This window comes from Serratia sp. CY38905 (assembly GCF_052168875.1).
GTDB lineage: Bacteria > Pseudomonadota > Gammaproteobacteria > Enterobacterales > Enterobacteriaceae > Serratia > Serratia sarumanii.
This window is the reverse complement of record NZ_JBJNLV010000015.1, coordinates 56,163-111,688: the sequence shown is the minus strand read 5'-3', so window position 1 is coordinate 111,688 and position 55,526 is coordinate 56,163. Positions and strand designations below refer to the sequence as shown.

Below are 55,526 nucleotides of genomic sequence, written 5' to 3'. Positions count from 1 at the left end.
GCTGAAGACCACCTATACCGACAAGCTACCGCTGATGATCAACCCGGTCAGCGGCCGGGTACACACCTCGTACCATCAGGCGGTGACTGCGACCGGCCGTCTCTCCTCGAGCGATCCGAACCTGCAGAACATCCCGGTGCGCAACGAAGAAGGGCGGCGCATCCGCCAGGCTTTCATCGCGCCGGAAGGCTACCGCATCGTCGCGGCCGACTACTCGCAGATCGAGCTGCGCATCATGGCGCATCTGTCACAGGATGAAGGGCTGCTGAAGGCCTTCGCCGAAGGGAAAGACATTCACCGCGCCACGGCGTCGGAAGTCTTCGGTGTGCCGTTGGATAAAGTGACCGGCGAACAGCGCCGCAGCGCCAAGGCGATTAACTTTGGCCTGATTTACGGCATGAGCGCCTTCGGCCTGGCGCGCCAGTTGGGGATCCCGCGTGGGGAAGCCCAGCGCTATATGGATCTGTACTTCGAGCGTTACCCGGGCGTGCTGGACTACATGGAGCGCACCCGTCAGCAGGCTTCCGAACAGGGCTATGTCAGCACGCTGGACGGGCGCCGCCTGTACCTGCCGGACGTCCGCTCCAGCAACGCCATGCGCCGCAAGGCGGCCGAGCGCGCCGCCATCAACGCCCCGATGCAGGGCACCGCGGCCGATATCATCAAGCGTGCGATGATCGAGGTCGACGCCTGGCTGCAAGGGCAGAAGAAGCCGTTGGTGCGCGCGATCATGCAGGTGCACGATGAATTGGTATTTGAGGTGCATGAGTCGGTGATCGAAGAAGCCAGCCAACGCATCCGTCAATTGATGGAAGGCAGCATGACTCTGGCGGTGCCGCTGAAGGTCGACGTGGGCGTTGGCATGAACTGGGATGAGGCGCACTGATTACCGGGTTATCGCCGGATGTGCTAACTGGCGATAACCTAAGCACTTTTCGTAATTAAGCTACAAGATGCGGCGATAGTTTCCCCAACTTCGCCGTTCTTGCGCCGCAAATTGTGTAAGTAAACTACAAAAAATTCTTTTGCCCTGCGAAAAAATAAGGTAGAGTTACAGGCGTAGGGTACAGAGGTAAGATGTTCTATCTTTCAGACCTTTTACTTCACGTAATCGGATTTGGCTGAATATTTAGCCGCCCCAGTCAGTATTGACTGGGGCGTTTTTTATTGTAAAAACAGCAGCAAACCATACGTTTTTCCTATCGCTCCGCACCGCTTTTCGTTCCTGCTTTCCTCCTTTCGACTCGCGTAATCCGGCGAGATAAGCCAGCCCTGGCGATAAGTTTTTATGATGGCTTTATTTCAGAACTGTAATTAGATAACAAAAAATCCCACCTGCGGCTGAACTGCGGGTATAAAAAAGCCGATGCGGCGAGGCATCGGCTCTGGCGTTCGGCCTGGGCTTATTCGCCGGCTTCGTCTTCCGGCAGCACTTCCGGTGGGATCTCGTTAAACCAGGTGTCCAGCTTCTGGCGCAGCTTGTCGACGCCGATCTTCTTCAGCGACGAGAAGGCTTCAACCTGGATATCCCCCATAAACGGCAGCACCGCTTCACGCACCATATTGAGCTGCGCCTTGCGTGCGCCGGAGGCCAGCTTGTCGGCCTTGGTCAGCAGCACCAGCACCGGCGTGCCGACGTCGACCGCCCACTGGATCATCTGCTGGTCGAGATCTTTCAGCGGATGGCGAATATCCATCAGCACCACCAGGCCTTTCAGGCTGTTGCGCATCTGCAGGTATTCGCCCAGCGCGCGCTGCCATTTGCGCTTCATCTCTTCCGGCACTTCGGCGTAGCCGTAACCCGGCAGGTCGACCAGGCGGATGCCGTCTTCCACTTCGAACAGGTTGATCAGCTGGGTGCGCCCCGGCGTCTTACTGGTGCGCGCCAGGCTTTTTTGGTTGGTCAGCGTATTCAGCGCGCTGGATTTCCCGGCGTTGGAACGGCCGGCAAAGGCGACTTCAATTCCTGCATCCCCCGGCAGATGGCGAATATCGGGTGCGCTGGTGACGAAATGGGTCACATGATAGTTGTAGTTCTTGCTGGTCAAAATTTTTCGTCTCCGTGAGGATGGCTAACTGGTTGGCGATTATAACTGCATCAGCGGTAAAAATGGCGTGTTTCTCGGTTTTTAAGCGGCGGGACGCGATAAAACGACAGTTATGCCGCGCGTACGTTGTGAGACATTTGCCATTCGAATCGCGGGTAATGTCGCTTTATTCGAAAGTGATGTTTCTGTTTTTATTTTAAAAACAATATGTTGTTTTTTCGTTGTAGGGAAATGTCGTCCAAATCGGCGTCAGGTGCCTTGAGCCTTGGCAACAATAACGTAAAGTAGTCGTTAACGCAGGGTTGCGCAGGATTAAGGAACATCCGGGAAGGATGACAAATCTCAGGGAATGCACAGGGCGTGCAATGAGTGCCAGGATGAACGCAACAGGAAGTGACCCTTTCGCACCGGAACAGGCGGCAGGCACATCGGATGGTGAAGTATTGGCAGTTTGGATGCCGGCAGGAAGCGCGCTCGGGAAGAGCGGATGCGAATGGATTGCGCCATGGACGATTTTTCTTTCAGGATGAAGGACGTAGTGGCAGGGAATGCGGTTATAGCAGAAGGAAAAACCGGGATGTTGCATGTGCGCAAGGAGCGCGTAACAGGAATACCCTTCGCAAGAAGGTGCGAAATAGGCGGCAGGTTTAACCTGCCGCCTTTTTTCTTTGTCCGCTTTCTGCTAGATTCCGCCGCAATTCTATACTGAATCTACATACCTAAGAGCACACGCTATGAACCAGCCATCAAAAGCACCTCGCGGCAGCGCGGCGAAGTCAAAAACGAAAAAGAAAAGCCGTATGGAGCTCGATCAGGAAGCGCGCGAGCGCAAACGCCTGAAAAAGCGCCGCGGCCACGCTTCCGGTTCGCGCACCCAGGTCGAGTCCGGCAGCCAGAAGAACAAATCGGCGGCGGAAGCCAAAGATCCGCGTATCGGCAGTAAAGTGCCGGTAGCGCTGGTGGTCGACGAAACCAAAGTGAAGGCCAAACCGCAGCCGAAGCCAAAGGCCGAAGCGAAACCGCGCCTGTCGCCGGAAGAAGAGCTGGCGAAGCTGGAAAATGACGAACGCCTGAACGCGCTGCTGGATCGCATCGACGATGGCGAAACGCTGAACGCGGAAGAGCAGACCTATGTCGATAAAACGTTGGATCGCATCGATGTGCTGATGGACGTGTTGGGCATCGAACTGGGTGAAGACGACGACGAAGAAGAAGAGAAGCAGGAAGATATTCTGAAGCTGCTGAAAGGCGGCAACCCGAAAGACGCTTTTTAACGCGCTATGTGGCTCATCCCGGCAATAGCCCTACTCTTGATGTGTTATCTGCTGTGGTTATTCGGTAAACTATGGCGGCTGTCTAAGCGCAAAGCGCGTTTTCGCAGCGCTTCCGTGGCCAGACAGCGCAGACAACCGCCTCTCTCCAGGCCCGGTAGAAAAAGATATCGGAAGGAGTGAGCATGTCAGAGCAGACGATTGTCTGGGATTTGGCCCTGATCCAAAAATATAACTACTCAGGGCCGCGTTATACTTCATACCCCACGGCGCTGGAGTTTAACCAGCGCTACGACGAAGCGGCGTTTCAACGTGCCGCTGCGCGTTACCCTGAGCGGCCGCTGTCGCTGTATGTGCATATCCCTTTCTGTCATAAGCTGTGTTACTTCTGCGGCTGCAACAAGCTGGTGACGCGCCAGACCCACAAGGCCGACGAGTACCTGAACGTTTTGGCGCAAGAGATCGCCAGCCGTGCGCCGCTGTTCGCCGGCCGCAAGGTCGGCCAGATGCACTGGGGCGGCGGTACGCCGACCTACCTGGATAAAACGCAAATCAGCCGGCTGGTGGCGTTGCTGCGCGAACACTTTGATTTCCTGCCCGATGCGGAGATGTCGATCGAGGTCGATCCGCGCGAGATAGAGCTGGATGTGCTCGATCATTTACGCGCCGAAGGCTTTAACCGTCTGAGCATGGGGGTGCAGGATTTCAACAAACAGGTGCAGCAGTTGGTCAACCGCGAGCAGGACGAAGCCTTTATCTTCGCCCTGATTGAGCGGGCCAAAGCGCTGGGCTTCCGCTCGACCAATATCGATCTGATCTATGGCCTGCCGAAACAGACGCCGGAAAGCTTCGCTTTCACGCTGCAGCGGGTGGCTGAATTGAATCCCGATCGCCTCAGCGTGTTCAACTACGCGCATATGCCGAACTTGTTCGCCGCCCAGCGCAAAATCAAAGACGCCGATCTGCCCAGCGCCCAGCAGAAGCTGGATATCCTGCAACAGAGCATCGCTTTCCTGACCGGCGCCGGCTATCAGTTCATCGGCATGGATCACTTTGCGCGCCCGGACGACGAGCTGGCAATCGCCCAACGCGAAGGCAAGCTGCACCGCAATTTCCAGGGCTATACTACCCAGGGCGACAGCGATCTGCTGGGGCTGGGCGTGTCGGCCATCAGCATGCTCGGCGACAGCTATGCGCAGAACCAGAAAGAGCTGAAGCGTTACTATGAGAGCGTACCAGCGCAGGGCAACGCCCTGTGGCGCGGGCTGGCGCTGACGGACGACGATTGCCTGCGGCGCGATCTGATCAAAACCCTGATCTGCAATTTCCGGTTGGCGTATCAGCCGCTCGAACGGCAATACGGCATCGATTTCACCGCCTACTTCGCCGAAGACCTGCAGCTGCTGGCGCCGTTTGAACGCGATGGGCTGGTGGAGCGCGACGAGCAGGGCATTCGCGTCACGCCGCGCGGGCGCTTGCTGATCCGCAATATCTGCATGTGTTTCGATCGCTATCTGCGGCAACAGGCGCGCAGCCAGCAGTTCTCACGGGTGATCTGAGGATGAAAAAACAGCCGCTGATGCGGCTGTTTTTTTAACTGAAGAAGTTAATCAGCGCGGCGCACAATACCGCGGCAACCGCCGCCTGCGGGGTGTGGCTGGCGGCGGAGCCCAGCTCCGCGCCCTGAGAAATGAATACGATGAATGAGTCCAGCATCGTCAACCTCCAGAGTGTGCGACACGATCATACTGCGCCCGCACCGGCTGTAAAGCCTGCGGTTGGCGTTTTTTTGTGCGCCGGACGGCGTTTTTCATCATCCATCCCCGTTCCTATTCCATACCCAGCTCTTTGAGCTTGCGGGTCAGGGTATTGCGCCCCCAGCCCAGCAGGCGCGCGGCTTCCTGTTTGTGCCCCTGGGTGTGGCGCAGCGCGGTGGTGAGCAGCGTGCGCTCCATCTCCGGCTGTGCTTCCGACAGCAGGTTTTGATGACCGGAACGCAGCGCGCGATCGGCCCACTGCGCCAGCAGCGTGGCCCAGCTGTCCGGCAGACTGTGGCTGGGGCTTTCCGGCGCGGCGGTTTCGAACAGCTCACCCGGCAGATCCTGGATCAGCACTTCCTGCCCGGCGGCCATCACCGTCAGCCAGCGGCAGGTGTTCTCCAGCTGGCGCACGTTGCCCGGCCAGGGCAGGCGGGTCAGCGCGGTTTCGGTTTCCGGGTGCAGGTTCTTGGCCTCGACGCCTAACTCTTTGGCGGCGATCTGCAGGAAGTGGCGCGCCAGTCGCGGGATGTCTTCACGGCGCTCGCGCAGCGGCGGCAGGTGTACGCGGATCACGTTCAGGCGGTGGAACAGATCCTCGCGGAACTTGCCTTCCTGCACCCGCAGCTCCAGATTCTGGTGCGTGGCAGCGATGATGCGCACGTCGACCTTCACCGGCGCATAGCCGCCGACCCGGTAGAACTGGCCGTCCGCCAGCACCCGCAGCAGGCGCGTTTGCACGTCGAGCGGCATATCGCCGATCTCGTCGAGGAACAGCGTGCCGCCGTCGGCCTGTTCAAAACGGCCCTGACGAATTTGGTTCGCGCCGGTGAAGGCGCCTTTCTCGTGGCCGAACAGCTCGGACTCGATCAGATCCTTGGGGATGGCGGCCATGTTCAGGGCGATGAACGGCGACTTGGCGCGCGGGCTGTGGCGGTGCAGCGCATGCGCCACCAGCTCCTTGCCGGTGCCGGATTCGCCGTTGATCAGCACGCTGATCGACGAACGCGACAGCCGGCCGATGATGCGAAACACGTCCTGCATCGCCGGTGCCTCGCCGATGATGTCCGCCGCCGGATCGCTGGCCGGCTGGCTGCGCACCGGCTGCTGCTGCTCCTGATAATGGCTGATGGCGCGCTCGACCAGCGCCACCGCTTCGTCGATGTCGAACGGCTTCGGCAGGTAGTCGAAGGCCCCTTGCTGATAGGCGCTGACGGCGGCGTCCAAATCCGAATGCGCGGTCATGATGATCACCGGCAGCATCGGGTGGCGCTGTTTGATCTGCTTGAGCAGCGCCAGGCCGTCTATGCCCGGCATGCGGATATCGGACAGCAGCACGTCGGGGGTTTGCGTGGCCAAGGCTTCCAGCACGTCATTGCCGCCTTCGAAGGTGGCGCAGCTCAGGCCCGCGCCGGTGAGCGCGCGCTCAAGCACCCAGCGGATGGAGCTATCGTCATCGACGATCCAGACTATCCCTCGTTGCATAGCAAACCTCACTGACGAATGGGCAGGTAGACCGAGAATTCGGTATGACCTGGCCAACTGTTGAATTCAATTTTTCCGCAATGCTGATCGATAAGATTGCGGGCGATGGATAATCCCAGGCCGGTGCCGCCCTCGCGGCCGCTGACCATCGGGTAGAACAGCGTGTCCTGCAGCTGCGCCGGCACGCCGGGGCCGTCGTCTTCGACGTCGATGCGCGCCGCCAGCCGGTAGCGGGTGCCGTGCAGCGTAATCTGAAACGCGGTGCGGGTGCGCAGCGTGATGGTGCCGCCCGCCTCACCCAGCGCCTGCAGCGCATTGCGGGTAATGTTCAGCAGCACCTGTTCTATCTGATCCGGGTCGTGGGCCATTTCCGGCAGGCTCGGATCGTAATCGCGCACCAGCGTGACGTTATCCGGCATTTCCAGCGACACCAGCTGGCAGACGCGCTCCGCGACCTGATGGATGCTCTGGGTGATGTGCTGGCCGGGCCGCTGCGGGCCGAGCAGGCGATCCACCAGATTGCGCAGCCGATCGGCCTGCTCGATGATCACCTTGGTGTATTCGGTCAGCGCCGGATCGGGCAGCGCTTTGGCCAGCAGCTGTGCCGCGCCGCGCAGGCCGCCCAGCGGATTTTTAATCTCGTGCGCCAAACCGCGCACCAGATCGCGGGCCGCCACCTGTTGGGCATGCTGCAGCTGTTCCTGGCTCAGGCGGCGCTGATTGTCCATCGGCGCCAGCTCGACCAGAATATAGCCTTCCGGCAGCGCCTGAGCGGTCAGGGAAAGGATATGCGCACGGCCGTCGACCACCAGGGTCACTTCGTTGTCGGTGAAGCCCTGACCGGCGCGCAGGCTTTCACGCATCAAAGAGACGTTCAGCGAAAAATAACCGAGCAAATCGGGCAGCGGCGTGCCGAACAGCTTGCGGGAGCTTTGCGCCAGCAATTGCTGTGCCGCAGGGTTGGCGTAGTGAACCGCCAGAGAGTCATCTAACAGCAGGATGCTGTTGATGAGTGAATTGAGGATCTGCCCAGCATCGGGCAGCTTGCCAGTTGCCATACAGCAGACTCCTGCACCTTTTTAGTGCATCTATCCTACTCCATCCGGGATCGGCGCGGTATGGAATAGTTTTGCAGAAAATACGGTGGAGAAAAAAACCCATCCGAAGATGGGCTGAAAGTTTCCACGGCAACAAAAAAGCGATAACAAAAATGTGGGCGCCGTCCGCCTGTGCAGACGGCGCGGGTAGGGCTTAGACGCTGTAGTACAGTTCGAACTCAACCGGGTGTGGCGTCATGCGAATGCGGTCCATCTCTTCTTTGCGCAGTTCGATGTAGGCATCGATCGCATCGTCGGTGAACACGCCGCCGCGGGTCAGGAACTCGCGGTCTTCGTTCAGTGCGGCCATCGCCTCGTCCAGCGAGCCGGCCACTTTTGGGATCTCGGCTTCTTCTTCCGGCGGCAGGTCGTACAGGTTTTTGTCCATGGCGTCGCCAGGGTGGATCTTGTTGATGATGCCGTCCAGGCCGGCCATCAGCAGCGCGGCGAAGCACAGGTATGGGTTAGCCGCCGGATCCGGGAAGCGGGCTTCGATGCGGCGCGCTTTCGGGCTGGCGACCACCGGGATGCGGATGGACGCGGAGCGGTTACGGGCGGAGTAAGCCAGCATCACCGGCGCTTCGTAACCCGGCACCAGACGTTTGTACGAGTTGGTGGTCGGGTTGGCCAGGGCGTTGATCGCCTTGGCGTGCTTGATGATGCCGCCGATGTAGAACAGCGCGGTTTCAGACAGGCCGCCGTATTTGTCGCCGGCGAACAGGTTGGTGCCGTTCTTGGACAGCGACATGTGGCAGTGCATGCCGGAACCGTTGTCGCCGAACATAGGCTTCGGCATGAAGGTCGCGGTTTTGCCGAAAGCGTGCGCCACGTTGTGCACCACGTATTTGTAGATCTGAATTTCGTCGGCTTTCTTGGTCATGGTGTTGAAGCGGGTTGCCACTTCGTTCTGACCGGCGGTCGCCACTTCGTGGTGGTGCGCTTCAACCACCAGGCCCATCTCTTCCATGGTCAAGCACATGGTGGAACGCAGATCCTGCGAAGAGTCGACCGGTGGAACCGGGAAGTAACCGCCTTTCACCGCCGGACGGTGGCCTTTGTTGCCGCCGTCGTATTTTGTGCCGGAGTTCCAGGCGCCTTCGATGTCGTCGATGGCCACGTGGGAACCGCGGATGCTGCTGCCGAAGCGGATGTCGTCGAACAGGAAGAACTCAGGCTCTGGCCCGAACAGCACGGTATCCGCGATGCCGGAGGAGCGCAGGAAGTCTTCGGCGCGTTTGGAGATGGAGCGCGGGTCGCGATCGTAGCCTTGCATGGTGCCCGGCTCGAGAATGTCGCAGCGAATAATCAGGGTAGGTTCTTCGAAGAACGGATCCAGAACCGCCGTGCTGGCGTCCGGCATCAGCACCATGTCAGATTCGTTGATGCCCTTCCAACCACCGATAGAGGAGCCGTCAAACATTTTGCCTTCTTCGAAGAAGTCGGCGTTTACCTGGTGAGCCGGGATAGTCACGTGCTGTTCCTTACCCTTGGTGTCAGTGAAACGCAGGTCTACGAATTTCACTTCATGCTCATTCAGCATCGTCAAAACGTGTTCAGCGGACATACTTAACTCTCCCGGTTTATCATTGTCGTCGTCGTGGAACGAATCTGTGGAACTGGCTTTTTTTCGCCTTGAAAAGACTAAAGCGAAAAGCGTGCCAACTTTTTAAAAAGGCGTTCATCGCCTTTCTGGGCGGGTTTTACCCAGCCACAGTATGCACCACCAACGATAAATTGCACTGCTATGGTGCAATAAGGGCGGGTGCAGGCACCGAAATGGTGCAAAAGTGCAGCGATTGCGGCTTTTTGCACCGTGAAAGGGATCACAAACTGACCGGTACGCGGTTGTTTATAAGAGATGGTTGTGATCTTGTTTAGTCCCTCGCTTAATACGTGTACAATAGCGCGCTATTTCTAATGCCCGAGGCAAAGCTGTGATCGAAAATTTGCGTAACATCGCCATTATTGCCCACGTTGACCATGGTAAAACCACCCTGGTTGATAAGCTGCTGCAACAATCCGGTACTTTCGGAGAGCGTGCGGAAGCCACCGAACGCGTAATGGACTCCAACGATTTGGAGAAAGAGCGTGGGATTACCATCCTCGCAAAAAACACCGCCATTAATTGGAACGGTTACCGTATCAACATCGTGGATACCCCAGGACACGCCGACTTCGGCGGCGAGGTAGAGCGCGTGATGTCGATGGTTGACTCGGTGCTGCTGGTTGTGGATGCAATGGATGGCCCTATGCCGCAAACCCGCTTCGTGACCAAGAAGGCCTTCGCCAACGGTCTGAAGCCGATCGTGGTCATCAACAAGGTTGACCGTCCTGGCGCGCGCCCTGACTGGGTTGTGGATCAGGTGTTCGACCTGTTCGTGAACCTCGACGCGACCGACGAGCAGCTCGACTTCCCGATCATCTACGCTTCTGCGCTGAACGGCATCGCCGGCGTCGACCACACCGACATGGCGGAAGACATGACCCCGCTGTATCAGGCGATCGTCGACCACGTGTCTGCGCCGCAGGTTGAGCTGGAAGCGCCATTCCAGATGCAGATCTCCCAGTTGGACTACAACAACTACCTGGGCGTTATCGGCATCGGCCGCATCAAGCGCGGTAAAGTGAAGCCGAACCAGCAGGTCACCATCATCGACAGCGAAGGTAAAACTCGCAACGGTAAAGTGGGCAAAGTGCTGGGCCACCTGGGTCTGGAGCGTATCGACAGCACCCTGGCGGAAGCGGGCGACATCATCGCCATCACCGGCCTGGGCGAGCTGAACATCTCCGACACCATCTGCGACACCAACGCCGTAGAAGCGCTGCCGGCGCTGTCCGTCGACGAACCGACCGTCACCATGTTCTTCAACGTCAACACCTCGCCGTTCTGCGGTAAAGAAGGCAAGTACGTGACGTCGCGTCAGATCCTTGACCGTCTGAACAAAGAGCTGGTGCACAACGTGGCGCTGCGCGTTGAAGAAACCGACGATGCAGACGCCTTCCGCGTCTCCGGCCGTGGCGAACTGCACCTGTCGGTGCTGATCGAAAACATGCGTCGCGAAGGTTTCGAGCTGGCGGTTTCCCGTCCGAAAGTTATCTTCCGCGAAATCGATGGCCGCAAGCAGGAGCCATTCGAGAACGTGACGCTGGATATCGAAGAGCAGCATCAGGGTTCCGTGATGCAGGCGATGGGCGAGCGTAAAGCCGACCTGAAAAACATGGATCCGGACGGTAAGGGCCGCGTGCGTCTCGACTACGTGATCCCAAGCCGCGGTCTGATCGGCTTCCGTAACGAATTCATGACCATGACTTCGGGCACCGGTCTGCTGTACTCCACCTTCAGCCACTACGACGACGTGCGTCCGGGCGAAGTGGGCCAGCGTCAGAACGGCGTGCTGATCTCCAACGGCCAGGGCAAAGCGGTCGCGTTCGCGCTGTTCGGCCTGCAGGATCGCGGCAAGCTGTTCCTGGGCCACGGTGCGGAAGTGTATGAAGGCCAGATCATCGGTATTCACTCGCGTTCCAACGACCTGACCGTAAACTGCCTGACCGGTAAGAAGCTGACCAACATGCGTGCTTCCGGTACTGACGAAGCGACTACCCTGGTTCCGGCCATCAAAATGACCCTGGAGCAAGCTCTGGAGTTCATCGATGACGACGAACTGGTAGAAGTGACGCCAACCTCGATCCGTATCCGTAAGCGTCACCTGACGGAAAACGATCGTAAGCGTGCCAGCCGCGGTCCTAAAGACGCTTAATCGCTGATTGAGTGTCTCATGCTTAGGGCGCGGTTCTCGCGCCCTGAGTTTTTTCCTCTGTTGTTCCCCGTTTGTGCGGCGCGCTATGCGCTTTTCCGTTCGCTCCCTGTTCAGCTGTTCCTTTTCCCGCTACAGTGAAATCTCACCGGCCCATCAGGAGAGGACTATGCTGTATATCTTTGATTTAGGTAATGTGATCGTCGATATCGATTTCAAGCGTGTGCTGGGCGTGTGGAGCAATTTGAGCGGCACGCCGTTGGCGGTGCTGTCCGATCGTTTCACCATGGGTGAGGTGTTCCAGCAGCATGAACGCGGTGAAATCAGCGACGAAGACTTCGCCGGCAAGCTGTGCGATGAAATGGGCATCGCGCTCAGCTTCGAGCAGTTCGCCACCGGCTGGCAGGCGGTATTCGTCGCGCTGCGCCCGGAAGTGATCGACATCATGCAGCGCCTGCGCAACGAGGGCCACCGGGTGGTGGTGCTGTCGAACACCAACCGTCTGCACTGCAACTACTGGCCGCAGCACTATCCTGAAGTGGCCGCCGCCGCCGATCACCTCTATCTGTCGCAAGATCTCGGCATGCGCAAGCCGGAGGCCGAGATCTACCAGCATGTGCTGGCCGCGGAAAACACCGCCGCCGCCGACGCGGTGTTCTTCGACGATCACCCGGCGAACGTCCTCGCCGCGCAGGCGCTGGGGATCAAGACGGTGCACGTCACCGATCGCGACGTGGTGCCGGCCTATTTTGCTCAATGAGCGTAGGGCGCGTTAAGCTTAAGGCGTATCAACGGACATCAAGGAGTGACCATGTCGTTTTTCCGCCGCAAGAAGCTGCCCTCTGCGATTAAGCCCGGCGTCACCTTCGGACGGCTGCTGTACCAGCGTATCGATCACGATGGCCTGACGATGTTGGCGGGCCATCTCGCCTATGTTTCCCTGCTGTCGCTGGTGCCGCTGGTCACCGTGGTGTTCGCGCTGTTCGCCGCTTTCCCGATGTTTTCCGACATCAGCGAACAGCTGAAGAGCTTCATCTTTTCCAATTTCGTGCCGGCCGCCGGCAACGTCATACAGAACTACCTGGAACAGTTCGTCGCCAACTCCAACAAGATGACCGCCGTCGGCACCTGCGGGCTGATCGTCACCGCGCTGCTGTTGATCTCCTCGGTGGACAGCGTGCTGAACACCATCTGGCGCAGCAAGAACAAGCGGCCGATCGTCTTCTCCTTCGCCGTGTACTGGATGGTGCTGACGCTGGGGCCGCTGCTGGTGGGTGCCAGCATGGCCATCAGCTCCTACCTGCTGTCGCTCAACTGGCTGGCGCAGACCGGCGTCAACGGCCTGGTGGATCAGGTGCTGCGCATCTTCCCGCTGATTTTGTCGTGCGCTTCCTTCTGGCTGCTGTATTGCATCGTGCCGACGGTGCGGGTGCCGCCCAAAGATGCGCTGATTGGCGCAGTGGTGGCCGGGTTGCTGTTCGAGCTGGGCAAGAAGGGATTCGCGCTGTACGTCACCATGTTCCCCTCCTATCAGCTGATTTACGGCGTGCTGGCGGTGATCCCGATTTTATTCCTGTGGGTCTACTGGAGCTGGTGTATCGTGTTACTCGGCGCGGAAATCACCGTGACCATCGGCGAATACCGCGACTACCGCCGGCAGAAGGCGGAGCAACAGGAACAGAAACCAGAAGGGCAGCAGGAATGATTGCGTTGATTCAACGGGTGTTAAACGCCAGCGTCACGGTGGGTGGCGAGACGGTAGGCAAGATTGGCCCCGGTTTGTTAGTGTTATTGGGCGTGGAGCAGGGCGATAACGAGCAAAAAGCGCAGCGCCTGTGCGAACGCGTGTTGGGATACCGCATTTTCGGCGACGAGAACGACAAGATGAATCTCAACGTCCAGCAGGCCGGGGGCAGCGTGCTGGTCGTTTCGCAGTTCACCCTGGCGGCGGACACCCAAAAGGGCATGCGGCCCAGCTTCTCGCGCGGCGCCGCACCTTTGGTCGCCGATCGGTTGTATCAATATTTTGTTGGCCAGTGCCGCGAACGCGGCGTAGAGACCCAGACCGGCGAATTCGCCGCCGACATGCAGGTGGCGCTGGTCAACGATGGTCCGGTGACATTCTGGCTACAGGTCTAAGCATTCGGAGAACAGGCGTCTATGTATCACCTACGAGTACCCGTAACAGAGCAAGAACTGAAGGAGTATTACCAGTTTCGCTGGGAAATGCTGCGCAAGCCGCTGCACCAGCCGGTGGGTTCGGAAAAGGATGCCTATGACGCCATGGCCCACCACCAAATGGTGGTGGACGAGGCCGGTAAAATCGTCGCCATCGGGCGGCTGTACATCAATGCCGACAACGAGGCGGCGATCCGTTTTCTGGCGGTAGATCCGACGCTGCAGGATAAAGGGCTGGGGACGCTGGTGGCGATGACGCTGGAGTCCGTTGCGCGGCAGGAGGGCGTGAAGCGGGTGGTGTGCAGCGCCCGTGAGGACGCGGTGGACTTCTTCGCCAAGCTGGGGTTCGTCAATCAGGGGGAGATCACTGCGCCGCAGACCACCCCGATCCGCCACTTTTTGATGATCAAACCGGTAGCGACGCTGGACGATATCCTGCATCGCCCCGACTGGTGCGGCCAACTGCAGCAGGCCTGGTATGAACACATCCCGCTGAGCGAAAAGATGGGCGTGCGCATCAGCCAATACACCGGCCAGCGCTTCGTCACCACCATGCCCGAGACCGGCAACCAGAATCCGCACCACACGCTGTTCGCCGGCAGCCTGTTCTCGCTGGCGACGCTGACCGCCTGGGGGCTGATTTGGCTGCTGCTGCGCGAGCGCCACCTCGGCGGCACCATCATTCTGGCGGACGCGCACATTCGCTACAGCAAACCGATTACCGGCAGGCCGCGAGCGGTGGCGGATCTCGGCTCGCTGAGCGGCGACTTGGCGCGTCTGGCGCGCGGCCGCCGCGCGCGCGTGCACGCCGAAGTGCATCTGTTCGGCGACGAGGATAAAGGCGCGGTGTTCGAAGGCACCTACATGGTGCTGCCGGCCGAGCCGGATGTGCCGCTGGATCAGGGCGGCTCTGAGGCGCTGGAAGAGTAAGACGGCGGCCTGCCTGAGGGCGGGCCGCGCAGGGCATTACGGCAGTTGCTGGTTCACCGCTTGGCCGTCGCCGGCGGTGGCCTGCAGATTTCCCTTCAACGAGGCTTTGAACGGCCCGTCGCTGTTCAGCAGCCCTTTCAACTGCAGCTCAAGGTTGCCGTCGCCCGTCAGCGGCACCGGCTGCCATCCCCATTGCTGCAAGGTGTTGATCGGTACCGAACGGCCGTGCAGCGTCAGCTGGAACGGCTTGCCCGGCAGCTGATCGACGGTCGCTTTGGCCTCAAGCAACCCATTAGGCATAAAGGCGCTGAGCTCGGTGACGTTAATCTGATTGGCGTCGGCGTTCAGCGCCAGCGAAGGGCGCCGCACGTCTATCTTGTTGAAGGTCGCCTCGCTGCCGTTCAGGTTGAGCGATCCAGACCATATGCCCCACTGGCGATCGCGCGCCAGCAGCAGGTTGCTGCCGTAGCCGTCCAGCGCGGTGATCTGGAACGGGAATGCCGGGTTGATATCGATGATCAGATTGCGGTTGGTGGTCAGCTTGGTGACGTACACCTCCGCCAGCCAGTCCGGCAGCGGTTTCAGCCACAGTTCGCGCCAGTCGCTCGGCAGGGTGTACTCCAGCGCCGCCATGGCCACTTCATCCAGCTGCAGGCGTTTGCCGGCGCGCAGCCAGTTGCCGGAGGTGCGCAGCAGCCCGCCTTCCCAGCGGGTGGTGAACTGTTGAATGGCTATGCCGGCGGAGGAGAGCCGCAGGGTGGCGATCGGATCGATCAGGTGGAAGCCGCCGTTGATCACGTCGCTGGCGTTGACGTTGAGCGAGCCGTCTTCGCTGCGCCAGTCGCCTTTTTCGACGCTGACGTTTTGCAGCGACAGATCGAGATCGTTAAACGCCCATGCCTTGCCTTCCAGGCGCGCGTCGATCAGATCGAAACGCTTGAGGGTGACCGGCGGCAGGGTGGTAAAGCGCTGCATGAATTCCGCCAGCGTCAGCGGGGTCTGCATGCGCACGCCGCTCAGCCGCAGGCGATCCACCTGCCAACTGCCGTCTGCGGCGCGGCTGGCCACGCCGGTCAGGTCGCCCTGCGCCAGATCGGCGCCGAAGTTGTTCAACAGCAGCTGGCCCTGCTTCTGCTCCCCCTGCACCAACACCTTCGAGGCGGGGATGCCGTTCAGCGTCATCGAACCGGCGCTGAACTGGAACTGGTTGCTGTCCCCCAGCAGATGACCGGCCAGCGGGCGCCACGGCGTGATGCCGGCAGTGACCTGCTGCGCGTTGAGCTGCCACTTGTTATCGTTGGACTGCAACGCCATGTTGCTCAGCTGCAGCACGTCGGCCTGTACAGGCAGCGCCGCCGCCTGCGGCTGCACGTTCAGCGTGCCGTCGCGCAGTGTGACGCTGTGAAAATAGCGCGGCTCGGTGATTTGGCGCAGGCTGAGGCCCAGATCGACGCGTTTGGCGACTAGCGCCTGCGGCTGGCCGTTGCGCGCCAGTTGCACGTCTTCCAGCTCAATCTGGTTCGGCTGGCTCCACGAATGGGTGATTTTTCCTATCGACAGGCGGTATTCGCTGTTGTCACTGATCCAGGCGCTCAGGCGGCCTGCCGCCCAGCGGGTTTGCCCCACCAGGTACAGCACCACTGCCGCCAGCACGATCAGCAGCAGCAACGTCAGCAACAGCTTTCCGATAAATTTCATCGTCTACATCCGCATCGGTCAAAAAAGATACCCTGTTTATGCCGCAATTGGCCGGGCATCTCAAGGGCAATGGTCTGATAGACAATAAAAAACGGCCGCAAGCGGCCGTTTGAACGCCGATGGACGGGTTACTTCTTCTCGTGTTCTTGCGGGAACACCAGGTTCAGCACGATGGCGGTAATGCCGCCGGCGGCGATGCCGGAAGAGAGCAGGGTTTTCAGCCAGTCCGGCGCGAACTGCAGGATCAGCGGCTGCTGGGAGACGCCCATGCCGACGGCCAGCGACAGCGCCATGATCATGATGGCGCGGCGGTTGAGACGCTCGCGCGATACGATGCGCACGCCGGAGGCGGCGATGGTGCCGAACATCACGATGGTCGCGCCGCCCAGTACCGGTTCGGGGATGTGCTGCACGAAGCCGGCCACCGCCGGGAACAGCCCCAGCGCGATCAGCATCAGCGCCACCACGAAGCCGACGTAGCGGCTGGCGACGCCGGTCAGTTGGATCACGCCATTGTTCTGGCCGAAGCAGGAGTTGGGGAAGGTGTTGAACACCGCCGACAGCATCGAGTTCAGGCCGTTGGCCAGCACGCCGCCCTTCAGGCGCTTCATGTACAGCGGCCCGCTGACCGGCTGTTCGGAGACGTCGGAGGTGGCGGTGATGTCGCCGATGGTCTCGAGCGAGGTGACCATAAAAATCAGCATCAGCGGCAGCAGCAGGTTCCAGTCGAAGCCCAGGCCGTAATAGAGCGGCGTGGGGATGGTGATCGCCGCCGTGGGGGCCGCCGGTGCGTCGGCGGGCAGCATGTCCATCGCCCAGGCCAACAGATAGCCGACCGCCATGGCGATCACCAGCGAAGCCACGCGCAGGTAAGGGTTGCGCTGGCGGTTCAGCAGGATGATTACCGCCAGCACCGCGCCGGCCAGCAGCAGGTTTTTCGGCGAGCCGAAGCTGTGATCGTTCATCGCGGCGTAGCCGCCGCCGATCGAGGTCAGGCCGACCTGAATCAGCGACAGGCCGATGATCATCACCACGATGCCGGAAACCAGCGGGGTGATGATGCGGCGCGCCAGATGCAGCACGCGCGACAGCAGAATTTCGGTGCAGGAGGCGACCATCAGGGTACCGAACAGCGCGGCCATCATGGTCGGCACGTCGGCGCCGCCGTTTTTCAGCGCCAGACCGCCCATGATCAGCGGCGAAACGAAGTTGAAGCTGGTGCCCTGAATCGACAGCAGCCCGGAACCCACCGGCCCCCAGGTTTTGATTTGCAGAATGGAAGCCAGACCGGAGGCGAACAGCGACATGCTGATGATGTGCTGGGTATCCTGTGCCGGCAGACCTAGCGCCTGGCAGATCAGCAGGGCCGGGGTGATCACCGCGACGAACATCGCCAGCAGATGCTGGCCGGCGGCAAACAGCGTTTGCGGCAGCGGCGGGCGATCTTCCAGGCGATAAATCAGTTCACTGGCGCGGGGTTCTGAGGCGGCTTGGCGCGCGGCATCAAGCTCGGAGGATGACATGCTCATGGTGTGGCGTTTCCAGATACGGCAAAGCAGGCATTTTAATGCTCCGCCCCACAAAAGCAAACGGTTGCGCGTAAATATTATGTTGCCGACTTTCCTGTTTATGTCGCATTTTCATTCATTTTTTCTTGTCATCTCAGCGTTTTTTACTTCTAATCCTGCACTCATCAAGTTTAAAAACTCAGTGGTTTTCTATAACTTATTATTTTTATTTGGATCTTTTTCCTTACATGGAGTACCTGGATGTTTCATCTTGATACTTATGGCACGTTAGTCGCGGCGACGCTGGTTTTGCTCCTCGGGGGCAAGTGCGTCAGAACCATTCCTCTGCTGCGAAAATATACCATTCCCGCTCCCGTCGCCGGCGGTTTGCTGGTGGCCCTCCTGCTGTTAGCCCTGAAAAAGCTCGTCAACTGGGAAATCAGTTTTGACATGTCGCTGAAGGATCCGCTGATGCTGGCCTTCTTCGCCACCATCGGCCTGAACGCCAACCTGGCGCGTTTGCGCGCCGGCGGCAAGGTGCTGGTGGTGTTCCTGTTCGTGGTGCTGGGGCTGCTTATCGTGCAGAATGCCATCGGCATCGGCATGGCGAAAATGCTGGGGTTGGATCCGCTGATGGGCCTGATCGCCGGGTCGATCACCCTGTCGGGCGGCCACGGCACCGGGGCGGCCTGGAGCAAGCTATTCATCGAGCGCTACGGCTTCGAGAACGCCACGGAAGTCGCCATGGCCTGCGCCACCTTCGGCCTGGTGCTGGGCGGCCTGATCGGCGGCCCGGTGGCGCGCTATCTGGTCAAGCACTCCTCCACGCCGGAAGGCACCCCGGATGACAGCGTGCAGCCGAGCGGCTTCGAGAAGCCGGAAAGCGGCCGTCTGATCACCTCGCTGGTGATGATCGAAACCATCGCCATGATCGCCATCTGTCTGAGTCTGGGGCAGCTGATTGCCGGCCTGCTGAGCGGCACGGTGTTTGAACTGCCGAACTTCGTCTGCGTGCTGTTCGTCGGGGTGATCCTCAGTAACACGCTGGCCTTCACCGGTTTCTATACCGTGTTCGAGCGGGCGGTGTCGGTGCTGGGCAACGTCAGCCTGTCGCTGTTCCTGGCGATGGCGTTGATGAGCCTGCGCCTGTGGGAGCTGGCCTCGCTGGCGCTGCCGATGCTGGCGATCCTGGCGGTGCAGACGCTGGTCATGGCGCTGTACGCGATCTTCGTCACCTATCGGGTGATGGGTAAAAACTACGACGCGGCGGTGCTGGCCGCCGGCCACTGCGGCTTCGGCATGGGCGCCACGCCGACGGCGATCGCCAACATGCAGGCGATCACCGATCGTTTCGGCCCGTCGCACGTGGCGTTTTTGGTGGTGCCGATGGTGGGGGCGTTCTTTATCGATATCGCCAATGCCATCGTCATCAAGCTGTATCTGCTGCTGCCGGTGTTCCCGGCGGTGGGGTGATATCGCGGGTCATCGCGAAAAGGGCGCCTGCGGCGCCCTTTTTTATGCGTTGGAGTAGCGCGCCTTCTCCGGCAGCCAGCGTTCGATCAGCGCCTGGGCGTGCTCCGGATAGTGCTGATGGAGATGGCGAGCGACGCGCTGCACTTCGGGGATCATCGCCTGATCGCGCAGCAGATCCGCCACCTTGAATTCGGCGCTGCCGGTCTGGCGGGTGCCCAGCAGCTCGCCCGGGCCGCGGATCTCCAGATCGCGCTGCGCGATGACGAAGCCATCGTTGCTGTCGCGCAGCACCTGCAGGCGCGTTTGCGCAGTCTTGCTCAGCGGCGTTTTGTACAGCAGCACGCAGTGTGAGGCCACGGCGCCGCGCCCTACGCGGCCGCGCAGCTGGTGCAGCTGCGCCAGGCCCAGCCGCTCCGGGTTTTCGATGATCATCAGGCTGGCGTTCGGCACGTCGACGCCGACTTCGATCACCGTAGTGGCCACCAACAGCTGCAGCTCGCCCTGTTTAAACGCCTGCATCACCGCCTGCTTTTCCTGCGCTTTCATGCGGCCGTGCACCAGCGCTACCTTCAGCTCTGGCAGCGCGGTTTTCAGTTCTTCCCAGGTGGCTTCCGCCGCCTGCGCTTCCAGCAGCTCGGACTCTTCGATCAGCGTACACACCCAGTAAGCCTGCCGTCCTTCTTCCAGACAGGCACTTTTCACCCGTTGAATGATGTCGGCGCGGCGGGTATCGGGGATGGCGACGGTGGTCACCGGCGTACGGCCCGGCGGCAGCTCGTCGATGACCGAGGTATCGAGATCGGCATAGGCGGTCATCGCCAGCGTGCGCGGGATCGGCGTGGCGGTCATGATCAGCTGATGGGCGTGGAAGCCTTGCTCTTCGCCTTTCTCCCACAGCGCCAGCCGCTGATGCACCCCGAAGCGGTGCTGCTCATCAATGATCACCAGCGCCAGGCCGTTAAACTGCACCTGCTCCTGGAAGATGGCGTGGGTGCCGACCACCATCGACACCTGGCCGCTGGCGATAGCCTCCTGCTGCGCGATGCGCGCCTTGCCTTTCTGTTTGCCGGCCAGCCAGCCGACCTCCAGCCCCAGCGGTTCGAACCACTGACGGAAATTGTTGGCGTGCTGCTCGGCCAGTAGCTCGGTCGGCGCCATCAGCGCTACCTGCTTGCCGTGCGCGATGGCGCGCAGCGCCGCCAGCGCCGCCACCAGCGTTTTACCGGAGCCGACGTCGCCCTGCACCAGCCGCATCATCGGGAAGTCTTTTTGCATATCGGCTTCGATGTCGGCCACCACGCGCGTTTGCGCGCCGGTCGGCGAGAACGGCAGCTGGGCGAGAAAACGGTTTTTCAGCCGATCGTCCGGCAGCAGCGGCTGCGCCTGATAGCTCTGCGCGCCGGCGCGCACCGCCAGCATGCTGAGGTTATGCGCCAGCAGCTCTTCGAGGATCAGGCGTTTTTGCGCCGGGTGTTTGCCCAGCTCCAGATCCGCCAGCTGGATGTCCGGCGGCGGGCGATGCAGGGTGTGCAGCGCCTGCGGCAGGCTCATCAGGCCGCCGCTCAGCTCCGGCGGCAGCAGTTCGGCGATGGCGCAGGTATCCAGCAGCTCCAGCGCCTGATCGGTCAGCTTGCGCAGCGTGGCTTGCCGCACCCCTTCGGTGGTGGGGTAGACCGGCGTCAGCGACTCCTGCAGCTCGACTTCGCTGGCTTCGCCCTGAATGCGGTATTCCGGATGGATGATTTCCGCGCCGTGGTTGCCGCGCTTGATCTCGCCATAGGCGGTCACGCGGCGGCCGGTGGCCAGGCTGTTCTTCATCGCGGCGTTGAAGTTGAAGAACCGCATGGTGAGGATGCCGGTACCGTCGCTGATCTGGCAGGTCAGCATGCGGCGGCGGCCGAAGCTGATGTCGCTGCGCAGCACTTCCCCTTCTACCGTGGCGTAGATGCCCGGCAGCAGATCGTTGATCGGGTAGAGGCGAGTGCGGTCTTCGTAGCGCAGCGGCAGGTGCAGCAGCAGATCCTGAATGGTCTCGAGGCCGAGTTTGGCCAGTTTGCCCGCCTGGCTGGCGCCAACCCCGGAAAGCGTGGTGAGTGGGACAGCATCCAGCAGGCGGCCTTTCATTTGCGCACCGTCGCCTGCATGGCCGCCCACCATTCGGCGCTGGCGACCACCTGGCCCTGCTCGTCAATCTGCGGGCGTGGCAGCCCTTTGCGCTTGGCCACGTTGGCCAGCACCGGGTAACCGCCTTCGAACAGCAGACGCTGCTGCTCTTCTTCATCCAGCATGCTGTTGTCGCGGCGATACAGGCCGGCGTTCTGCCGCTGGCGCTGCGCTTCATACAGGATCAGCGCCGAGGCCACGGAGACGTTGAGCGACTGCACCATGCCGATCATCGGAATGACGATGTCCCGATCGGCCAGCGCCAGCGCTTCTTCGGTGATGCCGGTTTTTTCCTGGCCGAGCAGCACGCAGGTGGGCCGGGTGTAGTCCACCTCGCGGAAATCGACCGCGCGCGCAGACAGATTGGTGGCCAGAATTTGCATGCCCTGCGCTTTCAGATGACCGACCGCGTCGCCGATGGAACGATGGGTTTTGACGCTGACCCAGCTGTTGCTGCCGGCGGCGGAGGAAACCAGGGTGCGCATGCGGGTGGTGGGCCACACGGCGTGGACCTGATGCACGCCGACGGCGTCGGCGGTGCGGATAATGGCGGAGACGTTATGCGGCTTGTGCACTTGCTCCAGGCAGACCGTCAAATCCGGCTGCCGGGTCGCGAGCATTTCACAAATCCGCGCATAGCGTTCAGGACTCATAAGCGCTAGTTTCGGTTGCGGTTAACTTTGATCACATCCGGCATGATACGGATTTTACGCATAATGTTTGCCAAATGGATGCGATCGCGGGTGGTCAAGCGGATAAAGGCGCTATAAACCCGACCGTCTTTCTCTTCGGTGTTCAGGCTCTGAATATTGGACTCGGCCGCGTTGATCGCCGCCGTCAGGTTGGCCAACGCGCCCTGGTGGTTGAACATATCCACCTTGATCTCGGCGATGAACTCCTGCTCGGTCTCTTTATCCCACTCGACCGCCATGAACTTCTCAGGCTCTTTCTGATAGCCGCGAATATTGCGGCAGGACTCATGGTGGATCACCAGCCCTTTGCCCGGGCTGACGTGAGCGATAATCGGATCGCCCGGAATCGGACGGCAGCACTTGGCGAAGGTGATCAACACCCCGTCGGCGCCCTTGATGGCCAGGTTACGCACGCCGGAGGATGCGCCCAGGCTGGACTGATCGCCCTGCAGGTTCTTCGCCACCACCACGCTCATGGCGTTGCCGAGGCCGATTTCCGCCAGCAGATCGTCCAGCGTCGCCAGCTTCATACGGTCCAGCTCGTGCTGAATGTTTTCCTGCGGGATTTCGGCCAGCTTGCGGCTGCCGCCCAGCGCGTGGTTGAGCAGACGGCGGCCGAGGCCGACGGAGTCGTCGCGCTTGAGGTTCTTCAGCATCTGGCGAATTTTGGCGCGCGCTTTCGAGCTGACCACGAAGTTCAGCCAGGCGGCGTTGGGCCGCGCGCCCGGCGCGGTGATGATCTCGACGGTCTGGCCGCTAGTCAGCGACTGCGACAGCGGGTATGGCTGACGATCGACGCGCGCGCCGACGCAGGCATGGCCGATATCGGTATGCACCGCATAGGCGAAATCGACCGGCGTGGCGCCGGCGGGCAGCTCGACGATGCGGCCTTCCGGGGTGAAAACGTAAATCTCATCCGGGAACAGATCGGATTTGACGCTCTCGATAAACTCAAACGAACTGCCGGCGCTTTGCTGCAGTTCCAGCAGGCTCTGCATCCAGCGCTGGGCGCGGATCTGCGCCGTGGTGCCGGTTTCGCCCTGCTCTCTTTCCTTGTAAGCCCAGTGCGCGGCTACCCCCATCTCAGCCATCTGGTCCATGTCTTCGGTGCGGATCTGCACTTCGACCGGCACGCCGTGCGGGCCGATCAGCGAGGTATGCAGCGATTGATAGCCGTTGGCCTTGGGAATGGCGATGTAATCTTTCACCCGCCCCGGGCGCGGTTTGTACAGGCTGTGCACCTGGCCGAGCACGCGGTAGCAGGTATCGACCTCTTTCACGATCACCCGGAACGCGTAGATATCCATGATGGAATGGAAACGCTGTTCTTTGAGGTGCATCTTGAGGTAGATGGAGTAGAGGTGTTTTTCCCGCCCGCTGACGCGGCAGGCGATGCCGGCTTCGGTCAGTCGCCCTTCGATCTCGGAGAGGATTTTTTGAATCATCTCTTTGCGGTTGCCGCGTGCGGCTTTCACCACTTCCTTGATCACGCGATAACGGTTCGGGTACAGCGCCTCGAAGCCCAGCTCTTCCAGCTCGGTCTTCAGGTGATGAATACCCAGACGGTGGGCGAGCGGGCTGTAGATTTCCAGGGTTTCACGCGCGATGCGCCGGCGTTTGTCGGGGCGCAGCGAACCGAGGGTGCGCATGTTGTGCGTACGGTCGGCCAGCTTGATCAGCACGACGCGGATATCCTGCACCATCGCCATGATCATCTTGCGGAAGTTTTCCGCCTGCGCTTCTTTCTTGTCCTGGAACTTCAGCTTGTCGAGCTTGGAGACGCCCTCAACCAGTTCGGCGACGCTCTTGCCGAACAGCTGTTCCATATCTTGATAGGTGGCTGGGGTGTCTTCGATGACGTCGTGCAGCAATGCCGCCATCAGCGTCTCGTGATCGAGACGCATTTCCGCCAGGATGCAGGCCACGGCGACCGGGTGAGTAATGTAAGGCTCACCGCTGGAGCGTGTCTGGCCCTCGTGCGCGTCGCGCGCGACGAGGTATGCCTGTTTGAGGCGCTTAATCTGCTCCTCGGGCAGGTAACGTTGAATCAGCAGATTCAGGCTTTCAAACAGGTACAAGGCGGACTCGCAGTCTAATTAACGACGACCTTCAGCAATCGCGGTAACCGCTTGAATCTCTGCGGCTTCCTGCTCTTGCTGCTCCTGGCGCTCACGCACGTCGAGGATCTGGCTGGTGATCAGGCCTTCTTCGATTTCGCGCAGGGCGATAACGGTGTACTTGTCGTTCTCTTCCGGAACCAGTGCATCTTTGCCGCCGGTCTGGATCTGACGCGCCCGACGAGCAGCGACCAACACCAGGTCAAAACGGTTACCAATTTTCTCTACAGCGTCTTGAACAGTTACGCGTGCCATATTTGTGCTACTCCACAGGTGACGAAAAGACTGGGCATGATACTGAAACTGCCTTCAGTCTGCCAATAGTTTGCTGATTAAAGCGTCATGCCGCAGCAACTGGCGGCCCAAACGCAGGCGCTCGGCGCGAATGATGGTCTTCAGATCGGACAGCGCCAGATCGAAATCATCGTTCACGATCAGGTAATCGTACTCCGCGTAATGCGTCATTTCCGCCACGGCCTGAGCCATGCGCTTGGCGATCACCTCTTCGGAATCCTGCCCGCGCCCGCGCAGGCGGCGGCCCAGTTCTTCCTTCGACGGCGGCAGAATGAAGATGCTGCGCGCCTGCGGCATTTTGGCGCGGATTTGCTGCGCGCCCTGCCAGTCGATATCCAGAAACACGTCCACGCCGGTCGACAATACTTGTTCGATGGCGGCGCGCGAGGTGCCGTAATAGTTGCCGAACACTTCGGCGTGCTCAAGAAACGCGTCCTGCTCGATCATCCGGCGGAATTCGTCTTTCGAGACGAAGAAATAGTGCTCGCCGTGATTTTCACCCGGGCGGCTGTCGCGCGTGGTGTGCGAAACCGAAACCTGCGTGTCGTACAGCGGTTGCGTCTTTAACAAAGCCTGAATCAGACTTGATTTACCTGCGCCACTGGGAGCAGAGACAATATAAAGCGTGCCTTGAGCCATGATGATGTTCGTTGATAACGGTTGATATGCCAATAACAGCGGATGTGTATTTTCTCCGCACAGTATACACGGCTAACGCGCCGGGTGCAGCGTTAGCTCGCATTTTGCCCGCCGCTTTGCGCGGAAAAAGCGGCGAATGAGCGAATTTGCGCGTCGAAGGGCGACATTTCTGCAGTTTTGGCCTCGGCGGCGGCGCGTTGCCGCCCCGAGATCAGTGATCCGGATGCTGGTAGTTGAACACCGGCAGGCCGAGGCGGAAGCGCAGGGCGATCAGGCGCGCGCTCAGGCCGGCGACCAGCGTGAGGATCACCACCAGATTGTGCGGCAGGCTGAGGTGCTGCAGGCCGATATACAGCCAGGCGGCGCTGAAGGAGATGCCGGCGTAGATCTCTTTCTGGAAAACCAGCGGGATACGGTTGCAGAACATGTCGCGCAGCACCCCGCCGAAGACGCCGGTGATCACTGCGGCGATGGCGGCGATAATGGCGCTGTGTCCCATATCCAGGGCCACCTGCGCGCCGATGATCGAGAAGACGATCAGGCCGACGGCGTCGAGCACCAGGAACAGGCGGCGCAAATGGCGCATCAGGGGAGCCACCCAGGTGGTGACGATCGCCGCTATCGCGACGATGACGATGTATTCCGGGTGTTTGACCCAGCCCAATGGAAAATGCCCGAGCAGCATATCGCGCACCGACCCGCCGCCGATCGCCGTGACCGAAGCGATGATGATCACGCCGAACATGTCCATTTGGCGGCGGCCGGCCGCCAGCGCGCCGGTCATGGCTTCGGCGGTGATGCCGATGATATAAAGGATGCTCAGTAACATAAGGGATTCACAGCGTACTTGCGTCAGAATGATGGCCGGCAGGGTAATCGCCGCCGATGGCGCGCGCCACTGAGTTTTTTTCACTGATGGCGTTTCGGATTAATTTAGCTAATCCAAACTCCGTTTTTATTGCCGATAACCAGCCTTTTTTAACATCTGGCTGTTGATGAAAGCATTAGAAATTTCGCGCTGGTTTCCATCGCTGACTATGCTTTTTGCAGCGAATCCTTCAACCGATAAACCGAGACTGCAGATGAAAAACTCCCCGAGATTGGCCGCCGGCGCCGTGGTGGCCGCCCTGCTGCTGAGCGGCTGCGTGGCGCCAGGCCACCAGGCTGTGCCACCCGCCCCGGCTTGCCGCACCGGCGATCCGCTGGTGCAGACAACGCTCTACTTCGGCCTGAATCGCCCGGCGGGGCCGGCGATCACCGCCGCCGAGTGGCAAACCTTCGTCGATAGCCAGGTGACGCCGCGCTTTAAAGACGGGCTGACGGTCTTTGATGCCAAAGGGCAGTGGCTGGGCCACGATGGCAAGCTGGCGCGCGAGAACAGCAAGGCGCTGCTGCTGATCCATGCACCGGGCAAAGAGAGCGAGATGAATATCGAGGCGCTGCGCAGCGGCTACAAGCAGCAGTTTGCGCAGGATTCGGTAATGCGGGTGGATGCGCCGGTGTGCGTGGCGTTTTAAAGCGAACTCCCGGCCCTGCGGCCGGGAGTGGGGATTACAGCACTAGGCCGGCGATGGCCGCCGACAGCAGGCTCACCAGCGTCGAGCCGTAAACCAGCTTCAGGCCAAAACGGGAAACCACGTTGCCTTGCTGCTCGTTCAGCCCCTTGATGGCGCCGGCGACGATGCCGATGGAGGCGAAGTTGGCGAACGACACCAGGAACACCGACAGAATGCCCAGCCCGCGCGGCGACAGCTCCGCCGCGATTTTCTTCAGCTCAATCATCGCCACGAATTCGTTGGCCACCAGTTTGGTCGCCATGATGCTGCCCGCCTTCAGAGCCTCTTCCGCCGGGATACCGATCAGCCAGGCCAGCGGATAGAACACATAGCCGAGGATCTGCTGGAAGCTGATGCCGAGCACCGCGGAGAACAGCGCATTGACGGCGGAGATCAGCGCGATAAAGCCGATCAGCATCGCCGCGATGATCATCGCAATCTTGAAGCCGGCCAGAATGTATTCGCCCAACATTTCGAAGAAGCTCTGATCTTCATGCAGTTTGTTCAGCTTCAGCTCCGGCTCGTCTTCGACCTGATACGGGTTGATGATCGACAGAATGATGAAGGTGCTGAACATGTTAAGGATCAATGCCGCCACCACGTACTGCGCGTCGATCATTGACATGTAGGCGCCGACGATGGAGAGCGATACCGTCGACATGGCGGTCGCGGCCATGGTGTACATGCGGCGCGGCGATATATCGCCGATGATGCCTTTATAGGCGATGAAGTTCTCCGACTGCCCCAGCACCAGCGTGCTGACGGCGTTGAACGATTCCAGCTTGCCCATGCCGTTGACCTTGGACAGCAAGGTGCCGACCAGGCGAATGATCAGCGGCAGGATGCGGAAATGCTGCAAAATGCCGATCAGGGCGGAAATAAAGATGATAGGGCACAAAACGCCGAGGAAGATGAATGCCAGACCATCCTTGCTCATGCCGCCGAACACGAACTCCGATCCTTGGGCGGCGTAGGCGAGCAGAGTGTCGAAGAAGCCGGCGACGTGTTTGATCACGCTGAGCCCGCTGGCGGAGTGCAGGAAGAAATAGGCCAGCGCGCCTTCGATCACCAGCAGCTGGATGATATAGCGCAGGCGGATTTTCTTGCGATTATTGCTGACCAGCAGCGCCAGGGCGATGATCACCACCAGAGCCATAATAAATTGCAGAATTTGTGGCATAAACGGTCCGTACGGTTCACGGGCAGGAAAAAAACACATTTAGCCACAGCATCGCCGCCCTTTCATTACCTTGCGTGATAATTAGAACAAAATACTTATGGCGTGCGGGATATCTTGCCGATTGTCATCCGCACGCGCTGCTCGGCAGTTTTTCATAAGCTTCCCGGTGGCCGGTTGCCCAGAGGCCTGCCGGCTCGCAACCTGATGCAATCGCCGTCACTCGCGTGCAAACGCCTGGAATCTGGCTCGCAACTGGCGCTTTTTCATGGCGTAAAGTGTGGTTTTCTCGAGAGAGGCAAAGAAAAATGCCTGAACAAGGCGCCACGACCGGCGCGTATTTTCTCGGACAAGGAGGCGAACGATGAATACCGGCACGTTGCTCAGGGCGCTGGCCAACGGCGTTAATCCCGACACCGGCGAGCTGTTGAGACCGGCTTCGGCGGCCTGTGCGCCGGAGGCTATCCGCCTGCTGTTCGCGTTGGCCAATGAGTTCGACGGTGAAGCCGAACTGCAGAAAAAAGCCCGGCTGACGCCGGAGGAGAAGCGGCAGAAGAATCTGGCCGAGGGCCGGCCGGCCAATGCCTACTTCCCTTGGCCGGAAGAAGAAAAACTGCGGCTGCGTGAGAGCCATGCGGCTGGGGCGACGCTGGAAGCGCTGAGCGATGAGTTCGAGCGCTCAACCTGGAGCATTGCGGTGCAGCTGCAGAAAATGGGGCTGATTGATGAAGAGCAGGCGGCCGCCCATCGCTGATCTGCAGCCATAAAAAAGCCCGCTTGGCGCGGGCTTGATGGCATGCGGGGCAGGATCACTCGATGTTCTGGATCTGCTCGCGCATTTGCTCAATCAGCACTTTCAGCTCGATGGCGGAAGCGGTGACGTCGGCATTGATCGACTTGGAGGCCAGGGTGTTCGATTCGCGGTTGAACTCCTGCATCATAAAGTCGAGGCGGCGGCCGACGGCTTCTTTCTTCTTCAGAATGTTGTGCGTCTCTTTCACGTGCGCTTCCAGACGGTCCAGCTCTTCGGCGACGTCGATGCGCTGCGCCATCAGCACCAGCTCCTGCTCCAGGCGGGTGTTTTCCAGCTGTACCTGTGCCTCTTCCAACTTGCTGACCAGGCGCTCGCGCTGCCATTGCAGGATGTTCGGCATCTGGGCGCGCACTTTGACCACTTCGGCGCTGACGCCGTCGAGGCGCTGTTCGATCAGCGTTTTCAGCGCGGCACCTTCGCTTTCGCGTGCGACGATGAAGTCATCCAGCGCGCCGTCCAGCGCCTGCATCAGCTCGGCGCTGATGGCGTCCAAATCCTGCTCCTGCGCGGACATCACGCCCGGCCAGCGCAGCACGTCGATCGGGTTGATTTCCCCTTCGTCGCTCTGCATTTTCACCCAGTTGGCGGCTTCGACCAGCTGTTTGGCCAGTTTTTCGTTCAGGATCAGCGAGCTTTGCGCGCTTGGATCCAGCTCGAAACGCAGGTTGCATTCGACTTTGCCGCGGGTCAGGCGGCCACGGATACGTTCACGGATCACCGGCTCCAGGCTGCGGAATTGTTCCGGCAGGCGGATGTAGGTTTCTAAGTAGCGCTGGTTAACGGAACGCAGCTCCCAGGCTGCGCTGCCCCATTCACCCTTGATTTCACGCCGGGCGTAGGCGGTCATGCTGCGGATCATTGATGCGTACCCGTAATAGGAAAAGATGGGGCGATTATAGCGTCGCGGCTGCGGGCAGGATAGGCATTACGTCACGAAGCCCGTATAATGCGCAGCCAATAGTTGATTTGAAGCCGGAGAGAGCCCATGCGTCCTGCAGGCAGAGCACCACAGCAAGTTCGCCCCCTGACACTGACCCGTCACTATACCAAACACGCTGAAGGTTCAGTGCTGGTTGAGTTTGGCGATACCAAAGTCTTGTGCACCGCCACGGTAGAAGAGGGCGTTCCGCGCTTCCTGAAAGGCCAGGGGCAAGGTTGGATCACCGCCGAGTACGGCATGCTGCCGCGCTCCACCCACAGCCGCAACGCTCGTGAAGCCGCCAAAGGCAAACAGGGTGGCCGCACGCTGGAGATCCAGCGCCTGATCGCCCGCTCGCTGCGCGCCGCGGTAGACCTGAAAAAGCTCGGTGAATTCACCATCACCCTCGACTGCGACGTACTGCAGGCCGACGGCGGTACCCGAACTGCCTCGATCTCCGGCGCCTGCGTGGCGCTGGCCGATGCGTTGAACACGCTGGTGGCCAACGGCAAGCTGAAAGCCAACCCGATGAAGGGCATGGTGGCGGCGGTTTCCGTCGGCATCGTCAATGGCGAAGCGCTGTGCGATCTGGAGTATGTGGAGGATTCCGCGGCGGAAACCGACATGAACGTGGTGATGATGGAAGATGGCCGCATGATTGAGGTGCAGGGCACCGCCGAAGGCGAGCCGTTCAGCCACGATGAGCTGTTGGCGCTATTGGCGCTGGCCCGAGGGGGCATCGAAACCATCTTCCAGGCGCAGAAAGCGGCGCTGGCGGACTGATTTTTTAAGGCGACTGAGAAGTCGCCTTTTTTATGCCCGGCGATCGGGCGGCAGTAATGACAAGACCCAAGCAGATTCAGACGAGGAGAAGCAGTAATGAAAGCCTATCAGCGCCAGTTTATCGAGTTCGCGCTTAACAAGCAGGTATTGAAATTCGGCGAGTTCACCCTGAAATCCGGCCGCACCAGCCCGTATTTCTTCAACGCCGGTCTGTTTAATACCGGGCGCGATCTTGCGCTGTTGGGGCGCTTCTACGCCGAAGCTCTGATGGACTCCGGCATCGATTTCGACCTGCTGTTTGGCCCGGCCTATAAAGGCATTCCTATTGCCACCACTACGGCGGTGGCGTTGGCGGAACACCATGAGCGCGACGTGCCTTACTGCTTTAACCGCAAGGAAGCCAAGACCCACGGCGAAGGCGGTTCGCTGGTGGGCAGCCCGCTGCAGGGGCGAGTGATGTTGGTGGACGATGTGATCACCGCCGGCACCGCGATCCGCGAGTCGATGGAAATCATCGGCGCCAGCGGCGCTTCGCTGGCGGGCGTGCTGATTTCCCTCGACCGTCAGGAACGCGGCCGCGCGGATATCTCCGCCATTCAGGAAGTGGAACGCGACTATCACTGCAAGGTGATTTCGATCGTGACGCTGAAGGACCTGATCGCCTATCTGGAAGAGAAGCCGGAAATGGCGGACCACCTGGCGGCGGTGCGCGCTTACCGCGAGCAGTACGGGGTGTAAGTAAAAACGCCGGGCATACCCGGCGTTATCTTTATTGCAGCTGGGCCGCCAACAGCGGCCAGCGGGCGTCGAATTCCTGCGTTGGGCGATAGCGGAATTCCGAACGCACATAGCGCGACAACATGCCTTCGCAGAAGGCCAGCAGCTGGCTGGCCAGCAGCGTTTCATCGACGATAAAGCCTTTGCCTTCGCGCAATTTGCGCTCTTTCAGCACCTGTCGCAGCTGCGCCTCGATGCGTTCGAACAGCTGGTTGATGCGGCCCTGCAGGCGATCCTGTTCAAACATCAGCGCGTGGCCGGTCATGATGCGCGTCAGCCCCGGGTTGCGTTCCGCAAAGCCCAGAATCAGCAGTAAAATCAGGCGCAGACGATTAAACGTCTCTTTCTCGTCCTGCAAGATCAGGTTGATGCGGGTGATCAGGCTGTCTTCGATAAACTCGATCAGGCTGTCGAACATCCGTGTCTTGCTGGGGAAATGCCGGTACAGCGCAGCTTCAGAAACACCCACGTTCGCGGCGAGCTTGGCGGTGGTGATGCGTTGGCTGCCGTCGCTGGACTCCAGCATCTGGGCTAACGCCTGCAATATTTCCTCGCGCCGATTCCTTTTCGTATTTTCTTTTTCTGCCATGTCTGATTAGACCCTTGCTAAAACTTAACTGACGGAAACCCGGGCACCGGCCGCTGCAGAGCAGGCTCTGTGCGGCTTATGTGATAGCTTTTTTACGATGCTGGGGTCAGCGGCCTTAACGGCCTTTTCCGCGCTGCCTGGTGTGCGCTGCAATTGTCGCGGTAAAACCTTGCCGCAGAGACATCCTTCTCCCCGGAAAGGCAAGGTTCAGGCGACGTTTCCCTGCCGGCCCTCGTGCCTTGGGTGGCGCTTAGTGGCGCCCCGAGTGGCCGAAGCCGCCTTCGCCGCGCTCGCTGCCGTCGAATTCTTCCACCAGGTTGAATTCTGCCTGCACCACCGGCACGAAGACCATCTGCGCGATGCGTTCACCCGGCTCTATGGTGAAGTGCTTCTGGCCGCGGTTCCAAACGGACACCATCAGCTGGCCCTGATAATCGGAGTCGATCAGGCCGACCAGGTTGCCCAACACGACGCCGTGCTTATGGCCCAGGCCTGAGCGCGGCAGGATCACCGCCGCCAGGCTTGCGTCGGCGATATGGATCGCGAGGCCGGTAGGCAGCAGCGTGGTTTCACCCGGCGCCAGCTCTACCGCGCTGTCCAGGCAGGCGCGCAGGTCGAGACCGGCGGAGCCCGGGGTGGCGTAGGTCGGTAGCGGGAAATCCTGACCGATGCGCGGGTCGAGGATCTTAACGTCGATTTTTTTCATCATAACGGCTGACTATCTCGTCTATTAAACGTTGGCCAAGGAGTGCCTTGTCGCTCAGCGCCAGGCGTTTCTCTCCATCCTGCCAAAAAAGGTGCAGGGCATTGGTGTCGCTGTTGAACCCGTGCTCTGCAAGCGATACATCGTTAGCGCAAATCAAATCCAGCTTCTTACGCGCCAGTTTTTGCCGCGCGTATTCTTCCACATTCTGGGTTTCGGCGGCAAACCCCACGACAAACGGTCGATTTTTGGTCATCGCCGCCACGCCGGCGACGATGTCGGGGTTTTTTACCATCTTGAGGATGATTTCATCACCCTGTTTTTTTATTTTTTCATCGGCGATCCGCTCGGGGCGGTAGTCGGCCACGGCGGCGCAGGAGATGAAAATCTGCTGTTGCGCGGCGCGCTGTTGCACCGCCTGCTCCATCTCCAGCGCGCTGGTGACGTCCACTCGGGTGACCGATGGCGGCGTCGGCAGGCTGACCGGCCCGGCGATCAGCGTCACCTGTGCGCCGCGGGCGGCGGCGGCGCGGGCGATGGCGAAGCCCATTTTGCCGGAGCTGTGGTTGCTGATGAAACGCACCGGATCCAGCGCTTCACGCGTCGGGCCGGCGGTGATCATAACCTGCAAATGTTGCAGATCCTGCGGGGCGGAAAAATGCGCGTTCGCCAGGTCGACGATGTTCAGCGGATCCAACATGCGGCCCGGGCCGACGTCGCCGCAGGCCTGGCTGCCGCTGTCCGGCCCCCAAAGCAGCATGCCGCGCGCCTGCAGCGTTTGCAGGTTGGCCTGCGTGGCGGCGGCGCGATACATCTGCTGGTTCATGGCGGGCGCGGCGGCGATGGGGGCATCGGTCGCCAGGCAGACGGTGGTCAGCAGATCGTTGGCCATGCCGGCGGCGACGCGCGCCAGCAGATCGGCGGTCGCCGGCGCCAGAATAACCAGATCCGCCCACTTGCCGAGTTCGATGTGGCCCATGGCGGCTTCGGCGGCGGGATCCAACAGATCGTCGGATACCGGGTAGCCGGAAACGGCCTGCAGCGTCAGTGGCGTAATGAACGCCTTGGCGGCATGGGTCATCACCACGCGCACTTCCGCGCCCCTGTCTCGCAGGCGGCGCACCAGCTCTGGGCATTTGTAGGCGGCGATGCCGCCGCTGATGCCAAGCACAATATGTTTGCCGGAAAGTCCCGTCATCATCATTGTCCGATTGAAAGCCGAAAGATGCGCCATTTTAGCATATCCGTGGTTCAGGTGAGCGATTCCGCAATGGCTGCAGGGCGTTACATTGTGCTTTGCGAAACACTTCGCAATGTTATCAAACACCTGTCGAACGCGCCGGGCGGCACATGGCATGCTGTAGCCCTTTCAGGGAGGAACACGATGAGCAACTCGATTGTGGCGTGCTGGCCGGGCGCGCTGGCACCGCGTGAAAAGCTGCTGATGCAGGGGGCGGCGGCGCTGTCCGACGCAGAGCTGTTGGCCATTTTCTTGCGCACCGGGTTGCCCGGCGTGCACGTGATGCAGCTGGCGGAGCAGCTGCTGCGCCGGTTCGGCTCGCTTTATCACCTGATGTCGGCCGATCATCAGGCTTTTTGCAGCCAAAAAGGCCTGGGGGACGCCAGCTATACGCAGCTGCAGGCGATTGCCGAGCTGGCGCTGCGCTTCTTTTCCAGCCATTTGTCGCAGGAAAACGCCATGCTCAATCCGCGCGTCACCCAGCATTATCTGCAAAGCCTGCTGGCGCATCGCGAGCGGGAGGTCTTTTTGGTATTGTTTTTAGACAATCAGCACCGGGTTATTCGCCATCAGGAGATGTTTGCTGGTACCATCAGCAGCGTCGTCGTCTACCCGAGAGAAATTGTGCGCGAAGCGTTGAAGGCTAATGCCGCCGCGCTGATTCTCGCGCATAATCACCCTTCGGGTAAGGCTGAACCCAGTCATGCCGACCGCTTGATAACGGAACAGGTGGTGAAAGCCTGTCAGTTATTGGAGATCCGAGTGCTTGATCATTTGGTGATCGGTCGGGGTGAATGCGTCTCTTTTGCCGAGCGCGGATGGCTTTAAGCGATTTTTTCGCGATCCTTGTGGGATCTTTAGCTGTTCGGGACTTGAGCACTTACGCTTCAGAGCGTATACTACGCCACCTTTGAGAATCTTGGGTTTGGCGCAAGAGCCTATCTCAGCAGGTTTCTGACCTGATGTGTGGTTTCTACCTGATGACGAGAGTCTCCTCAGTATGAAGTTTGCTGAGATGGGCTCTAAAAGCCTGACGAGGCGGCCATACCCTATACGAAGCTCGAGCTGATTTGATTTTTGGAGAATAGACATGTCCCGAGTCTGCCAAGTTACTGGCAAGCGCCCGGTGAGCGGTAACAACCGTTCCCACGCAATGAACGCGACCAAACGCCGTTTTCTGCCTAACCTGCACTCACACCGTTTTTGGGTTGAGGCTGAGAAGCGCTTTGTAACTCTGCGTGTATCTGCTAAAGGTATGCGTGTTATCGATAAGAAGGGTATTGAGACGGTTCTGGCCGATCTGCGTGCCCGTGGTGAGAAGTATTAAGGAACTGAATCATGGCTAAAGGTGTTCGCGAGAAGATCAAGCTGGTTTCTTCTGCTGGTACTGGTCACTTCTATACCACCACGAAGAACAAGCGTACTAAGCCGGAAAAATTGGAACTGAAGAAATTCGATCCAGTTGTCCGTCAGCACGTAGTATACAAAGAAGCTAAAATTAAATAATTTTAGTGGATTAATGAAAAACCCGGCCTTGGCCGGGTTTTTTTGTTTTATAAAGGGTAGAAAACGTCGGAGGGGAAGCCAGATGCCTGAATTACCGGAAGTTGAGACGAGCAGACGCGGTATAGAGCCTTATCTTGTCGGCCACAGCATTCAGTATGCGGTGGTGCGCAACGCGCGCCTGCGCTGGCCGGTTTCCGAGCAGATCCTGACGCTGAGCGATCGGCCGGTGCTCAGCGTGCAGCGCCGGGCCAAATACCTGCTGATCGAGCTGGAGAACGGTTGGATTATCGTGCACCTGGGCATGTCGGGCAGCCTGCGCATGCTGCGCGAGGAAAACGAAGACGAAGCCGGCAAACACGACCACGTCGATCTGGTGATCAGCAACGGCATGATCCTGCGCTATACCGATCCGCGCCGTTTCGGCGCCTGGCTGTGGTGCGAAGATTTGGCGACCAGCAGCGTGTTGGCGCATCTGGGGCCGGAACCGCTGAGCGAAGCGTTCAACGGCGACTACCTGTATGAAAAATCACGTAATAAGCGCACGCTGATCAAACCGTGGCTGATGGATAACAAGCTGGTGGTCGGGGTCGGCAATATTTACGCCAGCGAATCGCTGTTCAGCGCCGGGATCTTGCCCGATCGTCCCGCGGGATCGTTGAGCAAAGCCGAAGCGGCGCTGCTGGCGCAGACCATCAAGGCGGTGTTGCAGCGCTCTATCGAGCAGGGCGGCACGACATTGCGCGACTTTTTGCAGTCGGACGGCAAACCGGGATATTTCGCGCAGGAACTGCAGGTTTACGGGCGGGCGGGAGAACCCTGCCGCACGTGCGGCACGCCGATCGAATCCGCTAAGCACGGGCAGCGCAGCACCTTCTTTTGCCGCCGCTGCCAGCGCTGAGCATTACTCGGCGGCGAGCTTCGCCATCAGCGCCTGGGTGACCACATCCGGCAGGAAAGGCGCGATATCGCCGCCGTGACGGGCGACCTCCTTCACCAGTGAGGAGGAGATAAACGACCACTCTTCGGAAGGCATCAGGAACACGCTTTCCAGCGTCGGCATCAAATGGCGGTTCATGTTCGCCAGCTGCAATTCGTATTCAAAGTCAGACACTGCACGCAGGCCGCGCACCAGGATATTGGCATTTTGGTGAGCGGCAAAGTGCGCCATCAGCTCGCTGAAGCCCAGCACTTCCACATTGTCCAGATGCGAGGTGACCTGCGTCGCCAACGCCACGCGTTCATCCAGGCTGAACAGCGGCTTTTTACTCGGGCTGGCGGCGATGGCCAGAATCACGTGATCGAACATCAGTGATGCGCGCGTCACTAAATCCAGGTGGCCGTTGGTCATGGGATCGAAGGTCCCGGGATAGATGGCTTTGCTGGTCATGATTCACTTCTCTGAGTAGTTGCGGCCCAATGCCCATAATGCGGCATATTTATTGAAGGTATATTGCGCGTTGACCACCGCTAACAGCAACCCCTGTTTACCGTCGAGGAAGCCGGCGCGCAGCAGCCAGGTTTTGACGAAGGCGCCGAGCGTGTGGGTCAGGATAGACAGGTAGCCGCAACGCTTGCCGGCCCGGTGGCGTTGCGTTGCCCACTCTTCGGCGTAGCGCAGCTGTTTGCGCTGGAAGGCGAAGAAATCGCGGCAGGTCAGGTGCAGCATATCGCCGCTGAGGGGGATCACTTTGGCGCCGCCGATGTTCAGCGATTCGTGCACCAGATCGTCGTTATAGCGATAGCGTCGGTTGGCGTACAGGCGGTTGACGCGGTCGGGATACCAGCCGCTGTGGCGCATGAAGCGGCCAAGGAACAGATTGCGCCGCGCACAGCTGTAGACGGCGCCGTCGTCCGGCGCGTTCAACACCCGTTCGATGGATTGCCGCAGCTCGGGCGTGACGCGTTCGTCGGCGTCGATCATCAGAACGTAGTCATGGCTGGCGTAGCTTTGCGCCAGCTGGCGCTGCTTGCCGAACCCTTGCCAGTCGGTGTGCGTGAAGACTTTGGCGCCCAGGCTTTCGGCGATGGCGACGCTGTCGTCCTCGCTGCCGGAGTCCAGCACGATGATTTCATCGGCCCACTCGACCGAGCGCAGACAGTCCGGCAACAGCCCGGCTTCGTTTTTGGCGATCATCACCACCGACAGGCTTTTGCGGCTGCTCATTCAGTGGCTCCGGGGCGGCAGGTGCGGTTCCAGCAGCTGCAGCAGGCGCTGCAACGCTCCCTGATTCTGATACAGCACTTCCACCGCATGGCGGCCGTAGTAGCGGCGGTAGTCTTCGTCGGTCAGCAGGGTTTCCACTTCCTTCACCAGCGAATCCACGTCGGTCACGGTGATCAGGCCTTCGGCCTGCGAAAGCTTGGCGCAGATGTCTTTGAAGTTGAAGGTATGCGGGCCCATCAACACCGGGATGGCGTGCGCGGCGGCTTCCAGCGGGTTATGTCCGCCGCGTTCCACCAGGCTGCCGCCGACAAAGGCCAGATCGGCGATGCCGTACAGCAGCATCAGCTCGCCCATGGTATCGCCGATCACCACCTGGGTGCTGCCGGACGGAATTTCGCCGCTGCTGCGCAGGGTGTAGCTGAAGCCGGCTTTCTGCACCAGCTCCTTGGCGGTCGGAAAGCGCTCCGGGTGACGCGGCACCAGGATCAGCAGCAGATCGGGGTGTTTTTCCAGCAGTTTGCGGTGCGCTTCCAGCAGGATGGTTTCTTCCCCGTCATGGGTACTGGTGGCGATCCACACCGGGCGGCGCGGCGCCCATTGGCGGCGCAGCGTAACGGCGCGGGCGGCCAGCTCCGGGGTGACGGAGATATCGAACTTCAGGCTGCCGGTCACGGCCAGCTGAGAGCGCTTCAGGCCCAGCTCGATAAACCGATCGCCGTCTTCCTGGTTCTGGGCGGCGATCAGCGTGATGCGGCGCAGCATATCGCGCATGAATCCGCCAATTTTCTTATAGCCGGCGGCGGAGCGGGCCGACAGGCGCGCATTGGCGATCACCAGGGGGATCTGCCGCTGATGCAGCGCGTTGATCAGGTTGGGCCACAGCTCGGTTTCCATGATGATCACCAGCTTGGGATTCACCTGATCGAGGAAGCGGTTCATGGAGCCGGGCAGATCGTAGGGCAGATAGACATGATGCACGTCTTTGCCGAAAGCGGACTGGACGCGTTCTGAACCTGTTGGGGTCATTGTGGTCACAGTTATCGGCAAAGCGGGGTAACGATGGCGCAGCGCCCGCACCAGCGGGATGGCCGCCAGCGTTTCGCCGACGGAGACGGAATGCAGCATGATGCCGCCTGGCACGACTTTCCCGGCGCAGAAGCCATAGCGTTCCGCCCAGCGTTTACGGTAGGCTGGAGCTTTGCGGCTGCGCAGCAGTAAGCGGAGCCAGATCAGGGGTTGGATGAGGTAGAGTAGTACCTGATATAAACGCAGCAACATTCTATCAATTTCATTTATATGGGTTATTCGGAATAGTACCATAACTGGAAGGGAAAGGCGCTAATTTGGTAACCTTGGGTGTCAGTTTCAGACAACCGGCGAGCGATTTCGCCGACAGGCTCGGAATGAAGAATATTTTAATTATTCGCCGCGATAACATCGGCGATCTTGTTTGCACCACGCCCTTGATTGAAGGGGTGAAAATTGCCTATCCGGACGCAAAAGTTTATCTGCTGATCAATAAAGTCAGCCAGGACGTCGTTAAAAACAACCCTCATCTCGAGAAAGTCTTTGTCTATAAAAAGGCCAAGCACAAGGCGAAAAATGAAACGACGCTGGGCGTTTATTTCGAGCGTCTGATGATCTTCCTGAAGCTGCGCAAAATAAAATTCGATGCGGTCATTCTGGCCAACCCGGTGCCTTGCAAATACAGTTTACGTTTAGCGAAAATGGCTGGCGCCACCCATATCATCGGCGCCGATTTGGGCACGAAAGATATTCATCGCCCGTTCCGCAAGGACGATTTCAACGGTCAACATCAGGTCGAACATACCTACAGCTATTTATCGGCGATAACCGATCAGTCCATTCCGATCCCGCCGGTGCGGGTGTTTCTGACGCCTGAAGAGCGGCAATTGGCGGCGCAACGGCTGCAGGAGCGTCTGCCGCCGGTCGAACGGGTATGCGCCGTGCATATCAGCAGCCGCAGCCCGAAAAGGCGTTGGCCGGTTGAACGCTATGCCGAAATCATCAACCGTCTGGTTGCCGATCCCCACACCGGCGTGCTGATCTTCTGGTCGCCGCAGGGCACGCTGGCGCCGGACGACATCGGCGACCAGCAGCGCGCCGAACAGCTGCTGGCGCTGTGTCAAAACGAACGCGTCGCGCTTTATCCGACGGCGTCGGTGCGTGAGCTGTTGGGCGGGTTTGATTTATGCGACCGGGTGCTGTGCAGCGACGGTGGGCAGATGCATCTTGCCGCCGCGTTGAATAAGGACATGGTAGTGTTCTTTGGCGATACCGATAAAGCCTCCTGGCATCCATGGACCGGCCGTCATCATATTTTGCAAAGTGAGTCGGGGCACTGTGAGGATGTTTCTGTCGATGAGGTTTGGCAGAAAATGCAGGCGCTCAGCTAGCTAAGAAAATAAGGCAGGCATCCCCTGCCTTATTTCATTCTTTATTATTTTCTTTCCAGTTCCAGATATTGGCGGCAAATAGGCTCAAGCCCATAGCTCAGCAATTGCTGTTGATTTATCTGCGGCGGATTGGCGTAAATCTCCGCCATTTTTTCTGCCAGCGACGCTTCGTTTAATTCCGCCAGCGCGTTAGCCATGCCGGCTTTTTCCAGAATTTCCGCAGGGCCACCCGGACAACGAGTGCTGACCACCGGTGTGCCGCACAGCAGCGATTCTACCAGCACGTTGCCAAACCCTTCGCTGTCGGAGCTGAGCACCAGCAGCGAGGCATGGCGAATAAACGGGTAGGGATTAGCCTGGAAACCGAGAAACAGTACGCGCTCTGCAATGCCCAGGTCTGTCGCCAGACGTTTGACCTCGGCGACTCTGGCGTCGTCCCCGGCGCCGATCAAGGCCAGCGGCGCCTGAATGCCGGAGTGCGCATAGGCTTTCAGCAGGCGGTCATGCCGCTTGGTGGCGTGGAAGCGGCCGACGTGCACCAGATAGTCCTGGCCGGCCAGTTCGCAAGGCATCGCCGCCTGTTGCTGGATGGCGTCGATATCGAACGGGTTGTTGATGACCGCCAGCCGGCGCGGGCGGATCGGCAAGTTCTGCTGCAGATCGTCGCCGACCGCCCGTGAAACGGCGACGATGTTTCTTCCCTGGTAAACGTTGGCGATTTTGCGTTGCTTCAGCCAGCGATCCAGGCCCTTGCGGTGGCCGAGGTAGGAGGTGGAGAGAATGCCGTGAATGCAGAACCACAGGCGATCCGCGGCCAACCGCTTGCTGCGGCTGACGATGCGATCGGTTTTATGCAGGTTGGAGAACACCAGATCGAACGCGCCGTGTTGGCGCTCGTGTTCGGCTATCGCCCGATCCAGCGCGCCGGCGCGGCGCGACAGCTCGGTCAGCTTGCGCCAGGGGGCGCGGCTGCGATCGGCCACCACCTGATAATCAATGCCCGGCGGGATAGGGTAATTGCAGACGTCGCGCAGCGAGATCAGACTGACGTCATGCCCCTGTTGCTGCATGCCCTGGCACAGGGTCAGCACCACTTTTTCCGCGCCGCCTCCCGGCAGGCCGTCGATGATCATCAGAATACGCATAGCTAATCCAGTAACCGGTTATAGAGGGAAATAAGCTGTTCGGACAGATGCGCCGGCGTAGCCGGCATAATACGCAATCTTGCCGCTTCGCCCATGGATGATCCCAGCGCCTGGCGCGGCAGCGCGCGAATGGCCTCCGCGATGGCCGGTACGTCGAGCGCATCGGTCACGAAGCCGTTCTGGCCGGGGGTGATAAACTCGGCGCCGCCGCAGGTGGTGCTGGTGATAACCGGCAGGCCGCACGACATCGCTTCCAGAATCACATTCGGGAACGGATCGTACAGCGTCGGCAGCAGCAGCGCATCTGCGGCCTGATAAAACGGCAAGGTCTGTTTCTGCACGCCCATAAAGTGAACCCGATCGCTGCAGCCCAGCGACTGTGCCAGCGCCCGGTAGCGTTTTTCGGCCTTGTCTTTGCCGACCACCAACAGGTGGCTGTCGGTCGCTGCCACGGCGCGGATGGCGGCCGCCAGCCCTTTGCGCTCAAAGCCGGAACCGACGAAGATCAGGCAGTGCGCCTGTTGCGGGATCTGATACTGCTCGCGCAGACGTTGGCGCAGGGCCTCGTCGGCGGGCGGGAACTTTTGATTATCGATGGCGTTATAGATCACCGTAATTTTTTCGGCGGGCACGCCAAAGTCCGCGATGATTTCCTGCTTGATCATCTCGGCGTTGCAGATGACGGCTTTCAGCTCCGGTGCGGCATACATGGCGCGTTCGGCGCACATCACATAGCGGTGATAACGGTTGGAGAACAGCCATTTGCGGCGCCATTCCGGCAGCAGACGCGCGCGTTGCAGCAGCCAGCGGCGGTGTACGCCGTCGCCGGCGCGGTAGATGTCGCAGCCGGGAATGCGCTCGTGGCTTTGCACCAGATCAAAATGCTCTTTCTGCCACAGCGCCCTGGCCGCCACGGCGAAGCCCCGTTCGCGGCTGATGCGGCCGAGTTTTAGCGGGTTGCACAGGTGGATATGCCAGTTGGGATTGGCGTCACCCTGCCATTCGCGGGTGATGACGTTCAGATCGAGATCCTGTTGCTCCAGCGCCTCCAGGGCGCGGGAAACGAAACGTTCGGCCCCGCCGTCCGGGCGGTATTTTTGGCGAACGATCGCCAAACGAAATGCTTTCATGCCAGCGTGCTCCGCGCGGCTGCAATCACCGCGTCTGTAGGAATAAGGTCGAGATACCGTTCGTCGGTGCCGGTATCGATGGCGTCCGGATCGGGCAGTTCGCCGAAGTCGCCGGCCCAGATCACGGCGCCGGTAGCCTGCCACGGCCGCCAGAAAGTCAGCTTGGAAGGGCCGAACAACGCTACGCACGGCGTGTGCAGCGCGGCGGCCATGTGCATTGGCACCGAATCCACGCCGATAAACAGCTTGGCGTGGTCGATCAGGGCGGCCAGCTGGCGCAGCGTCAGCTGGCCGGCTAACGAAATCACGCCCTGCGGCGGGCAGAGCGCCAAAATGCGCTCTACCATGGCTTGTTCTCTGGCGTCGGGGCCGGAGGTGATCACCAGCTGGTGGCCGTCGGCCTGCAAGGCGGTGAGGGTGGCTGCCATTTTCTCTTCGCTCCAGCATTTGAAGAACCAGCGCGAGGTGGGCTGCACCACAATATAACTGCCGGTGACGCCCTGTTTCTGTAACCGTTGCTCACATGCCTGCCAATCCTGCGGATCGTAACTCATGGTCACATGATCACTGAGCGCGGGCAGGTTCAGCGGCGCCAGCAGCGAGAGGTTTTGTTCGACGGTATGCAGGTGGGCGTGATTGTCGACCGGCACCAGCTGCGTGTGGCAGTGGCGCCACAGGAAGCCGCGGCGTTTGGGGAAATCGAAGCCCAGACGGATGCGCGCGCCGGTCAGGCGCGTGAGGATGGCGCTGCGCCACTGATCGGCCAGGTTGACCACCAGATCGTAGCGCTGCGCCTTCAGGCGGCGCAGCAGCGCCAGTTCGTGCCCCAGATGCGCGCGGGCGCCCTGTTTTTTCCATTGGCGGTCGATGGCGAACAGCGTCGACAGTTCCGGATTACTGGCCAGCATCTCCTGCGTTTCCTGATACAGCAGCACATCGATCTGCGCCTGCGGGTAGTTTTGCCGCAGGCTGCTGATGACCGGCGTGACCAGCAGCATATCGCCGTGATGGCGCAGTTTTATGATCAAAATACGCTGTACGGATGGGGCGGAAGTTGGGGCTGGCGCGTCGTTCATCATGAGTCGCTTTCTGGGAAACCAATCTTTGATTCTAAATGACCCGATCGCATGTGGCTACTGTTGCAAGGTTTTCTTGCCGGGCCGCAAAAAAATCGCCGAGCCGGGGACGAATGCGTTTCAATGTTGTCCAAACCAGGCAGCAAAGTCGTTTGCCCTGGCGAAACGGGCTGCGTAACATAGTGCATTCTGTTGATATCAGGCTCGATATTCATGACTAAACCGGCGTTTCTCATCACCATTGATACCGAAGGCGATAATCTGTGGCAAAACCACGATCGCATCGCGACCGAAAACACGCGTTTCTTGCCGCGCTTTCAGGCATTGTGCGAAAAATACGCCTTCAAACCGGTTTATCTCACCAACTATGAAATGGCGATGGATCCGGCTTACGTCGAGTTCGCGCGTGACGTGATCGCCCGCGGCGCGGGTGAAGTCGGCATGCACCTGCACGCCTGGAACAGCCCGCCGCTAACGCCGCTCACCGACGACGACTGGCGCCACAAACCGTATTTGATCGAGTATCCCGCCGATCAGATCCGCGCCAAGGTCGATCACATGACCAAGCTGCTGGAAGATGCCTTCCAGACCAAAATGCTCAGCCATCGCGCCGGCCGCTGGGCGTTCAACGAATATTATGCCTCGCTGCTGCTGGAGTATGGCTATCAGGTGGACTGTTCGGTGACGCCGCGCGTCAACTGGCAGTTTTCGCCGGGCAATCCGCAGGGCAACGGCGGCACCGATTACAGCCGGTTCCCGTCGCAGGCCTATTTCATCGATCCGCAGAACATTGCCAAACCGGGCGCTTCGGCGCTGCTGGAAGTGCCGATGAGCATTCAGTATAAGCACTCGGCGCTGATGAACGCGTTCAAGCAAGGTTATGATCGGCTGCGCGGCAAGCGGCGTTCGCCGTCCGTCAACTGGCTGCGGCCAAGTGGCGGCAACGTGGCCAAGATGATAAGCGTGGCTGAAGCGTCGCTGGCGCAGGGGCATGACTACGTCGAATTTATGCTGCACTCCTCCGAGTTTATGCCGGGCGGCAGCCCGACGTTCAAAACCGAGCAGGATATCGAAGTGCTGTACCGCGATCTGGAACAGCTGTTTGACTGGCTGCAGCAGCGCACGGTGGGCATGACGCTGGCCGAGTATTATCAACTTAAAGCGAATTAAACCAATATGTCGAAACAATGGAAAGTCAAGCTGGCTAACGCTTGTCTCCGATTTTATACGAAGTTTGGCAGCAACTATAAAGATAAGCGCTCGTTTGATAAAAATCGCGATTTTGAGCGTATTGCTATTTTTTCGACAACCGCGTTGGGCGATTTGATGTTCAATACCCCGGCGATCCGTGCGATCCGTGAACGTTATCCCTCCGCCAAACTCACGTTGGTATCCAGCTACAAGAATGGCGGTTTAGTCGGAACCAGCAGCTATTTTTCCGACGTCATTTATTGGGATCACAAAGCCAAGGATATGCTCGGTGTCATCCGTCGATTGAAAAAGAATCGCCCGCAGTTGGCGGTGATACTGCATTCGAAAGCGCCATATGATGTTATCACGGCGATATGTTCCGGTTGCGAGTACTTATTTAAAGATGTGTATAAAAACGATTTGAGCGGTATGGAGCAGTGGTTGACCGGCATCAGCATTCGCGATCGAGGCCACCTGATTCAACGCAAGCTGGATCTGGTTAGCCAATTGGGATGCGATGCGCAGAATCGGGAAATGTTTATTCCGGTGGATTTTCCTCAACAGCCGAAACCACTGGGTAAGGTGGTGATTGGGTTTCAAATGGGGGCTTCTGAGACCTTGCGTTGTTGGCCGGTTAGCCACTTTATCTGCCTGGCGAAAATGTTGCTGGCGCATTCGACGGAGTATCAAATTGCCTTGATCGGTGCACCAAAAGAGCAAGTGATAGAGCGTGAATTTATGGCGGGTTTAACGGAGGAAGAACAGAGTCGGGTATCCAGTTATATTGGCAAAACGACGTTGCCGCAATTGTTGGGGGCTATAGACAATATGGATGTGCTGGTTACCGGTGATACCGGGCCATTGCATTTGGCTATTGCGCTGAAAACCAAAACCGTCAGCCTGTTCGTGACCGCCGATCCGAAACAAACGGGCCCTTATCAGAACCCTGAGCTGCATCAGGTCATGCACGTACCGACGGAGACGCAGCAACTGAGCGATGTACAGCGCCGGCAACCTTTAAGCATTATCACCAGTCAGAAGGTAATGGAGAAGGTTATGTTGAGTCTCGGTACCGCATAAGGTTGCTGAAAATCTGGGGCGGTCTATAGAACCGCTCCGGGCAGCTAACCGGCGTTGGGTTTCACTCTGGTCGTCATGATGACCGCCAACGGGAACCAGAATAAGTACCAGGATTCAGACGGATTACCTACCACGAACATCCCCTGAGATGTATAAAACAGCAGAATAAAGATAAACAGCGCGGCTTCCAGACGCATGCCGTCGCGCATGCGCCGCAGGGCCAGCAAGGCGCTATAGCTCAATACCGCCATTAACAGTGCCAGACCCACGATGCCGCCTTTCAGTAACGCGCCCCAATAGAGACTGTGGGTGGTGCGTATGTACTCACCGGAATAATTAGTGAAAGACAGCTCATAGTTGAATCCATAACCAAAGTAAGGACTTTGGCCGACCAGCTCGAAAATATGTCGCCAGATGCTCAGGCGAAGGGAGCTTTGGGTATACATTTCTTCGAAACGTGTCAGCAGCAATTGCCCTATTTCTGAAGATAAAATCACTGTACTAACCGCGACCAGCGCGATAAGAAAATAAGCGGCGTGCTTCAGTTTTAAGTGCCTATAGGATTGCGTTACCAGCAAGGCAATAAATAGGGAAATCATCGGTCCGCGACTTTGGGTCAGCAGCATGGTACCGAGCAGAATGGGTATGACGGCCAGAATAACCAGGCGCCGCTTCTCGCGAAATACGATCAGGCTAAGGAAGATGCCGATCCCTGCCAGCCCCGCCAAATCAATGACGTTTCCGGGACCCGGGTTGCTTTTCGAGACCTGCCGGCTGACTAGAATTTCTTGGTGATCAAAAACGAGCGAATACAGGCACAGGAGAGTGAGCCCCAGCGTGATGACGGTAAACAGCAAATCGCGTTTTGCGCCGTTAAGCACGCTGATCAGCATGGTCAGATAAAGCAGCAGGTAAACGCTGTGCGTCAGGGTTGATTCGATATTGGCCGGATCGTTAGACCAAAGATTGCTGAAAGCGAAGTAGCATAACATCGCTGCGGTCAGACCCAGCCCGCGGCGGACTTCATGATTCAGCGAAAAGGTTAGCCGAAGATCTGCATTGCGATACAGCGCGATCGTGAAAAAAATAGCGGCAAGGTGAAACAGATTATTCACTTTTGTATAGCCACAAAAAATAGCGCTGAAAAAGGAAAACAGAAACAGGAACACGACATAAAGTTGCCGTGGCTGAAAAGCGTTACTTGAAAATTTCATCGGGATTGATCTTGTCGAAAATGTCATTGCTGACTGCGCTGGCGACGGAAAGGTTCTTTACCATGATGTTCTTGGCTTTCATCATTTTGCTGGCATGGCTCAGCGACGGCATGATCAGACTGGTGATCTTGTCCTCCAACTCGGTTGGCAGCTTATTTTCCGCTGCTTCATAAAAACGGGGTTGGTGAAAGTTGTTCATATCCAACCCAATGATATACACCTGTTCGAAACCCAAGAACGTTAGAATTTGCAGCGCCCAGTAGGCGACAGTGCCAGCATCGAAGACGCCGTTGCGAATGTCGTGGCTAAAAGCGATATCCTGTCTATCGGCGGCAAATGCGACATTATTGTTATCGTGATAGGCCGCCCACAGTTCTTTGTTGACTATTCTGGCTTGGTAGATTTTAAAGGCGGCATCTTCAATCACTGCCAAACGGCACTTCACTTTCTCCAGGCTGAATCTGTCGATGATTTTAGCCACGCCGTGCACCGTAGTGAAAAGCGTCAGGCGAGAGTCGGTGATGATATCGCCGATTATTTCCGCCTTTTTATCGATAAAACCCATATCAACAATGACATAGAATCTAAAATCCACCTGATCATGCAAATAATAGGCGCCGTTAACACCCATGGCAGGCATGGTCGGGAATTTTTCCAAGTGGAGATTCTTCACCGAGGGGCCGGTGGCAGTCAGCAATATATCGCCAGAGAAACGCGCTTTCAGATCGGCCAATTGCACGAGCGGCACGCGTTGCCGACGGTAATTCAACTCGACGATCTCTCCGCTGGTGGCACGTTTTATCTTGACGTAAGGCCAGAGGTTTTCGTTATGCCTAAAAGGGCGCGCATGCGTATAGCGATAGATTTGCTTGAAAAATGTTCCCATTATACCGGCACCCTGTCGTGAATAAGCTCCATCACCTTCTGAGCGGAAATGTCCGCCATGCTATTGCTCTGTTCTGGCCGACAGGCGTATTGATTTTGCCCGTAGCCGCCGATCAGGCCGGGATCGGTCGGCCCGAACAGCGTGATGTTCGGTTTGTCGAGCGCGGCGGTCAAATGGCTGAGCCCGGTGTCGACCGAGACCACGCCCTTGGCGCCGGCCAGCACCTCGGCCACCTGCTGCAGGCTGAGCTTCGGCAGCACTTCGACATGTGAAAAACCTTCCGCCAAGCGCAGCGCGCGCTGATGTTCATGCTCTGCACCCCACGGCAGTTTGATCTTCAACCCGCTGTCCGCCGTCAGCGCGATCAGCTCGCGCCAGTTTTGCTCCGGCCAGTGCTTGTCGTCACGCGTCGTCGCGTGCAAAAACACCAAATACCGCCCGGCATCGGCCGGCGGGCTGCTGAGAAAGCGCGCGGCGATGGCGTAATCGCCGTAGCTGCCCGGTTTATCGTAGCCAAGGCTTTTGGCGAACAGTTCGCGCGTGCGTTCCACCGCGTGCTGCTGCTTGTCTATCTCATGGCGCACGTTGTAGAACCAGCTGGCGAACGGCTCGCGCGCGCTCTTGCAGTCCAGGCCATGTTTGTTGCCTTTGGCGATGCGCGTGATCAGCGCGGCGCTTTTGATTAGGCCCTGCGCGTCGATCACTACGTCATAACGGCGTTCTTGCAGCGCGCGCTTGAAGTCGCAGCGCTGTTGCCGGGTGTCGTTGCCGAACCAGTTCTTGCGCCAGCGGCGAATGGCCACCGGGATCACGCGATCCACCGCCGGGTGCCAGGTCGGGATTTGGCTGAAACCTTCTTCCACCACCCAGTCGAAGCGGATATCGGGAATGGCCTGCAGCGCGTCGGTCAGGGCGGGCAGCGTATGCAGCACGTCCCCCATTGAGGAGGTTTTTACGATTAACACCTGCATGACTATTCCTCGCTGGCGACAAGTAACGGCGTCAGCGCGTCCAACACTTGCTGCGGCTGAATATCGATCAAACTTTGGTGGTATCCCTGCTCGGCATCGCCCTTGCGCACCTTGTGGTAGCCGCTGATCAGGCGAATTACCCGCGCCTTGTCCGAGAGCGGCGGCGTGAAGTCGGGGCTGCTTGGGCCGTACAAGGCTATCAGCGGTTTATTCAACGCTGCGGCAACGTGCATTAAACCGGAGTCGTTGCTGACCACCGCCCGGCAGGCCGCGATCAGGATCACCGCCTGCTCCAGCTGGGTTTTTCCGGCCAGGTTAAGGCAGAAATCGCGGGCGTCTTCCTGCAGCGCGGCGCGGATCTGTTCGCCGGCTTCGTGATCTTTCGCCGAGCCGAACAGCGCGATCTGATAGCCGTTCTCGATCAGCCGCTGAGCCAGCGTCGCGTAGTGATAGTGCGGCCAGCGTTTGGCGGGGCCGAACTCCGCGCCCGGGCAGAAGCCGACGATCGGCCGGCTGTCGGTCAGGTTGAAGGCCGCGGTGGTGTCGGCGATCTCTTCGTCGCTCACCTGCAGCTGTGGCCACAGCAGCGGCTGCGGCAGATCGTCGGCGCGCTGAATGCGGCCTTTGTCATAGGCCAGCGCCACGTAGCGTTGCACCATCAGCGGGAAGGCCGCCTTGTCGAGCACGCGGACGTCGTTCAGCAGGCCGTAACGCATTTCGCCCCGCCAGCCGGTGCGCTGCGGGATATCGGCGAAGAAGGGCACCAGCGCGGATTTGAACGAGTTGGGTAGAACGTAAGCGCGATCGTAACGGTTGGCGCGCAGGGCGCGCCCCAGGCGGCGGCGCTCGCCGAGCCCCAGCGCGCCGTGGCCCAGCGGCATCGCCAGCGCCTGATTGACTTCCGGCATGCGCGCCAGCAGCGGGCGGCACCAGGCCGGCGCCATCACATCGATCTCCGCCGACGGGTATTCGGCCTTCAGGGTGCGATAGAGACTTTGCGACATCATCATGTCGCCAACCCAAGAAGGGCCGATAACCAGTATTTTCATACCCAGCGTTAATTCCTTCAGCTTATGCGGTGCGGTTCAACCAGGCCATGTACTCTTTCACCCCTTCGGCGACCGTTTTGAACGGTGCGTCGTAGCCGGCGGCGCGCAGCTTGGTCAGATCGGCCTGGGTGTACGCCTGATAGCGGCCCTTCAGCTTCTCCGGGAACTCGATGTATTCCACCGCGCCCTTCTGGTGGAAGTCCACCACTGCGTCGGCCACCGCCTGGAAGGTTTCCGCCCGGCCGGTGCCGCAGTTGAAGATGCCGGATTTGCCGGTTTCCCAGAACCACAGGTTAACCGCCGCCACGTCGCCGACGTAGATGAAGTCACGCTTGAAGTTTTCGCTGCCGGCGAACAGTTTCGGGTTTTCGCCGCGGTTGATCTGGGTATTCAGGTGGAAGGCGACGCTGGCCATGCTGCCTTTGTGGCCTTCGCGCGGGCCGTAAACGTTGAAGTAGCGGAAGCCGCAGATCTGCGAGTCCGCTTCCGGCAGGATCTCGCGCACGTACTGATCGAACAGGAATTTGGAGTAGCCGTACACGTTGAGCGGCGCTTCATACTCACGCTCTTCGATGAACTCTTCGCGGCCGCCGTAAGTGGCGGCGGAGGAGGCGTACAGGAACGGGATTTCGCGATCCAGGCAGTAGTGCAACAGGTCTTTGGAGTACTGATAGTTATTGTCCATCATGTACTTGCCGTCCCACTCGGTGGTCGCGGAGCAGGCGCCTTCGTGGAAGACCGCCTCGATATCGCCCAGATCGTCGCCGGCCATGATGCTGGCGATAAAGTCTTCTTTATCGATATAGTCGGCGATGTCCAGATCGACCAGGTTGACGAACTTGGTGCCGTCTTTCAGGTTATCCACCACCAGGATATCGCGATATCCCTTGTCGTTCAGTGCCTTAATGATGTTGCTGCCGATCATGCCGGCGCCGCCTGTGACGATAATCATTGGGTTACCCCTGCTAAGCTGCCTGGCGGGGCACAATGCCCCACGCTCAATGGTGGTTATCATAGCATTTCATGCCGCGGCAAACAGCGGAAGGGCTCCGAATATCCCGCATTGCCATTGAAGTCCGCTTTTTGCCGTGATATCTGCTGCAATTTTAATATTCTCTCCCGCGCATTCTCGTCAGTTTGGTTACAAATCAGTAAAATATGCCGCAAATAGCCCAATCCTGGAGATAACCGAATGTCAGCGTCTTTTTATCAGCAGTTGGAACAACAGCTTGCCGCCACTCGCAGTGAAGGGCTGTTCAAGGAAGAACGCATCATCACCTCCGCGCAACAGGCGGATATCGCCGTCGCCGACGGCAGCCATGTGATCAACTTCTGCGCCAATAACTACCTGGGCCTGGCCAACCATCCGGCGCTGATCGCCGCCGCCAAGTCGGGCATGGACAGCCACGGTTTCGGCATGGCGTCGGTGCGCTTCATCTGCGGCACCCAGGACAGCCACAAGCAGCTGGAACAGAAACTGGCGGCCTTCTTGGGCATGGAAGACGCGATCCTCTACTCCTCCTGCTTCGATGCCAACGGCGGGCTGTTCGAAACCCTGCTCGGCCCGGAAGACGCCATTATCTCCGATGCGCTGAACCACGCGTCGATCATCGACGGCGTGCGCCTGTGCAAGGCCAAGCGCTATCGCTACGCCAATAACGACATGGCCGAGCTGGCCGCGCAGCTGAAGCAGGCCAAAGCCGACGGCGCGCGCCACATCCTGATCGCCACCGACGGCGTCTTCTCGATGGACGGCGTGATCGCCAACCTGAAAGGGGTGTGCGATCTGGCGGACGAGTACCAGGCGCTGGTGATGGTGGATGACTCCCACGCGGTGGGCTTTGTCGGCGCCAACGGGCGCGGCACCCATGAATATTGCGAAGTGATGGGCCGCGTCGATATCATCACCGGTACGTTAGGCAAAGCGCTGGGCGGCGCGTCCGGCGGCTACACCGCCGCCAGGAAAGAAGTGGTGGAGTGGCTGCGTCAGCGTTCGCGCCCGTACCTGTTCTCCAACTCGCTGGCGCCGGCGATCGTCGCCGCGTCGATCAAAGTGCTGGAACTGCTGGAAGAGGGCGATGCCCTGCGCGATCGCCTGTGGGCCAACGCGCGTCTGTTCCGCGAAAAAATGACCGCCGCCGGCTTCACGTTGGCCGGCGCCGATCATGCCATCATCCCGGTCATGCTGGGTGAGGCGAAGCTGGCGCAGGAATTCGCCAATGCGTTGCTCAAGGAAGGCATCTATGTGACCGGTTTCTTCTATCCGGTGGTGCCGAAAGGCCAGGCGCGCATCCGTACCCAGATGTCTGCCGACCACACCCCGGAGCAAATCGAACGCGCAGTGGCGGCGTTTACACGTATCGGTAAGGATCTTGGCGTTATTGCATAAGGTAAAACCATGAAAGCACTGTCAAAACTGAAAGCGGAAGAAGGGATTTGGATGACCGACGTGCCTCAGCCGGAGCTGGGCCACAACGACATCATGATCAAAATCCGCAAAACCGCGATCTGCGGCACCGATGTGCATATCTACAACTGGGACGAGTGGTCGCAAAAAACCATTCCGGTTCCGATGGTGGTCGGCCATGAATACGTCGGCGAAGTGGTGGCGATCGGTCAGGAAGTCAAAGGCTTCAGCATCGGCGATCGCGTGTCCGGCGAAGGCCACATCACCTGCGGCCATTGCCGCAACTGCCGCGGCGGCCGCACGCACCTGTGCCGCAACACCGTCGGCGTGGGCGTGAACCGTCCGGGCAGCTTTGCGGAATACCTGGTGATCCCGGCGTTCAACGCCTTCAAGATCCCGGATAACATCTCCGACGAACTGGCTTCGATCTTCGATCCGTTCGGCAACGCGGTGCACACCGCGCTGTCGTTCGATCTGGTTGGGGAAGACGTGCTGGTGTCCGGCGCCGGCCCGATCGGCATCATGGCGGCGGCGGTGTGCAAACACGTCGGCGCTCGCCATGTGGTGATCACCGACGTTAACGAATACCGCCTGGAACTGGCGCGCAAGATGGGTGTGACCCGCGCGGTGAACGTCAGCAAGGAAAACCTCAGCGACGTGATGGCCGAGCTGGGCATGACCGAAGGGTTCGACGTCGGTCTGGAAATGTCCGGTGCGCCGCCGGCGTTCCGCACGCTGCTCAATGCGATGAACCACGGCGGACGCATCGCCATGCTGGGCATTCCGCCTTCGGATATGTCGATCGACTGGAACCAGGTCATCTTCAAAGGGCTGTTTATCAAAGGGATTTACGGCCGCGAAATGTTCGAAACCTGGTACAAGATGGCGGCGCTGATCCAGTCCGGTCTGGATTTGACCCCGATCATCACCCACCGATTCTCGATCGACGAGTTCCAGCAGGGCTTCGACGCCATGCGCTCCGGCAAGTCGGGTAAAGTGGTGCTGAGCTGGGATTAATCTCTGCAGACGTGACAAGGGCCGGAATTCCGGCCCTTTTTTTACGCTTGCGGTTTGGCTTGCGTCCAGTGCTGCCAATGACGCTTGATGAAGGTCACCGGTGGCGAGGTGGCGATGCTGTCGGCGATGACGCCCAGTGCGGTGCCGGCGTTGGTTTTTTCCTTCGGCGGTTTGACCTTGCACTGCTTGATGCCGCCGCTGAACGGGTTCTTCGGCTGCGGCTTTTGCGGTTTGACCGGCGGTGGGACGTAGCCGCCGCCACCGTTGCCCTGCGGTTCGTTCAGCAGCGCGCTCGGCTTGACCAGCACGATATCGGCGGGCAGCGACGGCAGCATCTGCTGCAGCACCTTCACCGTCGCCGGGCGCGGGTGGCCGATGGCGATGGCGGAGCCGTTGCGCCGCGCCAATTCGACCGCGCGGTTGAACTGGCGGCGGATGTCGGCTTCGTTCGCGGTATCGTCGAGGAACACCTTGCGTTTGATCACCTTCACGCCGGTGCCGGCCGCGGCGCGGGTCGCCTGGCTGCTGCCGATGGTCATGCTGTCGAGGAAATACAGGCGGTAGCTTTCGAGCGCCTGCATCACTTTCTGCATGCCCGGCAGGCTGGAGGTCATGGCGCTGCCCATGTGGTTGTTCATGCCGACCGCGTAGGGCACGTTGTTCACCGCGTTGCGGATGATGCGCTGGATCTCGTCGCTGCTCATGGAAGGCTGCAGGGTATCGCGCTCCAGCGGCTGCTTGCTGAGCGGCGCCATCGGCATGTGGATCAGCACTTCGCGGCCCTGGCTGTGGGCGCGGGTGGCCATCAGGCGGGCATGCGGCGCGTTGGGCAACACCGCGACCGAGATCGCCGTCGGCATTTGCAGCACCGCGTTTTCTTCGTGAGGGCGGTAGCCCACGTCATCGATGACGATGGAGAGTTTTCCTGCCTGTGCAGCGTAAACCTGCAGCAGACAGCCTATTAACAGAGCTGTACGGGTTTTGACATAGCGCAAATCTATCTTCCCAACCACGGCAGTGGGTTAACCGCCTGTCCCTGACGACGGATTTCGAAATAGAGCGACGGCGTTCCCTGGCCGCCGCTGGTGCCGACCAGAGCGATCGGCTGGCCGGCGCGCACCTGCGCCCCGACGTTGACCAACGCGCTCTGGTTGTAGCCGTACACGCTCATGTCGCCTTTACCGTGTTCGACCACCACCATCAGACCATAGCCCTGCAGCCAGTCGGCCAGCAGCACGCGGCCATCGGCGACGGCTTTCACTTCGCTGCCTTCGCGGGCTTCGATCACCATGCCTTTCCAGCGTAGCTCGCCCTGCTGCTGTTCGCCAAAGCCGTGCAACGTGCGGCCGCGCACCGGCCACATCAGTTGGCCGGCCGGACGACCGAGGCCGCCGGTTCGTGCCATCAGCGAGCGATCGGCTTCGCTAGGTTTGTAGGTAGTGCCGGTTTTCTTCGCCTGCTGTTCCTTGATGCGCACCTGTTCGCGCACCTTGGCCGCTTCACGCGCTTCGCGTTCGGCGCGCGCACGGGCTTCGCGCTCCGCCCGGGCGATCTTGTCGCGCATGCGGGCTTCGTTCTGGCGCAGTTCCACCAGGCGTTGTTGGTCTTTTTCCAGCGAGGCTTCCAGCGCGGTCAGCGTTTTCTTGCGGGCGCCGCGCGCCTGCTCCAGCTTCTGCTGCTGCGTCTGTTGCTCGCCCAGTAAGGATTTTTGCTGGCCCTGTTTGGCCACCAGCGTGGTTTTTTGCTTCGCCAGCTCGGCGCGGGTCTGCTTCAGCTCTTCGATGGTTTTCTGACGCGCTTCGTTCAGATAGCCGAAATAGGCCAGAATACGTTCGCTGCGCTGGCTTTCTTCACCGCTGAGGATCAGCTGCACGGCGCTGTGCTGCCCTTGCCGGAAGGCGGCGTCGAGCTGTTTGGCGAGGAGGTTTTGTTGGGTTGATTGCTGCTTTTGCAGTTTGGCTATCGAGGCGTTCAGGCCGGCAATGTCCTTGCCCAACTGGGTGAGCGTGCTCTGGGTGTCGCGCAGCTGGCGGCTGGCCTGGGCGATGGTTTTTTCCTGCTGACGCAGCTGATCCTGCAGCGAGCTGCGCTGCTGTTGCTGCTGCTTCACCGCCTTTTCTTTCTCGGCGATGCTCTGCTGGATGTCTTTCAGCTGGGATTTATTGTCCTCCGCCGCCTGGCCGGCGAGCGGCAACAGCAAGACGCCAGCGCAAAATACGCTGGCGCACATGGCGGTGAACGTCCTTGGCGCGGTGCGTTCAGGCAGCGGCCGGCTGCCTGCGTTTGCGCTTCGGGTTACCCTTGATAGTGCAAAAAACGCCTTCTCCCTCATGGAGAAGGATTATTCCACGATGAACAGCGGCTTACCAGTCATCTCTTGCGGGATTTCCATTCCCATCAGCGTTAACAGGGTTGGCGCGATGTCCGAAAGCTTGCCGCCTTCGACCGCCCGCGCCGGTTTACCGACGTAAATCAGCGGCACCGGCAGGCTGGTGTGGGCGGTGTGCGCCTGGCCGGTGGCCGGATCGCGCATCTGCTCGGCGTTGCCGTGATCGGCGGTGATCAGCAGCTGACCGTCGACGTCGCGCACCGCATCAACCACCTGGGCGA

The 55,526-nt window shown here is 59.6% G+C and carries 56 protein-coding genes (2 of these 56 cut by a window edge); 24 read left to right on the top strand and 32 right to left on the bottom strand.

Annotation, left to right across the window (positions count from 1 at the left end; translation table 11 throughout):
* Positions 1 to 886: the final stretch of a DNA polymerase I gene (gene polA, locus ACJ8MK_RS22995; protein WP_442518081.1), read on the top strand. The gene continues 1,916 nt to the left of window position 1, outside the view; the window shows 886 of its 2,802 coding nt (coding positions 1,917-2,802); its start codon lies off the left edge, out of view; the stop codon is at positions 884 to 886.
* A gap of 191 nt (positions 887 to 1,077) precedes the next feature.
* Entirely contained in the window at positions 1,078 to 1,125 is a 48-nt protein-coding gene (locus tag ACJ8MK_RS22990; protein WP_071892919.1) for a spot 42 RNA, inhibition of DNA synthesis, read from the top strand.
* Between the two features lie 278 nt (positions 1,126 to 1,403).
* Here ACJ8MK_RS22990 and yihA read toward each other — a convergent pair whose 3' ends face one another.
* Entirely contained in the window at positions 1,404 to 2,048 is a 645-nt protein-coding gene (yihA, locus tag ACJ8MK_RS22985; protein WP_019452177.1) for a ribosome biogenesis GTP-binding protein YihA/YsxC, read from the bottom strand.
* Between the two features lie 505 nt (positions 2,049 to 2,553).
* Here yihA and ACJ8MK_RS22980 point away from each other — a divergent pair.
* From ACJ8MK_RS22980 to hemN, 3 genes are all read left to right on the top strand, one after another.
* Positions 2,554 to 2,757, top strand: coding sequence for a hypothetical protein (locus ACJ8MK_RS22980; protein ID WP_223182053.1), 204 nt, complete (start codon positions 2,554 to 2,556; stop codon positions 2,755 to 2,757).
* A 25-nt stretch (positions 2,758 to 2,782) separates the two neighbouring features.
* Positions 2,783 to 3,322: a Der GTPase-activating protein YihI gene (yihI, locus tag ACJ8MK_RS22975; protein ID WP_071883854.1), complete on the top strand. Its 540-nt coding sequence runs from the start codon at positions 2,783 to 2,785 to the stop codon at positions 3,320 to 3,322.
* A 182-nt stretch (positions 3,323 to 3,504) separates the two neighbouring features.
* Entirely contained in the window at positions 3,505 to 4,878 is a 1,374-nt protein-coding gene (gene hemN, locus ACJ8MK_RS22970) for an oxygen-independent coproporphyrinogen III oxidase (RefSeq protein WP_342136278.1), read from the top strand.
* Between the two features lie 34 nt (positions 4,879 to 4,912).
* On the opposite strand, the gene ACJ8MK_RS22965 is transcribed toward hemN, so the two are convergent.
* From ACJ8MK_RS22965 to glnA, 4 genes are all read right to left on the bottom strand, one after another.
* Positions 4,913 to 5,035: a YshB family small membrane protein gene (locus tag ACJ8MK_RS22965; protein ID WP_015379453.1), complete on the bottom strand. Its 123-nt coding sequence runs from the start codon at positions 5,033 to 5,035 to the stop codon at positions 4,913 to 4,915.
* Positions 5,036 to 5,148: 113 nt separating this feature from the next.
* A complete protein-coding gene (glnG, locus tag ACJ8MK_RS22960; protein ID WP_015379452.1) occupies positions 5,149 to 6,561 on the bottom strand; it encodes a nitrogen regulation protein NR(I) in 1,413 nt (470 codons plus the stop codon).
* Positions 6,562 to 6,569: 8 nt separating this feature from the next.
* Positions 6,570 to 7,619, bottom strand: coding sequence for a nitrogen regulation protein NR(II) (glnL, locus tag ACJ8MK_RS22955; RefSeq protein ID WP_004931246.1), 1,050 nt, complete (start codon positions 7,617 to 7,619; stop codon positions 6,570 to 6,572).
* A 193-nt stretch (positions 7,620 to 7,812) separates the two neighbouring features.
* Positions 7,813 to 9,222: a glutamate--ammonia ligase gene (glnA, locus tag ACJ8MK_RS22950; RefSeq protein ID WP_004931244.1), complete on the bottom strand. Its 1,410-nt coding sequence runs from the start codon at positions 9,220 to 9,222 to the stop codon at positions 7,813 to 7,815.
* Between the two features lie 370 nt (positions 9,223 to 9,592).
* On the opposite strand from glnA, the gene typA reads away from it, so the two are divergent.
* The 5 genes from typA to fabY all read left to right on the top strand — a co-directional run bounded on the left by typA (position 9,593) and on the right by fabY (position 14,521).
* On the top strand, positions 9,593 to 11,416 hold the full coding sequence (typA, locus tag ACJ8MK_RS22945; RefSeq protein WP_004931243.1) for a ribosome-dependent GTPase TypA: 1,824 nt from the start codon (positions 9,593 to 9,595) through the stop codon (positions 11,414 to 11,416).
* Positions 11,417 to 11,582: 166 nt separating this feature from the next.
* A complete protein-coding gene (gene yihX, locus ACJ8MK_RS22940; protein WP_033636494.1) occupies positions 11,583 to 12,173 on the top strand; it encodes a glucose-1-phosphatase in 591 nt (196 codons plus the stop codon).
* A gap of 51 nt (positions 12,174 to 12,224) precedes the next feature.
* Positions 12,225 to 13,118, top strand: coding sequence for a virulence factor BrkB family protein (locus ACJ8MK_RS22935; protein ID WP_060388464.1), 894 nt, complete (start codon positions 12,225 to 12,227; stop codon positions 13,116 to 13,118).
* Positions 13,115 to 13,552 carry a D-aminoacyl-tRNA deacylase gene (gene dtd, locus ACJ8MK_RS22930; RefSeq protein WP_016929644.1) on the top strand — a complete coding sequence of 146 codons (438 nt, stop codon included), beginning with the start codon at positions 13,115 to 13,117 and terminating at the stop codon, positions 13,550 to 13,552. Before ACJ8MK_RS22935 ends, dtd begins: the two co-directional genes overlap by 4 nt.
* Before the next feature lie 21 nt (positions 13,553 to 13,573).
* On the top strand, positions 13,574 to 14,521 hold the full coding sequence (gene fabY, locus ACJ8MK_RS22925) for a fatty acid biosynthesis protein FabY (protein WP_033636491.1): 948 nt from the start codon (positions 13,574 to 13,576) through the stop codon (positions 14,519 to 14,521).
* A gap of 36 nt (positions 14,522 to 14,557) precedes the next feature.
* Here fabY and ACJ8MK_RS22920 read toward each other — a convergent pair whose 3' ends face one another.
* Together ACJ8MK_RS22920 and ACJ8MK_RS22915 are read right to left on the bottom strand one after the other, a co-directional pair.
* Positions 14,558 to 16,219: an AsmA family protein gene (locus ACJ8MK_RS22920; protein WP_442518080.1), complete on the bottom strand. Its 1,662-nt coding sequence runs from the start codon at positions 16,217 to 16,219 to the stop codon at positions 14,558 to 14,560.
* A 128-nt stretch (positions 16,220 to 16,347) separates the two neighbouring features.
* A complete protein-coding gene (locus tag ACJ8MK_RS22915; protein ID WP_019452186.1) occupies positions 16,348 to 17,748 on the bottom strand; it encodes a nucleobase:cation symporter-2 family protein in 1,401 nt (466 codons plus the stop codon).
* 240 nt (positions 17,749 to 17,988) lie between these two features.
* Between ACJ8MK_RS22915 and gltS the strand changes: the two genes are divergently transcribed.
* Positions 17,989 to 19,200, top strand: coding sequence for a sodium/glutamate symporter (gene gltS, locus ACJ8MK_RS22910; protein ID WP_033649747.1), 1,212 nt, complete (start codon positions 17,989 to 17,991; stop codon positions 19,198 to 19,200).
* 42 nt (positions 19,201 to 19,242) lie between these two features.
* Here gltS and recG read toward each other — a convergent pair whose 3' ends face one another.
* The 6 genes from recG to ACJ8MK_RS22880 all read right to left on the bottom strand — a co-directional run bounded on the left by recG (position 19,243) and on the right by ACJ8MK_RS22880 (position 25,934).
* Entirely contained in the window at positions 19,243 to 21,324 is a 2,082-nt protein-coding gene (gene recG, locus ACJ8MK_RS22905; RefSeq protein ID WP_033636486.1) for an ATP-dependent DNA helicase RecG, read from the bottom strand.
* Entirely contained in the window at positions 21,321 to 22,016 is a 696-nt protein-coding gene (trmH, locus tag ACJ8MK_RS22900; protein ID WP_033649746.1) for a tRNA (guanosine(18)-2'-O)-methyltransferase TrmH, read from the bottom strand. The genes recG and trmH overlap by 4 nt, the downstream gene beginning before the upstream one ends.
* 5 nt (positions 22,017 to 22,021) lie before the next feature.
* Positions 22,022 to 24,133, bottom strand: a complete 2,112-nt coding sequence (spoT, locus tag ACJ8MK_RS22895; RefSeq protein WP_019452189.1) for a bifunctional GTP diphosphokinase/guanosine-3',5'-bis pyrophosphate 3'-pyrophosphohydrolase — start codon at positions 24,131 to 24,133, stop codon at positions 22,022 to 22,024.
* A gap of 18 nt (positions 24,134 to 24,151) precedes the next feature.
* A complete protein-coding gene (gene rpoZ / locus ACJ8MK_RS22890) occupies positions 24,152 to 24,427 on the bottom strand; it encodes a DNA-directed RNA polymerase subunit omega (protein ID WP_004931221.1) in 276 nt (91 codons plus the stop codon).
* A 54-nt stretch (positions 24,428 to 24,481) separates the two neighbouring features.
* Positions 24,482 to 25,105 carry a guanylate kinase gene (gene gmk / locus ACJ8MK_RS22885; protein ID WP_033636481.1) on the bottom strand — a complete coding sequence of 208 codons (624 nt, stop codon included), beginning with the start codon at positions 25,103 to 25,105 and terminating at the stop codon, positions 24,482 to 24,484.
* 211 nt (positions 25,106 to 25,316) lie between these two features.
* Positions 25,317 to 25,934, bottom strand: coding sequence for a trimeric intracellular cation channel family protein (locus ACJ8MK_RS22880; protein ID WP_025304704.1), 618 nt, complete (start codon positions 25,932 to 25,934; stop codon positions 25,317 to 25,319).
* 253 nt (positions 25,935 to 26,187) lie between these two features.
* Between ACJ8MK_RS22880 and ACJ8MK_RS22875 the strand changes: the two genes are divergently transcribed.
* On the top strand, positions 26,188 to 26,622 hold the full coding sequence (locus ACJ8MK_RS22875; protein ID WP_033636480.1) for a DUF3574 domain-containing protein: 435 nt from the start codon (positions 26,188 to 26,190) through the stop codon (positions 26,620 to 26,622).
* 34 nt (positions 26,623 to 26,656) lie between these two features.
* Here the strand turns inward: ACJ8MK_RS22875 and ACJ8MK_RS22870 are convergent, their stop codons facing one another.
* Positions 26,657 to 27,841, bottom strand: coding sequence for a NupC/NupG family nucleoside CNT transporter (locus tag ACJ8MK_RS22870; RefSeq protein WP_004931212.1), 1,185 nt, complete (start codon positions 27,839 to 27,841; stop codon positions 26,657 to 26,659).
* 361 nt (positions 27,842 to 28,202) lie between these two features.
* Here ACJ8MK_RS22870 and ACJ8MK_RS22865 point away from each other — a divergent pair, with 361 nt between their 5' ends.
* A complete protein-coding gene (locus ACJ8MK_RS22865; RefSeq protein WP_033636479.1) occupies positions 28,203 to 28,592 on the top strand; it encodes a hypothetical protein in 390 nt (129 codons plus the stop codon).
* Between the two features lie 55 nt (positions 28,593 to 28,647).
* On the opposite strand, the gene ACJ8MK_RS22860 is transcribed toward ACJ8MK_RS22865, so the two are convergent.
* Complete coding sequence (locus ACJ8MK_RS22860; protein WP_015379441.1) at positions 28,648 to 29,511, bottom strand: YicC/YloC family endoribonuclease; 864 nt, start codon at positions 29,509 to 29,511, stop codon at positions 28,648 to 28,650.
* 126 nt (positions 29,512 to 29,637) lie between these two features.
* On the opposite strand from ACJ8MK_RS22860, the gene rph reads away from it, so the two are divergent.
* Both rph and pyrE read left to right on the top strand, forming a co-directional pair.
* Positions 29,638 to 30,354, top strand: coding sequence for a ribonuclease PH (rph, locus tag ACJ8MK_RS22855; RefSeq protein ID WP_025160305.1), 717 nt, complete (start codon positions 29,638 to 29,640; stop codon positions 30,352 to 30,354).
* A 96-nt stretch (positions 30,355 to 30,450) separates the two neighbouring features.
* A complete protein-coding gene (pyrE, locus tag ACJ8MK_RS22850) occupies positions 30,451 to 31,092 on the top strand; it encodes an orotate phosphoribosyltransferase (protein WP_004931204.1) in 642 nt (213 codons plus the stop codon).
* A gap of 31 nt (positions 31,093 to 31,123) precedes the next feature.
* Here the strand turns inward: pyrE and slmA are convergent, their stop codons facing one another.
* The 3 genes from slmA to coaBC all read right to left on the bottom strand — a co-directional run bounded on the left by slmA (position 31,124) and on the right by coaBC (position 33,624).
* On the bottom strand, positions 31,124 to 31,720 hold the full coding sequence (slmA, locus tag ACJ8MK_RS22845; protein WP_025304700.1) for a nucleoid occlusion factor SlmA: 597 nt from the start codon (positions 31,718 to 31,720) through the stop codon (positions 31,124 to 31,126).
* Positions 31,721 to 31,970: 250 nt separating this feature from the next.
* The gene (gene dut / locus ACJ8MK_RS22840) at positions 31,971 to 32,429 is read right to left on the bottom strand and encodes a dUTP diphosphatase (RefSeq protein ID WP_033636478.1); all 459 of its coding nucleotides are present in this window, start codon (positions 32,427 to 32,429) and stop codon (positions 31,971 to 31,973) included.
* Entirely contained in the window at positions 32,407 to 33,624 is a 1,218-nt protein-coding gene (coaBC, locus tag ACJ8MK_RS22835; RefSeq protein WP_033654544.1) for a bifunctional phosphopantothenoylcysteine decarboxylase/phosphopantothenate--cysteine ligase CoaBC, read from the bottom strand. Before coaBC ends, dut begins: the two co-directional genes overlap by 23 nt.
* 183 nt (positions 33,625 to 33,807) lie before the next feature.
* On the opposite strand from coaBC, the gene radC reads away from it, so the two are divergent.
* The 4 genes from radC (at position 33,808) to mutM (ending at position 36,067) form a co-directional block, all read left to right on the top strand.
* On the top strand, positions 33,808 to 34,491 hold the full coding sequence (gene radC / locus ACJ8MK_RS22830) for a RadC family protein (RefSeq protein WP_033654522.1): 684 nt from the start codon (positions 33,808 to 33,810) through the stop codon (positions 34,489 to 34,491).
* Between the two features lie 262 nt (positions 34,492 to 34,753).
* A complete protein-coding gene (gene rpmB / locus ACJ8MK_RS22825; RefSeq protein ID WP_004931195.1) occupies positions 34,754 to 34,990 on the top strand; it encodes a 50S ribosomal protein L28 in 237 nt (78 codons plus the stop codon).
* 11 nt (positions 34,991 to 35,001) lie between these two features.
* Positions 35,002 to 35,169: a 50S ribosomal protein L33 gene (gene rpmG / locus ACJ8MK_RS22820; protein ID WP_002442576.1), complete on the top strand. Its 168-nt coding sequence runs from the start codon at positions 35,002 to 35,004 to the stop codon at positions 35,167 to 35,169.
* Between the two features lie 82 nt (positions 35,170 to 35,251).
* Complete coding sequence (gene mutM / locus ACJ8MK_RS22815) at positions 35,252 to 36,067, top strand: bifunctional DNA-formamidopyrimidine glycosylase/DNA-(apurinic or apyrimidinic site) lyase (RefSeq protein WP_101427565.1); 816 nt, start codon at positions 35,252 to 35,254, stop codon at positions 36,065 to 36,067.
* Between the two features lie 3 nt (positions 36,068 to 36,070).
* Here mutM and coaD read toward each other — a convergent pair whose 3' ends face one another.
* Genes coaD through waaA form a run of 3 tightly spaced genes read right to left on the bottom strand, consistent with a single transcriptional unit; the run spans position 36,071 to position 38,611 of the window.
* Positions 36,071 to 36,556 carry a pantetheine-phosphate adenylyltransferase gene (coaD, locus tag ACJ8MK_RS22810; protein ID WP_004931181.1) on the bottom strand — a complete coding sequence of 162 codons (486 nt, stop codon included), beginning with the start codon at positions 36,554 to 36,556 and terminating at the stop codon, positions 36,071 to 36,073.
* Positions 36,557 to 36,559: 3 nt separating this feature from the next.
* The gene (locus ACJ8MK_RS22805; RefSeq protein ID WP_041037400.1) at positions 36,560 to 37,333 is read right to left on the bottom strand and encodes a glycosyltransferase family 2 protein; all 774 of its coding nucleotides are present in this window, start codon (positions 37,331 to 37,333) and stop codon (positions 36,560 to 36,562) included.
* Positions 37,334 to 38,611 carry a lipid IV(A) 3-deoxy-D-manno-octulosonic acid transferase gene (waaA, locus tag ACJ8MK_RS22800; protein ID WP_025304695.1) on the bottom strand — a complete coding sequence of 426 codons (1,278 nt, stop codon included), beginning with the start codon at positions 38,609 to 38,611 and terminating at the stop codon, positions 37,334 to 37,336.
* A 125-nt stretch (positions 38,612 to 38,736) separates the two neighbouring features.
* On the opposite strand from waaA, the gene ACJ8MK_RS22795 reads away from it, so the two are divergent.
* Positions 38,737 to 39,750, top strand: a complete 1,014-nt coding sequence (locus ACJ8MK_RS22795; RefSeq protein WP_033649739.1) for a glycosyltransferase family 9 protein — start codon at positions 38,737 to 38,739, stop codon at positions 39,748 to 39,750.
* A 44-nt stretch (positions 39,751 to 39,794) separates the two neighbouring features.
* Here ACJ8MK_RS22795 and ACJ8MK_RS22790 read toward each other — a convergent pair whose 3' ends face one another.
* The 3 genes from ACJ8MK_RS22790 to rfaQ are packed head-to-tail and all read right to left on the bottom strand — an operon-like array spanning position 39,795 to position 43,104.
* The gene (locus tag ACJ8MK_RS22790) at positions 39,795 to 40,895 is read right to left on the bottom strand and encodes a glycosyltransferase (protein ID WP_033649738.1); all 1,101 of its coding nucleotides are present in this window, start codon (positions 40,893 to 40,895) and stop codon (positions 39,795 to 39,797) included.
* Between the two features lie 2 nt (positions 40,896 to 40,897).
* On the bottom strand, positions 40,898 to 42,025 hold the full coding sequence (locus ACJ8MK_RS22785; RefSeq protein ID WP_033649737.1) for a glycosyltransferase family 4 protein: 1,128 nt from the start codon (positions 42,023 to 42,025) through the stop codon (positions 40,898 to 40,900).
* Positions 42,022 to 43,104 (bottom strand): putative lipopolysaccharide heptosyltransferase III, encoded by a 1,083-nt coding sequence (gene rfaQ, locus ACJ8MK_RS22780; RefSeq protein WP_033649736.1) that lies wholly within the window; start codon positions 43,102 to 43,104, stop codon positions 42,022 to 42,024. The genes ACJ8MK_RS22785 and rfaQ overlap by 4 nt, the downstream gene beginning before the upstream one ends.
* A 210-nt stretch (positions 43,105 to 43,314) precedes the next feature.
* Between rfaQ and ACJ8MK_RS22775 the strand changes: the two genes are divergently transcribed.
* Positions 43,315 to 44,271: a polysaccharide deacetylase family protein gene (locus tag ACJ8MK_RS22775; protein ID WP_033636469.1), complete on the top strand. Its 957-nt coding sequence runs from the start codon at positions 43,315 to 43,317 to the stop codon at positions 44,269 to 44,271.
* Between the two features lie 6 nt (positions 44,272 to 44,277).
* Positions 44,278 to 45,372, top strand: coding sequence for a glycosyltransferase family 9 protein (locus tag ACJ8MK_RS22770; protein WP_086580719.1), 1,095 nt, complete (start codon positions 44,278 to 44,280; stop codon positions 45,370 to 45,372).
* Between the two features lie 44 nt (positions 45,373 to 45,416).
* Here ACJ8MK_RS22770 and ACJ8MK_RS22765 read toward each other — a convergent pair whose 3' ends face one another.
* The 5 genes from ACJ8MK_RS22765 to rfaD are packed head-to-tail and all read right to left on the bottom strand — an operon-like array spanning position 45,417 to position 50,444.
* A complete protein-coding gene (locus ACJ8MK_RS22765) occupies positions 45,417 to 46,586 on the bottom strand; it encodes an O-antigen ligase family protein (protein WP_334283103.1) in 1,170 nt (389 codons plus the stop codon).
* Complete coding sequence (locus ACJ8MK_RS22760) at positions 46,570 to 47,472, bottom strand: sugar glycosyltransferase (RefSeq protein WP_342162093.1); 903 nt, start codon at positions 47,470 to 47,472, stop codon at positions 46,570 to 46,572. Before ACJ8MK_RS22760 ends, ACJ8MK_RS22765 begins: the two co-directional genes overlap by 17 nt.
* Entirely contained in the window at positions 47,472 to 48,443 is a 972-nt protein-coding gene (gene rfaC / locus ACJ8MK_RS22755; protein ID WP_342162094.1) for a lipopolysaccharide heptosyltransferase RfaC, read from the bottom strand. Before rfaC ends, ACJ8MK_RS22760 begins: the two co-directional genes overlap by 1 nt.
* A 2-nt stretch (positions 48,444 to 48,445) precedes the next feature.
* Entirely contained in the window at positions 48,446 to 49,492 is a 1,047-nt protein-coding gene (rfaF, locus tag ACJ8MK_RS22750; protein ID WP_033649730.1) for an ADP-heptose--LPS heptosyltransferase RfaF, read from the bottom strand.
* 22 nt (positions 49,493 to 49,514) lie between these two features.
* On the bottom strand, positions 49,515 to 50,444 hold the full coding sequence (gene rfaD / locus ACJ8MK_RS22745) for an ADP-glyceromanno-heptose 6-epimerase (RefSeq protein WP_089186598.1): 930 nt from the start codon (positions 50,442 to 50,444) through the stop codon (positions 49,515 to 49,517).
* Between the two features lie 240 nt (positions 50,445 to 50,684).
* Here rfaD and kbl point away from each other — a divergent pair, with 240 nt between their 5' ends.
* Both kbl and tdh read left to right on the top strand, forming a co-directional pair.
* Entirely contained in the window at positions 50,685 to 51,881 is a 1,197-nt protein-coding gene (gene kbl, locus ACJ8MK_RS22740) for a glycine C-acetyltransferase (protein ID WP_033636462.1), read from the top strand.
* Positions 51,882 to 51,890: 9 nt separating this feature from the next.
* The gene (gene tdh / locus ACJ8MK_RS22735; protein ID WP_016929697.1) at positions 51,891 to 52,916 is read left to right on the top strand and encodes an L-threonine 3-dehydrogenase; all 1,026 of its coding nucleotides are present in this window, start codon (positions 51,891 to 51,893) and stop codon (positions 52,914 to 52,916) included.
* A gap of 41 nt (positions 52,917 to 52,957) precedes the next feature.
* Here the strand turns inward: tdh and ACJ8MK_RS22730 are convergent, their stop codons facing one another.
* The 3 genes in view from ACJ8MK_RS22730 to gpmM are tightly spaced (at most 9 nt apart) and all read right to left on the bottom strand, a layout consistent with a single transcriptional unit that may run on beyond the window.
* Positions 52,958 to 53,911, bottom strand: coding sequence for a divergent polysaccharide deacetylase family protein (locus tag ACJ8MK_RS22730; RefSeq protein WP_033649728.1), 954 nt, complete (start codon positions 53,909 to 53,911; stop codon positions 52,958 to 52,960).
* Between the two features lie 2 nt (positions 53,912 to 53,913).
* Positions 53,914 to 55,248, bottom strand: coding sequence for a murein hydrolase activator EnvC (envC, locus tag ACJ8MK_RS22725; RefSeq protein ID WP_033649727.1), 1,335 nt, complete (start codon positions 55,246 to 55,248; stop codon positions 53,914 to 53,916).
* Between the two features lie 9 nt (positions 55,249 to 55,257).
* On the bottom strand, positions 55,258 to 55,526 hold the end of the coding sequence (gene gpmM / locus ACJ8MK_RS22720; RefSeq protein ID WP_442518079.1) for a 2,3-bisphosphoglycerate-independent phosphoglycerate mutase. The gene runs 1,276 nt beyond the window's last position; only the last 269 of its 1,545 coding nucleotides appear in the window; its start codon lies off the right edge, out of view; the stop codon is at positions 55,258 to 55,260.

Coding starts and splice junctions, on each gene's coding strand:
- glnA (WP_004931244.1), bottom strand. CDS start 9,222: ATGTCCGCTGAACACGTTTTGACGATGCTGAATGAGCATGAAGTGAAA.
- pyrE (WP_004931204.1), top strand. CDS start 30,451: ATGAAAGCCTATCAGCGCCAGTTTATCGAGTTCGCGCTTAACAAGCAG.
- ACJ8MK_RS22880 (WP_025304704.1), bottom strand. CDS start 25,934: ATGTTACTGAGCATCCTTTATATCATCGGCATCACCGCCGAAGCCATG.
- rph (WP_025160305.1), top strand. CDS start 29,638: ATGCGTCCTGCAGGCAGAGCACCACAGCAAGTTCGCCCCCTGACACTG.
- tdh (WP_016929697.1), top strand. CDS start 51,891: ATGAAAGCACTGTCAAAACTGAAAGCGGAAGAAGGGATTTGGATGACC.
- ACJ8MK_RS22770 (WP_086580719.1), top strand. CDS start 44,278: ATGTCGAAACAATGGAAAGTCAAGCTGGCTAACGCTTGTCTCCGATTT.
- glnL (WP_004931246.1), bottom strand. CDS start 7,619: ATGGCAACTGGCAAGCTGCCCGATGCTGGGCAGATCCTCAATTCACTC.
- envC (WP_033649727.1), bottom strand. CDS start 55,248: ATGAGGGAGAAGGCGTTTTTTGCACTATCAAGGGTAACCCGAAGCGCA.
- coaBC (WP_033654544.1), bottom strand. CDS start 33,624: ATGATGACGGGACTTTCCGGCAAACATATTGTGCTTGGCATCAGCGGC.
- yihX (WP_033636494.1), top strand. CDS start 11,583: ATGCTGTATATCTTTGATTTAGGTAATGTGATCGTCGATATCGATTTC.
- coaD (WP_004931181.1), bottom strand. CDS start 36,556: ATGACCAGCAAAGCCATCTATCCCGGGACCTTCGATCCCATGACCAAC.
- ACJ8MK_RS22795 (WP_033649739.1), top strand. CDS start 38,737: ATGAAGAATATTTTAATTATTCGCCGCGATAACATCGGCGATCTTGTT.
- rfaC (WP_342162094.1), bottom strand. CDS start 48,443: ATGCAGGTGTTAATCGTAAAAACCTCCTCAATGGGGGACGTGCTGCAT.
- trmH (WP_033649746.1), bottom strand. CDS start 22,016: ATGAGTCCTGAACGCTATGCGCGGATTTGTGAAATGCTCGCGACCCGG.
- hemN (WP_342136278.1), top strand. CDS start 3,505: ATGTCAGAGCAGACGATTGTCTGGGATTTGGCCCTGATCCAAAAATAT.
- rpmG (WP_002442576.1), top strand. CDS start 35,002: ATGGCTAAAGGTGTTCGCGAGAAGATCAAGCTGGTTTCTTCTGCTGGT.
- gltS (WP_033649747.1), top strand. CDS start 17,989: ATGTTTCATCTTGATACTTATGGCACGTTAGTCGCGGCGACGCTGGTT.
- ACJ8MK_RS22775 (WP_033636469.1), top strand. CDS start 43,315: ATGACTAAACCGGCGTTTCTCATCACCATTGATACCGAAGGCGATAAT.
- rfaD (WP_089186598.1), bottom strand. CDS start 50,444: ATGATTATCGTCACAGGCGGCGCCGGCATGATCGGCAGCAACATCATT.
- gmk (WP_033636481.1), bottom strand. CDS start 25,105: ATGGCTCAAGGCACGCTTTATATTGTCTCTGCTCCCAGTGGCGCAGGT.
- ACJ8MK_RS22760 (WP_342162093.1), bottom strand. CDS start 47,472: ATGGGAACATTTTTCAAGCAAATCTATCGCTATACGCATGCGCGCCCT.
- fabY (WP_033636491.1), top strand. CDS start 13,574: ATGTATCACCTACGAGTACCCGTAACAGAGCAAGAACTGAAGGAGTAT.
- ACJ8MK_RS22875 (WP_033636480.1), top strand. CDS start 26,188: ATGAAAAACTCCCCGAGATTGGCCGCCGGCGCCGTGGTGGCCGCCCTG.
- radC (WP_033654522.1), top strand. CDS start 33,808: ATGAGCAACTCGATTGTGGCGTGCTGGCCGGGCGCGCTGGCACCGCGT.
- ACJ8MK_RS22860 (WP_015379441.1), bottom strand. CDS start 29,511: ATGATCCGCAGCATGACCGCCTACGCCCGGCGTGAAATCAAGGGTGAA.
- ACJ8MK_RS22785 (WP_033649737.1), bottom strand. CDS start 42,025: ATGAAAGCATTTCGTTTGGCGATCGTTCGCCAAAAATACCGCCCGGAC.
- ACJ8MK_RS22935 (WP_060388464.1), top strand. CDS start 12,225: ATGTCGTTTTTCCGCCGCAAGAAGCTGCCCTCTGCGATTAAGCCCGGC.
- rpoZ (WP_004931221.1), bottom strand. CDS start 24,427: ATGGCACGCGTAACTGTTCAAGACGCTGTAGAGAAAATTGGTAACCGT.
- dtd (WP_016929644.1), top strand. CDS start 13,115: ATGATTGCGTTGATTCAACGGGTGTTAAACGCCAGCGTCACGGTGGGT.
- slmA (WP_025304700.1), bottom strand. CDS start 31,720: ATGGCAGAAAAAGAAAATACGAAAAGGAATCGGCGCGAGGAAATATTG.
- recG (WP_033636486.1), bottom strand. CDS start 21,324: ATGAAAGGCCGCCTGCTGGATGCTGTCCCACTCACCACGCTTTCCGGG.
- ACJ8MK_RS22870 (WP_004931212.1), bottom strand. CDS start 27,841: ATGCCACAAATTCTGCAATTTATTATGGCTCTGGTGGTGATCATCGCC.
- ACJ8MK_RS22915 (WP_019452186.1), bottom strand. CDS start 17,748: ATGAGCATGTCATCCTCCGAGCTTGATGCCGCGCGCCAAGCCGCCTCA.
- ACJ8MK_RS22865 (WP_033636479.1), top strand. CDS start 28,203: ATGAATACCGGCACGTTGCTCAGGGCGCTGGCCAACGGCGTTAATCCC.
- rfaQ (WP_033649736.1), bottom strand. CDS start 43,104: ATGATGAACGACGCGCCAGCCCCAACTTCCGCCCCATCCGTACAGCGT.
- ACJ8MK_RS22980 (WP_223182053.1), top strand. CDS start 2,554: ATGGACGATTTTTCTTTCAGGATGAAGGACGTAGTGGCAGGGAATGCG.
- ACJ8MK_RS22805 (WP_041037400.1), bottom strand. CDS start 37,333: ATGAGCAGCCGCAAAAGCCTGTCGGTGGTGATGATCGCCAAAAACGAA.
- kbl (WP_033636462.1), top strand. CDS start 50,685: ATGTCAGCGTCTTTTTATCAGCAGTTGGAACAACAGCTTGCCGCCACT.
- ACJ8MK_RS22920 (WP_442518080.1), bottom strand. CDS start 16,219: ATGAAATTTATCGGAAAGCTGTTGCTGACGTTGCTGCTGCTGATCGTG.
- waaA (WP_025304695.1), bottom strand. CDS start 38,611: ATGTTGCTGCGTTTATATCAGGTACTACTCTACCTCATCCAACCCCTG.
- glnG (WP_015379452.1), bottom strand. CDS start 6,561: ATGCAACGAGGGATAGTCTGGATCGTCGATGACGATAGCTCCATCCGC.
- ACJ8MK_RS22790 (WP_033649738.1), bottom strand. CDS start 40,895: ATGCGTATTCTGATGATCATCGACGGCCTGCCGGGAGGCGGCGCGGAA.
- rfaF (WP_033649730.1), bottom strand. CDS start 49,492: ATGAAAATACTGGTTATCGGCCCTTCTTGGGTTGGCGACATGATGATG.
- dut (WP_033636478.1), bottom strand. CDS start 32,429: ATGATGAAAAAAATCGACGTTAAGATCCTCGACCCGCGCATCGGTCAG.
- yihI (WP_071883854.1), top strand. CDS start 2,783: ATGAACCAGCCATCAAAAGCACCTCGCGGCAGCGCGGCGAAGTCAAAA.
- mutM (WP_101427565.1), top strand. CDS start 35,252: ATGCCTGAATTACCGGAAGTTGAGACGAGCAGACGCGGTATAGAGCCT.
- ACJ8MK_RS22765 (WP_334283103.1), bottom strand. CDS start 46,586: ATGAAATTTTCAAGTAACGCTTTTCAGCCACGGCAACTTTATGTCGTG.
- ACJ8MK_RS22965 (WP_015379453.1), bottom strand. CDS start 5,035: ATGCTGGACTCATTCATCGTATTCATTTCTCAGGGCGCGGAGCTGGGC.
- rpmB (WP_004931195.1), top strand. CDS start 34,754: ATGTCCCGAGTCTGCCAAGTTACTGGCAAGCGCCCGGTGAGCGGTAAC.